The organism is Synechococcus sp. 'PEA 65AY6A-5F PE A', assembly GCF_047462575.1.
Lineage (GTDB): Bacteria > Cyanobacteriota > Cyanobacteriia > Thermostichales > Thermostichaceae > Thermostichus.
In genome coordinates this window covers 1-53,745 of sequence record NZ_JAOALE010000020.1, presented here as the reverse complement: position 1 = coordinate 53,745, position 53,745 = coordinate 1, and the positions used below count along the sequence as shown (strand labels likewise).

At 58.8% G+C, this 53,745-nt stretch carries 53 protein-coding genes, 2 tRNA genes and 4 pseudogenes; 34 read left to right on the top strand and 25 right to left on the bottom strand.

Features of this window, described 5'->3' with window-relative positions; translation table 11 throughout:
* Positions 1 to 48 precede the first annotated feature (48 nt).
* From trpD to purN, 3 genes are read right to left on the bottom strand one after another with little or no spacing between them, the layout of a single operon-like run.
* On the bottom strand, positions 49 to 1,080 hold the full coding sequence (gene trpD, locus GG26_RS08350; protein ID WP_011429527.1) for an anthranilate phosphoribosyltransferase: 1,032 nt from the start codon (positions 1,078 to 1,080) through the stop codon (positions 49 to 51).
* Positions 1,081 to 1,109: 29 nt separating this feature from the next.
* Positions 1,110 to 1,910: a PIN domain-containing protein gene (locus GG26_RS08345; RefSeq protein ID WP_011429528.1), complete on the bottom strand. Its 801-nt coding sequence runs from the start codon at positions 1,908 to 1,910 to the stop codon at positions 1,110 to 1,112.
* A gap of 26 nt (positions 1,911 to 1,936) precedes the next feature.
* The gene (gene purN / locus GG26_RS08340; RefSeq protein WP_011429529.1) at positions 1,937 to 2,599 is read right to left on the bottom strand and encodes a phosphoribosylglycinamide formyltransferase; all 663 of its coding nucleotides are present in this window, start codon (positions 2,597 to 2,599) and stop codon (positions 1,937 to 1,939) included.
* Between the two features lie 459 nt (positions 2,600 to 3,058).
* Here purN and GG26_RS08335 point away from each other — a divergent pair, with 459 nt between their 5' ends.
* The 4 genes from GG26_RS08335 (at position 3,059) to GG26_RS08320 (ending at position 5,678) form a co-directional block, all read left to right on the top strand.
* Positions 3,059 to 3,529, top strand: coding sequence for a hypothetical protein (locus GG26_RS08335; RefSeq protein ID WP_011429530.1), 471 nt, complete (start codon positions 3,059 to 3,061; stop codon positions 3,527 to 3,529).
* 16 nt (positions 3,530 to 3,545) lie between these two features.
* Positions 3,546 to 4,124 carry a leucyl/phenylalanyl-tRNA--protein transferase gene (aat, locus tag GG26_RS08330; RefSeq protein ID WP_011429531.1) on the top strand — a complete coding sequence of 193 codons (579 nt, stop codon included), beginning with the start codon at positions 3,546 to 3,548 and terminating at the stop codon, positions 4,122 to 4,124.
* Between the two features lie 91 nt (positions 4,125 to 4,215).
* The gene (locus GG26_RS08325) at positions 4,216 to 4,398 is read left to right on the top strand and encodes a DUF3285 domain-containing protein (protein WP_011429532.1); all 183 of its coding nucleotides are present in this window, start codon (positions 4,216 to 4,218) and stop codon (positions 4,396 to 4,398) included.
* Between the two features lie 146 nt (positions 4,399 to 4,544).
* Entirely contained in the window at positions 4,545 to 5,678 is a 1,134-nt protein-coding gene (locus tag GG26_RS08320; protein WP_011429533.1) for a histidine kinase, read from the top strand.
* Here the strand turns inward: GG26_RS08320 and GG26_RS08315 are convergent.
* The 6 genes from GG26_RS08315 to GG26_RS08290 all read right to left on the bottom strand — a co-directional run bounded on the left by GG26_RS08315 (position 5,644) and on the right by GG26_RS08290 (position 11,877).
* A complete protein-coding gene (locus GG26_RS08315; protein ID WP_414389923.1) occupies positions 5,644 to 6,144 on the bottom strand; it encodes a fasciclin domain-containing protein in 501 nt (166 codons plus the stop codon). The genes GG26_RS08320 and GG26_RS08315 overlap by 35 nt on opposite strands.
* 134 nt (positions 6,145 to 6,278) lie before the next feature.
* Positions 6,279 to 7,589, bottom strand: a complete 1,311-nt coding sequence (locus GG26_RS08310) for a CO2 hydration protein (protein WP_099812397.1) — start codon at positions 7,587 to 7,589, stop codon at positions 6,279 to 6,281.
* A 45-nt stretch (positions 7,590 to 7,634) separates the two neighbouring features.
* Complete coding sequence (locus tag GG26_RS08305) at positions 7,635 to 9,164, bottom strand: NADH-quinone oxidoreductase subunit M (protein ID WP_099812396.1); 1,530 nt, start codon at positions 9,162 to 9,164, stop codon at positions 7,635 to 7,637.
* A 40-nt stretch (positions 9,165 to 9,204) separates the two neighbouring features.
* Entirely contained in the window at positions 9,205 to 11,040 is a 1,836-nt protein-coding gene (locus tag GG26_RS08300; protein WP_011429537.1) for an NAD(P)H-quinone oxidoreductase subunit F, read from the bottom strand.
* Positions 11,041 to 11,392: 352 nt separating this feature from the next.
* Positions 11,393 to 11,500, bottom strand: a complete 108-nt coding sequence (gene psbM, locus GG26_RS08295) for a photosystem II reaction center protein PsbM (RefSeq protein WP_011429539.1) — start codon at positions 11,498 to 11,500, stop codon at positions 11,393 to 11,395.
* 80 nt (positions 11,501 to 11,580) lie between these two features.
* Positions 11,581 to 11,877, bottom strand: coding sequence for a 2Fe-2S iron-sulfur cluster-binding protein (locus tag GG26_RS08290; RefSeq protein WP_011429540.1), 297 nt, complete (start codon positions 11,875 to 11,877; stop codon positions 11,581 to 11,583).
* Between the two features lie 362 nt (positions 11,878 to 12,239).
* Between GG26_RS08290 and psbB the strand changes: the two genes are divergently transcribed.
* The 3 genes from psbB (at position 12,240) to GG26_RS08275 (ending at position 14,789) form a co-directional block, all read left to right on the top strand.
* The gene (gene psbB / locus GG26_RS08285; RefSeq protein ID WP_099812394.1) at positions 12,240 to 13,772 is read left to right on the top strand and encodes a photosystem II chlorophyll-binding protein CP47; all 1,533 of its coding nucleotides are present in this window, start codon (positions 12,240 to 12,242) and stop codon (positions 13,770 to 13,772) included.
* 113 nt (positions 13,773 to 13,885) lie between these two features.
* Positions 13,886 to 13,984: a photosystem II reaction center protein T gene (locus GG26_RS08280; protein ID WP_011429542.1), complete on the top strand. Its 99-nt coding sequence runs from the start codon at positions 13,886 to 13,888 to the stop codon at positions 13,982 to 13,984.
* 397 nt (positions 13,985 to 14,381) lie between these two features.
* On the top strand, positions 14,382 to 14,789 hold the full coding sequence (locus GG26_RS08275; RefSeq protein ID WP_414389917.1) for a response regulator: 408 nt from the start codon (positions 14,382 to 14,384) through the stop codon (positions 14,787 to 14,789).
* Here the strand turns inward: GG26_RS08275 and purQ are convergent.
* Positions 14,786 to 15,463 carry a phosphoribosylformylglycinamidine synthase subunit PurQ gene (purQ, locus tag GG26_RS08270; RefSeq protein ID WP_099812392.1) on the bottom strand — a complete coding sequence of 226 codons (678 nt, stop codon included), beginning with the start codon at positions 15,461 to 15,463 and terminating at the stop codon, positions 14,786 to 14,788. The two genes, GG26_RS08275 and purQ, sit on opposite strands and share 4 nt — an antisense overlap.
* 52 nt (positions 15,464 to 15,515) lie before the next feature.
* Positions 15,516 to 15,773 (bottom strand): phosphoribosylformylglycinamidine synthase subunit PurS, encoded by a 258-nt coding sequence (purS, locus tag GG26_RS08265; protein ID WP_099812391.1) that lies wholly within the window; start codon positions 15,771 to 15,773, stop codon positions 15,516 to 15,518.
* Positions 15,774 to 15,832: 59 nt separating this feature from the next.
* Here purS and GG26_RS08260 point away from each other — a divergent pair, with 59 nt between their 5' ends.
* Both GG26_RS08260 and GG26_RS08255 read left to right on the top strand, forming a co-directional pair.
* Positions 15,833 to 16,606, top strand: a complete 774-nt coding sequence (locus GG26_RS08260) for an ABC transporter permease (protein ID WP_011429546.1) — start codon at positions 15,833 to 15,835, stop codon at positions 16,604 to 16,606.
* 46 nt (positions 16,607 to 16,652) lie between these two features.
* A complete protein-coding gene (locus GG26_RS08255; protein WP_011429547.1) occupies positions 16,653 to 17,381 on the top strand; it encodes a 2-phosphosulfolactate phosphatase family protein in 729 nt (242 codons plus the stop codon).
* On the opposite strand, the gene GG26_RS08250 is transcribed toward GG26_RS08255, so the two are convergent.
* A complete protein-coding gene (locus GG26_RS08250; protein ID WP_414389912.1) occupies positions 17,378 to 17,662 on the bottom strand; it encodes a hypothetical protein in 285 nt (94 codons plus the stop codon). The two genes, GG26_RS08255 and GG26_RS08250, sit on opposite strands and share 4 nt — an antisense overlap.
* Positions 17,663 to 17,875: 213 nt before the next feature.
* Here GG26_RS08250 and argC point away from each other — a divergent pair, with 213 nt between their 5' ends.
* The 9 genes from argC to GG26_RS08205 all read left to right on the top strand — a co-directional run bounded on the left by argC (position 17,876) and on the right by GG26_RS08205 (position 27,143).
* Positions 17,876 to 18,982, top strand: coding sequence for an N-acetyl-gamma-glutamyl-phosphate reductase (gene argC / locus GG26_RS08245; RefSeq protein WP_414389910.1), 1,107 nt, complete (start codon positions 17,876 to 17,878; stop codon positions 18,980 to 18,982).
* A complete protein-coding gene (locus GG26_RS08240; RefSeq protein WP_414389907.1) occupies positions 18,916 to 20,451 on the top strand; it encodes a hypothetical protein in 1,536 nt (511 codons plus the stop codon). Before argC ends, GG26_RS08240 begins: the two co-directional genes overlap by 67 nt.
* Before the next feature lie 230 nt (positions 20,452 to 20,681).
* A complete protein-coding gene (locus GG26_RS08235) occupies positions 20,682 to 21,764 on the top strand; it encodes a tocopherol cyclase family protein (RefSeq protein ID WP_414389905.1) in 1,083 nt (360 codons plus the stop codon).
* Between the two features lie 150 nt (positions 21,765 to 21,914).
* Positions 21,915 to 21,988: transfer RNA gene (locus GG26_RS08230), tRNA-Arg, on the top strand.
* Between the two features lie 119 nt (positions 21,989 to 22,107).
* Positions 22,108 to 24,582, top strand: a complete 2,475-nt coding sequence (locus GG26_RS08225) for an ATP-dependent Clp protease ATP-binding subunit (protein ID WP_011429552.1) — start codon at positions 22,108 to 22,110, stop codon at positions 24,580 to 24,582.
* Between the two features lie 148 nt (positions 24,583 to 24,730).
* Positions 24,731 to 25,363, top strand: coding sequence for an ATP-dependent Clp protease proteolytic subunit (locus tag GG26_RS08220; protein ID WP_011429553.1), 633 nt, complete (start codon positions 24,731 to 24,733; stop codon positions 25,361 to 25,363).
* Between the two features lie 17 nt (positions 25,364 to 25,380).
* Complete coding sequence (locus tag GG26_RS08215) at positions 25,381 to 25,962, top strand: Uma2 family endonuclease (protein WP_011429554.1); 582 nt, start codon at positions 25,381 to 25,383, stop codon at positions 25,960 to 25,962.
* A gap of 27 nt (positions 25,963 to 25,989) precedes the next feature.
* Positions 25,990 to 26,601 carry an ATP-dependent Clp protease proteolytic subunit gene (locus GG26_RS08210; RefSeq protein ID WP_011429555.1) on the top strand — a complete coding sequence of 204 codons (612 nt, stop codon included), beginning with the start codon at positions 25,990 to 25,992 and terminating at the stop codon, positions 26,599 to 26,601.
* 275 nt (positions 26,602 to 26,876) lie between these two features.
* Entirely contained in the window at positions 26,877 to 27,143 is a 267-nt protein-coding gene (locus GG26_RS08205; RefSeq protein ID WP_041438869.1) for a hypothetical protein, read from the top strand.
* A gap of 33 nt (positions 27,144 to 27,176) precedes the next feature.
* Here GG26_RS08205 and GG26_RS08200 read toward each other — a convergent pair whose 3' ends face one another.
* The gene (locus GG26_RS08200) at positions 27,177 to 27,776 is read right to left on the bottom strand and encodes a chromophore lyase CpcT/CpeT (protein WP_414389900.1); all 600 of its coding nucleotides are present in this window, start codon (positions 27,774 to 27,776) and stop codon (positions 27,177 to 27,179) included.
* Between the two features lie 162 nt (positions 27,777 to 27,938).
* On the opposite strand from GG26_RS08200, the gene GG26_RS08195 reads away from it, so the two are divergent.
* The 3 genes from GG26_RS08195 to GG26_RS08185 all read left to right on the top strand — a co-directional run bounded on the left by GG26_RS08195 (position 27,939) and on the right by GG26_RS08185 (position 31,223).
* Positions 27,939 to 29,333, top strand: a complete 1,395-nt coding sequence (locus GG26_RS08195) for a malic enzyme-like NAD(P)-binding protein (protein WP_011429558.1) — start codon at positions 27,939 to 27,941, stop codon at positions 29,331 to 29,333.
* A gap of 356 nt (positions 29,334 to 29,689) precedes the next feature.
* Positions 29,690 to 30,457, top strand: a complete 768-nt coding sequence (locus tag GG26_RS08190) for a hypothetical protein (RefSeq protein ID WP_414389897.1) — start codon at positions 29,690 to 29,692, stop codon at positions 30,455 to 30,457.
* Positions 30,458 to 30,587: 130 nt separating this feature from the next.
* Positions 30,588 to 31,223: a DUF1614 domain-containing protein gene (locus GG26_RS08185; RefSeq protein WP_414389895.1), complete on the top strand. Its 636-nt coding sequence runs from the start codon at positions 30,588 to 30,590 to the stop codon at positions 31,221 to 31,223.
* On the opposite strand, the gene GG26_RS08180 is transcribed toward GG26_RS08185, so the two are convergent.
* The 5 genes from GG26_RS08180 to zds all read right to left on the bottom strand — a co-directional run bounded on the left by GG26_RS08180 (position 31,220) and on the right by zds (position 38,444).
* A complete protein-coding gene (locus tag GG26_RS08180) occupies positions 31,220 to 33,352 on the bottom strand; it encodes a caspase family protein (RefSeq protein ID WP_011429560.1) in 2,133 nt (710 codons plus the stop codon). The genes GG26_RS08185 and GG26_RS08180 overlap by 4 nt on opposite strands.
* A gap of 649 nt (positions 33,353 to 34,001) precedes the next feature.
* Complete coding sequence (locus GG26_RS08175; protein ID WP_414389892.1) at positions 34,002 to 34,892, bottom strand: lysostaphin resistance A-like protein; 891 nt, start codon at positions 34,890 to 34,892, stop codon at positions 34,002 to 34,004.
* Between the two features lie 130 nt (positions 34,893 to 35,022).
* Positions 35,023 to 35,733 (bottom strand): class I SAM-dependent methyltransferase, encoded by a 711-nt coding sequence (locus GG26_RS08170; protein ID WP_011429562.1) that lies wholly within the window; start codon positions 35,731 to 35,733, stop codon positions 35,023 to 35,025.
* A gap of 49 nt (positions 35,734 to 35,782) precedes the next feature.
* Positions 35,783 to 36,730: a sugar phosphate nucleotidyltransferase gene (locus GG26_RS08165; RefSeq protein WP_414389889.1), complete on the bottom strand. Its 948-nt coding sequence runs from the start codon at positions 36,728 to 36,730 to the stop codon at positions 35,783 to 35,785.
* A gap of 235 nt (positions 36,731 to 36,965) precedes the next feature.
* A complete protein-coding gene (gene zds, locus GG26_RS08160; RefSeq protein WP_414389887.1) occupies positions 36,966 to 38,444 on the bottom strand; it encodes a 9,9'-di-cis-zeta-carotene desaturase in 1,479 nt (492 codons plus the stop codon).
* Positions 38,445 to 38,583: 139 nt separating this feature from the next.
* Between zds and GG26_RS08155 the strand changes: the two genes are divergently transcribed.
* Positions 38,584 to 38,655 (top strand) — tRNA-Gly (locus GG26_RS08155).
* Positions 38,656 to 38,703: 48 nt separating this feature from the next.
* Here GG26_RS08155 and GG26_RS08150 read toward each other — a convergent pair.
* The 3 genes from GG26_RS08150 to GG26_RS08140 form a co-directional block, all read right to left on the bottom strand.
* Positions 38,704 to 39,438 (bottom strand): D-alanyl-D-alanine carboxypeptidase family protein, encoded by a 735-nt coding sequence (locus GG26_RS08150; RefSeq protein WP_414389884.1) that lies wholly within the window; start codon positions 39,436 to 39,438, stop codon positions 38,704 to 38,706.
* A 39-nt stretch (positions 39,439 to 39,477) separates the two neighbouring features.
* The gene (locus GG26_RS08145; RefSeq protein ID WP_011429567.1) at positions 39,478 to 39,915 is read right to left on the bottom strand and encodes a peroxiredoxin; all 438 of its coding nucleotides are present in this window, start codon (positions 39,913 to 39,915) and stop codon (positions 39,478 to 39,480) included.
* Between the two features lie 70 nt (positions 39,916 to 39,985).
* Positions 39,986 to 40,609, bottom strand: a complete 624-nt coding sequence (locus tag GG26_RS08140; protein WP_011429568.1) for an HD domain-containing protein — start codon at positions 40,607 to 40,609, stop codon at positions 39,986 to 39,988.
* 553 nt (positions 40,610 to 41,162) lie between these two features.
* On the opposite strand from GG26_RS08140, the pseudogene GG26_RS08135 reads away from it, so the two are divergent.
* From GG26_RS08135 to GG26_RS08120, 4 genes and pseudogenes are all read left to right on the top strand, one after another.
* Positions 41,163 to 41,294, top strand: a pseudogene (locus tag GG26_RS08135) (IS200/IS605 family transposase); the annotation flags it as partial.
* A 1,063-nt stretch (positions 41,295 to 42,357) separates the two neighbouring features.
* Positions 42,358 to 43,737, top strand: coding sequence for a magnesium transporter (gene mgtE, locus GG26_RS08130; RefSeq protein WP_414389881.1), 1,380 nt, complete (start codon positions 42,358 to 42,360; stop codon positions 43,735 to 43,737).
* Between the two features lie 104 nt (positions 43,738 to 43,841).
* A complete protein-coding gene (locus GG26_RS08125; RefSeq protein WP_099812376.1) occupies positions 43,842 to 44,039 on the top strand; it encodes a hypothetical protein in 198 nt (65 codons plus the stop codon).
* A gap of 34 nt (positions 44,040 to 44,073) precedes the next feature.
* Complete coding sequence (locus GG26_RS08120) at positions 44,074 to 44,775, top strand: MgtC/SapB family protein (protein WP_414389878.1); 702 nt, start codon at positions 44,074 to 44,076, stop codon at positions 44,773 to 44,775.
* A gap of 230 nt (positions 44,776 to 45,005) precedes the next feature.
* On the opposite strand, the gene GG26_RS08115 is transcribed toward GG26_RS08120, so the two are convergent.
* Complete coding sequence (locus GG26_RS08115; RefSeq protein ID WP_414389875.1) at positions 45,006 to 45,599, bottom strand: TMEM165/GDT1 family protein; 594 nt, start codon at positions 45,597 to 45,599, stop codon at positions 45,006 to 45,008.
* Between the two features lie 441 nt (positions 45,600 to 46,040).
* Between GG26_RS08115 and GG26_RS08110 the strand changes: the two genes are divergently transcribed.
* The 4 genes and pseudogenes from GG26_RS08110 (at position 46,041) to GG26_RS08095 (ending at position 48,208) form a co-directional block, all read left to right on the top strand.
* Entirely contained in the window at positions 46,041 to 46,163 is a 123-nt protein-coding gene (locus GG26_RS08110; protein ID WP_011429573.1) for a hypothetical protein, read from the top strand.
* Positions 46,164 to 46,185: 22 nt separating this feature from the next.
* Positions 46,186 to 46,587: pseudogene (locus tag GG26_RS08105) on the top strand (YraN family protein).
* Positions 46,588 to 46,986: 399 nt separating this feature from the next.
* Positions 46,987 to 47,865, top strand: coding sequence for a dienelactone hydrolase family protein (locus GG26_RS08100; protein WP_414389871.1), 879 nt, complete (start codon positions 46,987 to 46,989; stop codon positions 47,863 to 47,865).
* 106 nt (positions 47,866 to 47,971) lie between these two features.
* Positions 47,972 to 48,208 carry a hypothetical protein gene (locus GG26_RS08095; RefSeq protein ID WP_228375425.1) on the top strand — a complete coding sequence of 79 codons (237 nt, stop codon included), beginning with the start codon at positions 47,972 to 47,974 and terminating at the stop codon, positions 48,206 to 48,208.
* Here GG26_RS08095 and GG26_RS08090 read toward each other — a convergent pair.
* The 3 genes from GG26_RS08090 to GG26_RS08080 all read right to left on the bottom strand — a co-directional run bounded on the left by GG26_RS08090 (position 48,205) and on the right by GG26_RS08080 (position 50,589).
* Entirely contained in the window at positions 48,205 to 48,747 is a 543-nt protein-coding gene (locus GG26_RS08090; RefSeq protein ID WP_011429576.1) for an NYN domain-containing protein, read from the bottom strand. The two genes, GG26_RS08095 and GG26_RS08090, sit on opposite strands and share 4 nt — an antisense overlap.
* Before the next feature lie 134 nt (positions 48,748 to 48,881).
* Positions 48,882 to 49,592 (bottom strand): class I SAM-dependent methyltransferase, encoded by a 711-nt coding sequence (locus tag GG26_RS08085; RefSeq protein ID WP_414389867.1) that lies wholly within the window; start codon positions 49,590 to 49,592, stop codon positions 48,882 to 48,884.
* A gap of 49 nt (positions 49,593 to 49,641) precedes the next feature.
* On the bottom strand, positions 49,642 to 50,589 hold the full coding sequence (locus GG26_RS08080; RefSeq protein ID WP_041438870.1) for a nucleotidyltransferase family protein: 948 nt from the start codon (positions 50,587 to 50,589) through the stop codon (positions 49,642 to 49,644).
* 429 nt (positions 50,590 to 51,018) lie between these two features.
* Between GG26_RS08080 and GG26_RS08075 the strand changes: the two genes are divergently transcribed.
* The 4 genes and pseudogenes from GG26_RS08075 to GG26_RS08060 form a co-directional block, all read left to right on the top strand.
* Positions 51,019 to 51,882: an ABC transporter substrate-binding protein gene (locus GG26_RS08075; protein ID WP_414389864.1), complete on the top strand. Its 864-nt coding sequence runs from the start codon at positions 51,019 to 51,021 to the stop codon at positions 51,880 to 51,882.
* Positions 51,879 to 52,700 carry an amino acid ABC transporter permease gene (locus GG26_RS08070; RefSeq protein WP_228375426.1) on the top strand — a complete coding sequence of 274 codons (822 nt, stop codon included), beginning with the start codon at positions 51,879 to 51,881 and terminating at the stop codon, positions 52,698 to 52,700. The genes GG26_RS08075 and GG26_RS08070 overlap by 4 nt, the downstream gene beginning before the upstream one ends.
* 373 nt (positions 52,701 to 53,073) lie before the next feature.
* Positions 53,074 to 53,227 (top strand): annotated as a pseudogene (locus tag GG26_RS08065) (RNA-guided endonuclease TnpB family protein); the annotation flags it as partial.
* Between the two features lie 76 nt (positions 53,228 to 53,303).
* Positions 53,304 to 53,745, top strand: a pseudogene (locus tag GG26_RS08060) (RNA-guided endonuclease TnpB family protein); the annotation flags it as partial.

Below are 53,745 nucleotides of genomic sequence, written 5' to 3'. Positions count from 1 at the left end.
TCACTGGGAAGCCCGCACTCTATGCGTCAGCATGAGTGCGGGAGTACGTCACGAAGCCAGAAAATTGACCAGCTTTTGCAGGCGATCCCAGGCAGCGCCGCTGGCAAGGATCTCCCGCGCTTGGGCAATTCCGGATCCCCAATCGGGAACGGCTCCGGCCACCTGCAGGGCCAAAGCGGCATTGAGGGCCACCACATCCCGCTGGGCAGGCGCTCCGGATCCTTGGAGAACTTGGGCGAGGATGGCGGCATTTTCCGCCAAGTTCCCCCCCTGGAGGGCCTGGACAGGTGCGGGCGTAAGATCGTAATCTCGCGGGTTCAAAACTTCTGTTCGTACCAGCCCACCGGAAAGGATGCCCAGATCGGTGGGCTGATCCAACCCGGCCTCGTCCAGACCTTCGCGGCTGTGCAACACCACGGCCCTTTCCCGCCCCAACAGACGCAAGGCCTCGGCCATCACCGGCACCAGCTCCGGGGCATAAACCCCGATCACCTGGCGGTTGGGATAGAGGGGATTGACCAGGGGCCCCAAGAGATTAAAGACAGTGCGAACTTTAAGGGCGCGGCGGTAGGGGATCACCGCCCGCATGGCCGGGTGCCAGTGGGGGGCAAAGAGAAAGGTGATGCCCACTTCCGCCACCGCCGCCCGCACTTGCTCTGGCTCAGCGCTCAGGTTCACCCCCAACGCCTCCAGCACGTCCGCCGAGCCAACCTTGCCAGAAGCAGAGCGGTTGCCGTGCTTCACGACTGGGATCCCGGCAGCGCTGACCACGAAGGCCACGGCAGTGGAAATGTTAAACGTGCCGGCCCCATCTCCCCCGGTGCCGCAAGTATCCACCAACAGGGGCAGATCCAGGGGGGATCCCAGGGAAGCTCGCTGCAGCACCCGCGCCATGCCGGCCAGTTCACTGGCGCTGACCCCCTTGGCTTGCAGGGCCGCCAAAATCGCTCCCGACACCACATCCGGCACTTGGTTGTGCAGCCAGCCGTTCATCAACTGTTCGGCTTGGGCTTCGCTCAGAGATTGCCGCTCCAGCAACTGTCCCAAAAGCTGGGGCCAAAGGTCAGCCGTTTCCGTCATGGGGCGGGATCCGGGTTTTCAGTAAGCCCTCATCCTAGCATAGGTCTGCGGGGGCTCTTTCGGCCAAAGCGGCTAGAGATCGCGCAGCCAAGGGTCCGAGACAGGGGCAGCCGCCGCCAGATCCCTTCGCTCCCCGTGGGATCCAACAAACGCCAGGCCAGCAACCCTGCTGCCGAGAAGAAAGCCAAAGCCAGCAGCAGCGCCAGGGAGTTTTGCACGCTTTTCCAGGCGAATCCAACCTGAGATCTCCGTTGAACAGGTCGGGAGCCCTTTTGAGCGGGGGAGGGTGGTTTTGCAGAAGTTGGGGAGGGGGGCAACGGAGCAGCGGGAATGGGAGGCCCTGGCAGCCGCTTCCAAGCCATAGCCACAGCCTGGGGGCGCTGGCGCTGGCGCATCCACCGGTTGAGCTCGGCCAGAGAGATGGCACAGAGGTTGGCAAGGCCCAGCCCCTGCACTCGCTCGACCAAGGGTCGGTCGTTGCTCACCACCACCACCAGGGATCCCGGCTGCTGTTGGGCCAGGGCATAGGCACACTCGGCAATGGCCTGCTCTAGGCGGACTCGCAGCGACTGCTCGCCGGCGTTGACTTCACCCACCAGGGCGCGGGCTTCTGAGACGGCAAATCCCAAACGGGGCCAGTGGCGCAAGAAGGCGCGCGCTGTCGATTCTTCTTGGGGGTCGATGGCCTGTCGGGTTAGGCGTTCTAGCTCCGCCATCACCGCCTGGGGCAGCACACACACCCCAAAACGGGCCCATTCCTGCCACAGAGCCGGGCGACCGGCCAGGATCGCAGAGCTGTCGAAAACGAGCAACGGCGAGATTTCGGCCATAGGGGGCGCCAGCGGCGGGCTCACCCTCAATTGTGCAGCTTCTCCGAGAACTTGGGGAGGCGGGATCCCTCGGCCAAACAGAGGCGGATGGCCAGCGGGTAGAGGCGGTGTTCCTGGGCCTGGATGCGCCGGTAAAGGGATTCCACCGTATCTTCCGGCAAAACCGGTACGGCTGCTTGCGCCACAATGGGGCCGCTATCCATTTCCAACGTGACCCGGTGGACGGTGCAGCCGGTGATTTTCACGCCGTACTCCAGCGCCTGCTCCACCGCCCGCAGGCCCTTGAAGCTGGGCAAGAGGCTGGGGTGGAGGTTTAAAACCCGCTCCGGATAGGCAGACAGCAACACTTGGGTCACCAAACGCATCCAGCCGGCCATGATCACCCACTCCACCTGATACTCCTGGAGCACTTGCAAGATGGCCGCGTCCAGCGCCTCCCGGCTGGCATAGTGCCGATGGTTGAGCAGAATACAAGGGATCCCTCTTCGCCGCGCCCGCTGCCGCACGTAGGCGTCTGGATTGTTGGTGATCACGACGGCAATTTGCGCCCGTAGCTCGCCAGCATCGATGGCTTGGGCGATGGCCTCGAAGTTGCTGCCGTTGCCGGAAGCCAAGATGCCCAGGATCCCCGGCTGGGGAGGAGCCGGGATCTCGCCGGGGTCTGGCCAGAGGAGGTTAGGCAAGTCCATACGAAAAACTCGAGGGAGAGTCCGCAGCCCCGCTATTTTAGACCCAGCCGGATTTGGCTGCGACCTGCTCTTGTCGGAGAGAGAGTCCAAAAACTAGGCTGCCACTGATGCTATCCAGCCTGTCCAGCACCGCTCAAACCCTGGGCAAGGAGCTGAAAGCGCTGAACTGAATTGTGCAAAAGCACGAGGTGCTGATCGCAGAAACTGATGCTGGCTCCCCGAGGAGCTCTGGCTCGCTTTGACAGGCGCAGCGGTGCTATCGAGCTCCGCCCGGCTTAGCTGCAGGAGGAAACGGGAGAGATACGCCAAGAAATGCTGCGGATGTGGCAAGGGATCTGCAATTGGTGGCGGGATTTTCTGGAGTTTCTGCAAAGATAGGCCAAGCCAATTCCAGGAACTGGGCCTGGATCTTTCGCGGGCTGGTCTAAATTGGGAAAGCATTGACCTTGGTGTGAGAGCATGGCTCCCTTGAGAAAGCGACAGCGGCGATTTTGGCTTTTTGGCCTGATCGTCCTTCTGGTCGGATTGATGGGATCCCTGACGCAAGCGCAGCAAAGCCTCACCCAGGCCCAGTTGGAGCAGGCCCAATACGTGCGCAGTTGCGGCACTTGCCATGTGGCGCTGCCCGCTCAGGTGTTGCCCACCGAAACCTGGCGACGGCTGCTACAGGATCCCAACCACTACGGCCAGCAGATCCAGCCCCTGACCGGCGTGGCTTTACAACTGGCTTGGGGCTATTTGCGGCCTAATTCCCGTCCCCTGCGCCAAGGGGAACCGGTGCCCTATCGCCTGGCCGAGTCTCGCTACTTCCGCGCTTTGCACCCGCAAGTAGACTTTCCCAACCCAGTGCGGGTGAGCGGCTGTGTGGATTGTCACCCCAAGGTCGATGCGGGAGACTTTGCCAGCCTCTCGCCGGAATGGCAATCTTGAGAGGCGCAGAGACAGCATGCAGGTAGATATAGGCGCTATTCTGACCGGATATGCCCAGGGCTACTTCCTCATGGCGGACGAAGAAACCGGATCCCTGGCCTGGTATGGCACCGAGCAGCACGCGCTGATCCCTTTGGACGAGCGGTTTCACTGTCCCCGTTCGCTGCGGCCTTTGGTGCGCGGCAGTTGCTTTCAGGTGCGGATCAACGGCGCTTTTGAGCAAGTGGTGGAGGGCTGTGCCGCTCGCCCCCAAACTTGGATTAGCTCGGAATTAAAGCAGATCTACCTTGCCCTGCACCAAGCGGGGTTTGCCCACAGCTTTGAAACCTGGCAGGGAGACACCCTAGCAGGCGGGATCCTGGGCATTGCTTTGGGGGCGGCCTTTATCGGCGAATCGATGTTTTACCGCATTCCCAACGCTTCGAAGGTGGCGCTGGTCAAGCTGGTGGAACACCTGCGGGAGCGGGGCTTTCGCCTTTTTGACGCCCAGTTGATGAACCCGCACCTGGCTCGCTTTGGGGCTTTTCTCATGGACGGACGGGATTACCAGGAGCTGTTGCAGCAGTGCCTGCGGATCCCTTGCCGGTTTGACTGAGCCAGCGCCCTGGGGGGCAGGGGGTATTTATCAAGAGGGGTGGATTGGGCTAGGTTAAAGGTAGTGTTCAGCTTTTGTTCCGGCCATCCCGATGTCGCAGCCCTCTCCTGTCAGCTCCACCCCTGTTGAGAAGGGATCCTCGCCTCAGGTGAGCTATACCCGCCTGGCTATGCGCAACATGGTGCGTAAAGGCAAAACCTCCCTCCTGCACTTCACTCTGACAACAGCGGGGTTGCTGGCAGTGTTGGTAGGGCTGGCGTATCTGTTTCACTGAGTTTCACTGCCTTTGATGTTCCCTCCTAAACTTTTCCCAAAGTTAAGTGTTAGGAAGGTAAAGGACGGGCAGCGAGGGAGCCGGGTTTCGTTGGCGGCAACCTCTGCTGCTGCAGACCTCATCTTTGGCCCTTGGGACTTTTGCCTATGCAAACTTCGCTAGATCGCACCTCCACCCGTTCTGGCATTCGCCTGCTGTTGTTTGCTCAGGGTCGAGCCAATATCGAGGAACTGGCGGAGCAATTGCGTCGGCACATCCAGGGGCTGCCGGGCCAGCATCCTGCCCATCTGAAGGTGGTACCGCTGGAGGAGCACCCCTACCTAGCAGAGCACTACAAGTTGGTGGTGACGCCAGCCTTGGTGAAAGCAGAACCCCTGCCGGCTCAGGTCTTGGCGGGCGAAGATCTGGCGACGCAGTTGGAAGTGTGGTGGCCCCGCTGGCAGGGTCAGGCGGCTTTGGTTTCCTACCAGGAAGAGGCGGGTCAAGATCCTGCTCCTCCCCCGACCACCGAGGCGTTGTTGCAAATGTCGGAAGAGGTGTTTTCGCTGCGCCAGGAGCGCGCCCAACTGCGGGAGCAGTTGGACTTCAAAGACCGTGTTCTGGCCATGCTGGTGCACGATTTGCGCAGCCCCCTGACGGCTACAGCCCTGGCGGTCGAAACCCTACAGCAAGGGCGAGAAGGATCCCTGGACAAGGCGGTGGAGCGGCAGTTGTTCGAGCATGCCCGCCAGCAATTGCGCAAGATGGACAGCATGATCACCGATATTCTCGAGTCGGCCCGTGGCAGTGCCTCGGAGCTGCGGATTCGAGCCGTGGAAACTCAGTTGGCCAGCCTATGCCAGCCAGTGATCGAGGAGCTACTGCCTCGCATCCAAGCCAAGCAATTGCAGTTTCAAGCCGATATTCCGGTCGATCTGCCCACAGTTCACGTGGATCCCGACAAGATCCGCCAGGTTATTTTCAACCTGTTGGACAATGCCATCAAGTACACTCCCGCCGGGGGATCCATCCGCCTCAACATCCTCCACCGCACCAGCCAAAAGGTACAGGTGACCGTCAGCGACACCGGCCCTGGGATCCCGGAAGCCGAGCAAGAGAACATCTTCTCCGATGCGGTGCGCCTATCCCGCGACCAACAGCAGGAAGGCTATGGCATTGGCCTTTCCCTTTGCCGTCGCATCGTGCGCGCCCACTATGGCCAGATTTGGGTGGAATCGATCCTGGGCAAGGGCAGCAGTTTTCATTTCACCTTGCCGGTGTATCGACTCTGCGGTCGCTAGCCAAGCTTTGGCCCTCGCTTTTCCCTGTTTCTCCCGAGAGCATGATCGGCCAGAACCAGTGGGGGCGCATCAGGATCACGGTGTCGATGACGTGAATGATGCCGTTGTCCGCCTCGATATCCGCCTGGATAACGGTGGCATTGTTCACCTCAAACACGTCCCCCTCGATAAACAAATCGATGGGGGATCCCTCTACCGAGCCTACACTCTGGTACTTGGCCAAATCCGCCTTTTTCAGGCGACCGGGCACCACGTGGTAACACAAAATGCGAGTCAATTGGGGGATGTTTTGCACTAGGGTGGTGATGGTGCCGGGGGGCAACTTGGCAAAAGCCGCATCGGTGGGCGCAAAAACAGTGAAAGGGCCAGGGCCTTTCAAAGTATCCACCAAGTTTGCCGCCTTCACGGCTGTAACCAAGGTGGAAAAACCCTCAGCAGAAACTGCAATATCGACAATATCAGGCATGGCCAAGATCCTTGTTTTGCTGAAGTGGGAATAAAGGTCTGGACGGCAGGTTCAGAAGAGCAGTTGGGTCCAAGCAGGATCGGGAAAAGGGAAAGCCAAAACCGACCACCTGAAATCGGCGTAATTGTCCTCAACTAGCGGTAGTTTTGATCCTGAATATAGGAGAGGCGGGCTGCCTCGCGGATGCCGTATTCCGGTCGGGTGAAGCGATTGAGCTGTCCCTCAAAATAACGGCGGTTCATCATCAAATGCCGCGGGTTGGGATCGTCCAGAGGATACAAGAAAGCGGCTCTCCCCGCCTGGATCACGGCTGAAGTAACGTTGTACATGGAGCGCTGGAAGCTGATCCCAAGCTGGATCAGCATGTCGTCTTCACCACGGCAATGCTTGCGGTAATACTCCACCAAATACTGGGGCAAAAAGTGGTACATATCCTGGTGCAAAAGGGTCGGCGGGATCCCGGCACTGCCCACCGGAAACTTATCGGCGTAGAGAACCCCGTAGTGGAAATCCAATTGGTTGGTGGGAACTTCGTTGGCTTGGGCGTTGTAGGACTTGGTGCCGCGGAAGGGAGAGGTGCGATAAAACACCGCTTCCACATAGGGGAAAGCCGCCTCGTATAGCCAAGTGAATCCTTTGGATTTGGGCACAATGTCGTACCACTCTCCTCGAATGCGCACCCGGTGATAAATGGGCCGCCCGGCAACGGCGAAGATCCCGTTAACCAAAAAGTTCATCGCCTCCGGCACGCTGGTGATTTTGCCCTCGTCGTAGAGATCGCTCATCTCAAAAAAGACGGGGGCCATCACCTCCCAAAACAGGCCCAGCACCGAATACATGGTGGCCTGGCGGCAGAGTTCCAGAAACATGTCTGGAAAGAGCTTGTACAGGCCGGTCAAAAGGGGGTTGCCCTGGCAGTAGGCGCGGATGGCGCGGTCGGCATTTTGCTTGTATTCTTCCGAATCCATATAGGGATCCAGCAGGCCTCCCATATCCCGGTGCCAGAGCATGGCCCGCATACATTCTTCGGCAAATTCCATGTTGATGCGGTCATGCCAAAGGTGATGCAAAATCCGCGGCAGCTTGCGCTTGAGCTCCCCTTTTTCCATGAACTCCAGCAGTTCCGGGTGGGCCGTAGCGGGGCCGCGCCAAATGCGCAAATCGGCATTATCCCCGGCGTAGTGGTTGGCCAGCTTCAAATATTCTTCGGGAATGATGAACTTAAAAAAGGGCAAGGGATCCACAAACACCTGCTCGGCAATGTAGAGCAGATCGCGCCAGTAAAAGTCCATCGGCACCGCATAGGCTTTGTAGAGGCCGATAATTTGCATCAGGTTTTCCGGCGTATCCGGCAGCATCGATCCCCCTGCCTCGAGGCGATGCACCACCTCGGCAAAGGGATGGGTGGAAGGGGGGAGCTTGGGCGTAACCAGGGTCGTCGTCATGGAAAAAGTCTCCAACTCTTCACTGCCTTCGGCTAGGGGAGAAAGTCATGAGCTTGCGTTGTCCATCAGGGATCCCTGCAGCAAACTGGAGGGAGAAGAATGTTCGGCTTCCGCGATGACAAGCGTCTGGGCTTGAGCCACCTGGGTGGATAGAGTAAAGGCCAAGGTTTGGGGCCATTTCACCAGGTTCATGGGCTGGATCCCAAACCAGACGATCAAGGCAGTTAAAAGAAAGCCCGGGATCCGCTCCCAACCTTGCACCCGGGGGTAGTAGGCGGTGCGGTTGTCCAATTTGCCGAAGCAGGTGCGGTTGAGCAAAATCACAAAATACACCGCCGTCAAGCCGGTGCCGCAGATGCTGAGCAACGTGGGCAACGGAAAATCTTGGTAGCTGCCCTGGAAGATCAAAAACTCGGCCACAAAGCCCACCAAGCCCGGGATCCCGGCGCTGGCCATGCCGCCCAAGATCAACAGGGCGCTCACGGTGGGCAGGCCGCGCAGAGGATTGAGCAGGCCGTTGAGCACGTTCAGATCCCGCGTTCCCACCTTGCGCTCCACCAGGCCCACCAGATCAAACAGCAGCGCCAGAATCAGGCCGTGGGAGACCATCTGCACCATCGCCCCCGTCAGGCTAATCGGCGTGGCCGCCGCCATACCCAGCAGGATGTAGCCCATATGGCCGATGGAGCTGTAGGCCACCATGCGCTTGATGTCTTTTTGGGCGATGGCCGCCAAAGCCCCCGACAGCACAGCAATAGCCCCCCACCAGGCCAGCAGCCCACTCAGATCGGCCCAAGCCTGGGGAAACAACTGCAGCCCAAAGCGAAACAGACCATAGGTGCCCAACTTGGAGAGCACCCCTCCCAGCAGCACCGCCACCGGCGGGGAAGACTCGCCGTAGGCGTCGGGCAGCCAGGTGTGGAAGGGCACCAGCGGCATCTTGATGCCAAAGGCCACAATCAAAGCCAACAGGGCCAGGGTTTGGGCAGCGGGGCCCAGGGAGCTGATGCGAATCTCGGCCAGCTCAAAAGTATGGGGATCCCCCAGCCAGTAGACGGCCAGAAACGCCCCCAACAGGAAGACGGCGGAAACAGCGGTGTAGATCAAAAACTTGATGGCGGCATAATCCCGCTTGGGGCTGCCCCAGATGGAAATGAGCAAGTAGATCGGGATCAGCACCAGCTCGTAAAAGAGGAAAAACAACAGCAGGTTCTGGGCGGCAAAAGCCCCGTTGACCGACCCACTCATCAGCAGAATGCAGCCGTAAAAGAGATTGGGCCGCTTGGTCTCCGGCTCAGCCGTCAAAATGGCGATGAGAGTGAGCAGCCCGTTCAGGGCCACCATCAACAAAGCCAGCCCGTCCAAGCCCAGGGAGTAGCTCAGCCCGATTTGCGGGATCCAATCCCACCGCTGCTCCCACTGAAAGCCGGTCGCCTGCACGTCGAAGCGGGTAAACAGAAATAGCGAGATGGCCAACGGGATCCCGGCCAAGACCACCGCCAGCTTGCGCCCTCCCAAGCCCAGGAACAGCAGCAGGGATCCCAAAATCGGCAACACAATCAAGGCACTCAGCATGGTCTTTTCCCTCTTTCTTAAGGACTCCGTCCCCCTCTGCCTAGAGAATTAGCCAGCCCAGCAGGGCCACCCCCACCACAATCGTCAGCACATAGGCCTGCAACTGGCCGGAGGTGGTGTATTTCAAAACCTGACCTCCTGCCAGCACAACTAAGCTGGTCAAATTCACCACGCCGTCCACCACGTAGCGGTCAAAGAGGGCCGTAACCTCAGAAATGATGCGCACCACAAACACCACGCTGGCGCGGTAGAGCTTGGGGGTGTAGAAGTCGTTGGCCAGCAGATCCTGCCAGTCGGCCAAGAAAGCCCAGTCCACTGGCCGCCGCCCCCGCGGCAGGTACAGCCAGGCTCCCAACGCGATGCCCGCCAAGCTGGATCCGGCCATCACCGCAATCGGGATCCCCTGCAGAGCCGGCAAGAGATCCAAGGCCGCCAGAATCATCGGCACATGCAGCGTCACCCCCATCATGGCCGTGCTGGGCAACATCATCGGCCAGTGCACCTCTGGGGAGCGCTCGCTCATCTGCTGCGGCTTGCCTCCCCAAACCAGGCCGAATACCCGCGTCAGCCCCAGCGCCGTTACCGCGTTGGTGACCAGCACCACTGCCGCCCACAGCCCCTGCCCCGATTGCGCCAACTGCTGCCACAGATCCGTCAGCACCCAGAAGGAGCCGAAAGGCGGCAGGGCCACCATGCCGGCCATCCCCGTCAAAAAGCACAGGCCGGAAATGGGCCGCCGCGACCACAAGCCCCCCAGATAGCGCAGATCCTGGGTAATGCTGTTCCAGATCACCATGCCCAGCGCCATCACCAGCAAGGCCATCGCCGGGGCATAGGTGAGCAGCAGTTGGTAGGCCTGTTGCGTGTGTCCTGTGCCCACCGCTACAAAGATCAAGCCCATGTAGGCGCTCACCAGGTAGGACAAGGCCCGCTTGGCATCAATTTGGGCCAGGGCCACCAGGGATCCCCCCACTGCCGTCAGCCCCCCGATCACCAGCATCAGCCGCAACACCGTCGGGGAAAGCTCATAGAGCGGCTGCAGCCGAATCAACACCCAAGCTCCTGTGCCCACCACCACCGCATTGCGCAAGATCGTAGAGGGGATCGGCCCTTCCATCGCCTCATCCAGCCACAGATGCAGAGGGAACTGGGCACACTTGCCCACAGGGCCGGCCAGCAACCCCAGCCCCACCAAGGCGATCAAGTTCGGATCCACAGAGATAGCTCCTGCCTGCACCGACTTTGCCCAAGCCGTCAAGTCCTCAAACTCCCAGGATCCCGTCAAAGGATAGATGGCGATGACCCCCATCAAGAGCAACAGGTCGCCGATGCGCTTGGTTAGAAAAGCATCCCGGGCCCCAGTTACCACCAGCGATTGGTTAAACCAAAAGCCCACCAACAGGTAGGTGCCCAGAGTCAAAATCTCCAGGATGACGTAGCTGAAAAACAAAGAGTCGCACAGAGCCAGAGCGCACATCCCCCCCTCAAACAGGCCCAGCAGCGAGAAGAACCGCGCCCAGCCCCAGTCCATTTCCATGTAGCCAAAGCCGTAGATCTGGGCCGCCAGGTTTAGCCCCGTCACCACGGCGCAGGCCCCCAGCGTTAGCGATGAAACCTGCAGCGGCAGCTCCAACACCAGATCCCCTACCTGCAGCCAGGGCAGCCGAATCACCTGCGCCGGCTGATCCCAAATCGCCACCAGCGCCCCCACACTGTGCAAGAACGCCACCAAGGTCAGCAGCGCATTTAGATAGCCCGCCGGTCGGGGGCCGGTGCGCCGGGTGATCCCAGGGGACCAAATCAACGCCCCCAGCCACGCCACTAGCGCATAGAGGGGAATTAACCACGCGGTTCTGACCAGCCCGTCCAAACTCATAATCCTCCTTACGGCCAGGAATCCCGCCTGACCCCATCGCCTACTGAGATCCTGTAAAAAATCTTAAGAGGCATCCTAGTGGCAAACTAGGATAGATAAAAATCAAGTTTTCCGATGAAGGCTATAGATTTCTAGCTAGGGAAGCGGAAACCTTCTCGCAGGCAACACAGACAGGCAGGAACCGTTGCCGGAGGGCTCCAGGTGGAGAGGGCCTCGGCCAAGGGACAGCTTGGCGCAAAAAGTAGAGGGATCCCCTTTTCCAGCGGGGATCCCCGTCGAGCTTTGGATGTCATCGTCGACTGTGAGCCTTGGTTCCTCAGCAGGAGGTAAGACTTGCCTTCATGGGCCTAGGTCAGCTCTCCGACTTGCTGGAAGTCTGCACGTACAAGATCACCAGGAAGATCGAGGGCACCAGAATAACCAAAATGGTGGCCAAAAGGCCCAGGTAGTTCGTCTCCATAGCTGCACACGCCGCAAACCCAACTGGCAGCTAGCATACCATTCTCAGGTACGCCTTGCCCAAAAGCGGCCAAGCCGGCTCTAGGGTTTCGTCTTCACCGCAACATCCCCCAATACCTTCGTCTGGCAGGCGAGACGATAGGTATCGGGCTTGCGCTTGAGCTTGCGGTTTTCCGCCTCGGTGCGGGGAGAGAGGTTCTCGGCTCCCTCGACAATCTCCACCACACAGGTGCCACACTGGCCGTTGCCGCCGCAGTTGAGCAGCTTGGCCATCATCTTGTAGAGGTCGATCTGGTTCTCCAGCGCCTTCAAGCGCAGGTTAGCGCCTTCCGCGACGACGATCTCTCTATTCTCGTTGACAAAGCGAATCGTTGCCATAATCTCGCCCGAAACCACGACACCTTTCAGATTGAGCCAGGAAAGCTCCAGGGTTTGCTAAGTATTGTTACACTTTAAATCATATTTTTAATCTTTGGCGAGAGATCTGGGAAGATGATGGCAGATAAGAGGGCATCCCGCCTGAAGCCGCTCAGGTCAGTTGCGTTTCGTTATACTGTTTGATGCCTGTGATGAAAATTCTGAGAGCGATGTCCTCACTGGGTGCGCTCTTGGGTTAGGTGGGTGCGGCACCCCTCGACACTGAAGAGACTGCTTAGGTAAGGATCCCAGGTGAAGATGTCGGCTTCAGTTTTTTGACTGGATATCGCGCAAGTGTTGGAGAACGTGGAGGATCGAGCTTTATGGGACTACCGTGGTACCGGGTCCACACCGTTGTATTAAATGACCCAGGTCGCCTGATCGCGGTACACCTGATGCACACTGCGCTGGTGGCAGGTTGGGCCGGATCGATGGCGCTGTATGAAACGGCTATTTTCGATCCATCGGATCCTGTCCTGAATCCGATGTGGCGTCAGGGCATGTTCGTCATGCCATTCATGGTGCGTCTGGGGGTGGTCAACTCCTGGGGCGGCTGGAATATCTACGGCGAGAGCGTGGCCAATCCCGGCTTCTGGACGTTTGAAGGGGTAGCCACTGCTCACATTGTTTTGTCTGGCTTGCTCTTTTTGGCCGCCTGCTGGCACTGGGTGTACTGGGATCTGGAGCTGTTCCGGGATCCCCGTACCGGCGAGCCGGCTTTGGACTTGCCGAAGATTTTTGGGATCCACCTGCTCTTGGCCGGGATCCTTTGTTTCGGCTTTGGGGCTTTTCACCTGACGGGGGTGTTTGGCCCAGGGATGTGGGTCAGCGACCCCTACGCGACGACAGGGCATGTGCAGCCGGTGGCGCCGGAGTGGGGGCCGGCAGGGTTTAACCCCTACAACGCTGGCGGGGTGGTGGCCCACCACATTGCCGCGGGCATCGTGGGCATCATTGCCGGCCTGTTTCACATTACAGTACGCCCACCCCAACGCCTCTACAAGGCTCTGCGCATGGGGAACATTGAGAGCGTGCTCTCCAGCTCGATTGCGGCCGTGTTTTTTGCCGGCTTTGTGGTGGCCGGGACGATGTGGTACGGCAGTGCCACCACTCCTGTGGAGCTGTTTGGCCCCACCCGCTACCAATGGGACTCCGGCTATTTCAACCAGGAAATTAACCGGCGCGTCAATGCCGCTATGGAGGCCGGGATGACCCGCAGCGAGGCCTACAATTCTCTCCCCAAGTCGCTGCTCTTCTACGATTACGTGGGTAACAGCCCGGCCAAGGGTGGTTTGTTCCGGGCTGGTCCGATGAACAAGGGAGACGGTATTGCTATCGAGTGGCTGGGCTACCCCGTCTTCCGGGACCGTGAAGGTCGGGAGCTGACGGTGCAACGCATGCCCAACTTCTTCGAGACGTTCCCCGTCATCCTGCGGGACGCCGATGGCGTGGTGCGGGCGGACATTCCCTTCCGGCGCGCCGAGTCACGCTACAGCTTTGAGCAGGTGGGCGTGACGGTGGAGTTCTACGGCGGCAAGCTGGACGGTCAGGTGTTCACTGACCCGCCAACGGTTAAAAAGTATGCCCGTATGGCTCAGTTGGGCCAGCTCTTCGAGTTCGACCGCGAAACGCCTAAGGCCGACGGCACTTTCCACACCAGCCCCCGCGGTTGGTTTACCTTCGCCCACGCGGTCTTTGCGCTGCTGTTCTTCTTCGGGCACATCTGGCACGGCGCCCGTACTCTCTTCCGGGATGTGTTCGCCGGTATTGACCCGAACATGAGCGAGGAAATGGTGGAATTCGGCGTCTTCCAGAAAGTGGGGGATCCCACCACGCGCAAGGTGCAAGAAGCGTAAGGCTTTCTCGCGGGATGACCGCCGGCACTGTGTTTCTCTGGGGAGAGGGGGTGCTGGCGGCTTTGAGCTAATCTGGAATCAAGCCCCCTTAGGATTCTGATTTGGAGGTTGGTATGGAAGCCATCACCTACACCTTTATTCTGTTTTTGACGCTGGGCCTTCTGTTTTTTGCCGTCGCCTTTCGCGAAACTCCTAGGATTCAGAAGAAGTAACCTGCGCCAGGGGCTGCTGTTGTCGGCTTGCTGAGAGTGTTGAGTGGGTTGAGGCGGCCAAAAGAGACGGCAGTTGTACCCCGTACAAGGCCGGAAAAATCCCCGGCCTTGTTTTTGTTTTGTTTTCAGAGGGCGCTCGGTTCCAGGCTGGTAGAGTATCCCCCAGGCAACCCAGCAAAGCTGTTTTCAAAACGGTAGCTGTCCTCTCCTGCTGGCAGAGGGGGTAGCTACTGGCGCTACTTTATTGAGCTTTATTGAGATTTGTTATCAGTATTTTGGAGGGGGAGCTCTTGTCCCACTGCTCGAATGGGATGGCTAGAATTGCTTCGGGATGGTTTCCAGAACTACGGGGATTGCTGCGGCTCGAGTTCGCAACCAAGTCAACTTCAGGTTAGCGATGGCAACAGTGCTGCTGGTGGAAGACGATCCAATTAACGCCCGCGTTTTCGACAAAGTGTTGCGGCGGCGAGGCGGGTTTGAGGTCTTTCACAGCCAGGATGTGGAGGAGATCCTACGGCTGGCGCAGGCGCACGAGGTGGACGTGATTTTGCTGGATGTCTCCCTTTCTCAAAGCACCTTTCGTGGCGAGGCCGTGGACGGGATCCGCATTGCCCAACTGCTGAAGGGGGATCCCCGCACCAGCTCCATTCCTATCCTCTTGGTAACGGCCCACGCCATGCGGGGCGACCGGGAGACTTTTTTGGCCCAGAGTGGGGCCGATGGTTACCTTGCCAAGCCAGTCGTGGATCACGAGGAGATGGTGAACCAAGTGCGCCAGGTGTTGGCTCAGGCTCAGCAGGGCTAACTGGACAGGCTTTGCACAATCGACTGCCAAAAAGGGATCCCATCCTGCCCCGGCAAGTCGGGATCCGCCGCCCGCTCCGGGTGAGGCATCAGGCCGAGGATGCGACCGCTAGGGTCACAAATGCCGGCGATGTTGTCCACCGAGCCATTGGGCGCGACCGGAGCATAGCGAAAGACGATCTGCCCCCTGTCCTGCAACTGCTTGAGGGTATCGGCATCGCAGACGTAGCGGCCTTCCCCATGGGCGATGGGCAGGGTCAGGGTGGCTCCGCAAGGGTAAGCGCTGGTCCAGGGCAGGTCTTGCCGCTCCACGCGGATCCCTACCCGGTCGCAGATAAAGTGCAGGTTGGCGTTGCGCACCAGCGCCCCCGGCAGCAGACCGGCTTCTGTCAAGATCTGGAAGCCGTTGCAAATGCCCAGGACATAGCCCCCCCGCGCCCCATGCTCGGCCAGGGATCCCATCACTGGCGCAAAACGGGCCAGCGCCCCAGCTCGTAGATAATCCCCGTAGCTGAAGCCCCCTGGCAGCACCACCACATCCAGCCCCGATAAATCGGTTTCCCGGTGCCAGATGAGTCGCGTCGGGCAGCCCAAGAGGCCGCGGGTTACCCAGGCCACGTCGCGGTCACAATTGGAACCGGGGAAAACGACAATGCCAAACCTTACCTTGGCCATGGGGATCCCTTGCTGTGAAAACAAAAAGGTGGTGAGGGCTAGGCGTGAGCAATCAACTCTCTACAGGATCCACTTGGATTTGATAGGTCTCGATGACCGGATTGGCCAGCAGTTGCTCGCACAGCTCGTTCACCTGCTCTCGGGCAGTTTCGGCGTCAGGGGCCTCTAGCCGCAGTTGGATGTGTTTGCCAATGCGCACTCCCTGCACCTGGGTATGCCCTAACTGATGCAAGCTAGCCTGGAGAGCAGCCCCAGCAGGATCAAGTACCGAGGGGCGCAGGTGGATCTGAATCTGGGCCTGGAACTGCATAGAATAAAGCTGGACTTCTACAAGTGTATAGCTGGATGTCGCTTGCTTGAGGTCAGCTTATGGATGCGGCGCGCGTCGTGGCCATTGCCCAGAATGTTTTCCGGGAAACGATTCGGGATCGCGTTCTCTATCTGGTGATGGTGTTTGCGGTGGCCATGTTGGGAGCCATCGTTTTGATCCCCCAGGTAGCCAACCAGGCCCACAACAAGATCATTGCCGATCTGGGTCTGGCCGCTATCCACTTCCTGGCGCTGGTGGTGGCTATTTTCGTCGGCACCGGGCTGGTGAATAAAGAGATCGAGAGGCGCACGGTCTATGTGCTGATTGCCAAGCCCATGAGCCGGGCGGAGTTTATTGTCGGCAAGCATCTGGGCCTGTCGGCTTTGCTGTCGGTGCTGCTGGTCATAATGACGGCCGTCTTTTTGCTAAGCCTGCTGTTGGTGCAGGCCCCCATTTCCCCCTGGGCCATTCTCTGGGCAGTAGTTTTCACCTTTTTGGAACTGGTGCTGATTGTGGCGGCAGCGCTGCTGTTTGGGGTTTTTACCTCTCCAATTTTGGCCACCCTCTACACCATTGCCCTGTTCATTATGGGCCACGCCAGCCGCGCCCTGCTGCAGTTAAGCAAGCTGGTGGAAGACGCAGGTTTTGGCAAGGTGTTCGAGGTCATTTACTTGGTCTTGCCGGATCTGGAGCGCTTTAATCTAAGAGATGCTGCCGTTTACGGCCAAATTCCTCCGCCCACCCAGCTCCTTGGCGACGCGCTTTACGGTCTGATCTACACCGTTTTGCTGCTCATTTTGACGGTGCTGGTGTTTGCCCGGCGTGAGTTCTAATAAGCTCTCGTGGGGCTCTAGTTGAACCTTTTTTGCTCCCTCTCTCATGCAACTTTTCCACTTCCACACCCCTGAGCAAGTCCCTCCGGCAGGGATCCCAGCCTGCGCAGTGGCCATCGACGTGCTGCGGGCCACCACCACCATCGCCGCAGCTCTGGCGGCAGGGGCAGAGGCCGTTGAGGTGTTTGCCGACTTGCAGTCCTTGCAAGCGGCCAGCCGGAGCTGGCCGGCCTCCAAACGGCTCTTGGCCGGGGAGCGAGGCGGCAAAACGGTGACGGGATTTGACCTAGGCAACTCCCCCCGCGAGTACACCCCAGAGCGCGTGCGGGACCAGCGCATCTTCATGAGTACCACCAACGGCACCCGCACCCTGCAGCGCTTAGAAAGGATCCCGGTGGTGATCACGGCGGCCCTGGTGAACTTGGGAGCGGTAGTGGAGTTTCTCAGGCGAGGAGCTTTTGCCGAGGTGTGGCTGGTGGGATCCGGCTGGGAAGGGGCGTTTGCTTTGGAAGACACCGCCTGTGCCGGGGCAGTTCTGCATCGCCTGGGCTGCTCGTGGGAGCAGTTGGGCAACGACGAGGCAGTAGCCGCCCTGGCCCTCTACCAAACTTGGCAAGACAATCTCCTGGGCCTGTTGCGGCGCTCCAGCCATGGGCAGCGGCTGCTGGCAATTAGCCCCGAAAACGACAGCGACCTGGCCTATTGTGCCAAGTTGGATCGGCTCTCAGTGGTGCCCCAGCAGGTTCAGCCCGGAGTTTTGGCCCTCGCCGGCTAGCTGGCCTGGGGTGTCTTGTCGGCAACAGCCAAAGCCTTCTGGTGCAGCCACTCCTGCCATTCTCCCGGGATCAGCTTGCTGTGAAACGCATCTCCAGAGACAAACATATCCCGCTGGTTTTGGGCCAAAACGAAAATGGAGCGGCGGTCGAAATGGGAGGTGAGCCTGTAGAGGGTGTAGGGGCCTTCGGAGTAGAGGGTCAACGTTTCCTGATCCAGGCCGTGGCGGCTGCTTTGGCCGCAGGCCCGCAGGATCATGTTAATCAATTGTTCGTAGTACATATAACCCTTCCCGACGAGGTAGGGAACATCCCTGGGCACGACCTCAACAGCCAAGGCGGCTGCTGAGGCTTGGGCGGCTCGCGTGAGCCCAGTATAACTCCCGGCTCAGGCAACACTGAGCCCAACAGAGCAGGTGAGTTCAACAAGGCAGCGGCAAATGCGATAAATAGTAAGGCAACCCGTCAGCTTTGCAATTCTGCACAAGCATCCCCCATGGCCACTACGGCGCCTCGTTCTCTTCCCCCCACCGATCCTGTCCGCGTCGCCATTGTCGGGGCCTCCGGCTATGGAGGGGTGCAGCTGGTGCGGCTGCTCAGCGAACACCCCGGCGCGCAGATCACCTACCTGGCCGGTCAAGACAGCGCCGGCAAACGCTACGGGGATCTCTATCCTCACCTGGCCCAGGCGGTGGATTTGACCATCCAGCCTGTGGATGTGGAGGCCATTGCTGCTAGCAGCGACGTTGTCTTTTTGTCTCTGCCCAACGGCCTGGCGGCAGACCTGGCGCCGCCTTTGCTGGCCAAAGGGTGCAAAGTTCTCGATCTCTCAGCAGACTACCGCTTTCGCAACCTGGCCACCTACCAATCCTGGTATCGCCTGGGGCAGACGGATCCCAACTGGCCTAGCCCTGCCTATCGCCAGGCCAACGAGCAGGCGGTTTACGGGCTGCCAGAACTCTACCGGGAGGCCATCGCCCAAGCGCAACTGGTAGCCTGCCCCGGCTGCTACCCCACGGCCTCCCTGTTGGCGGTTGCCCCTCTGCTGCGGCAGGGGTTGGTGGAGCTGGACAGCCTGATTTTCGATGCCAAATCGGGCGTCTCGGGGGCGGGCCGCACCCCCAAGCTGGGATCCCTATTTGCCGAGGTGGACAGCTCGCTAGGCGCCTATGGCGTGGCCCAACACCGGCACACACCCGAGATCGAGCAGGCCTGCTCCGACCTCACCCACACCCCCATCACCGTGCAATTTACGCCCCACCTGGTGCCGATGGTGCGGGGCATCCACGTGACCTTGTACGCCAACCTGCGGGATCCTGGCCTTGTGGGCGAAGATCTCATCACCATTTACAACGCCTTCTATCGCCAATCCCCCTGGGTCAAGGTGCTGCCCCGCGGCGTTTACCCGCAAACCAAGTGGGTTGCCGGCACCAACACCTGCATGATTGGGGTGGAAGTGGATACCCGCACCAACCGGGTCATTGTCCTGTCGGTGATCGACAACCTGATGAAGGGACAAGCCGGGCAAGCGGTGCAATGCCTCAACCTAATGATGGGGTGGCCGGAAACCTTGGGCTTACCGCAGCTTGCCTTATACCCCTAGCTATAATGCCGGTAATTCCCCCGCGGCCCAGTTTGCCCATGCCTAACCTCTTCTCCCCCAATCTTGATCCCAACGCTGCCCCACCTGCCGCGCCGGCGAACTCTCCACCTTCTAGGGCCGGGGATCTGAACTGGGAGGAGCTGTGGCAGCAACTGGAGGCGGGCTGGCAGGAGCTGCCCCGACGCTCCGAAGAAACAGTGCAGCAGACCCTAGCTCGTTGGCAACTGGAGTGGGGCGGCTTGTGCCGCGAGGCGCGAGATCGGCTGCAGGCAACTCTAGACAAAGCCAGAGCCACAACCTCTCCAGAGCCCCTCCGGCGAGAGCTGCAAGCGCTTTTGCCTCTGCTCAACCCCTGCCAATGGGAGGTGGTCATCGGCTCTCTGGAACGGGCCGCCGACCGCGCCTGGCTGGCCAGCCTGCTGTATCACAGCCTGCAGGAGCCACCACACCCCGAAGCAGCCACCAACGGCATCCCTGCCTGGGCGGGGGCCTTGACCTCTGAGCAGCGCTCTACCTTGGAGGCGATGAGCCTGCGGGCCTATGGCAACAGCCGCCTACCTTTGGTGATGGACAAAAGCGGCGAGATCCAAGTGGAAGCCTCAGCCGCCCTCTTGGCCGCCCTTATTGCTGTCGAGATCGGCAGCGTGGGATCCGCAGGCGCCCTCTCTTTGCTGGGCACACCGGAGCTGCGCAAGCTCTTGAATGCCGAGGGCAAGCTGCGGCGCAGCGTCTTAAAACAGGGGCGAACTGCCCTCACAGAAGAGGAATGGCAAACTCTGCGCCAGTGGCTTGATCCCAAGGGATCCCCCCCCGACTGGTACCTCTCCCTCACCCAAGTGGGGATCCAAACCACCCAAGTGGGGGACTATCTGGCGCGGCGGCTGCGGGAGTTTTTCCAAAGCGAATGGATCAAGCTGGCGATCCCGCCCCTGTACCACTTGGTTATCGACGCTGTGCGGCTGTTGACGGGGGAAGTGTTTCTCAGCGTGGGCACAACCCTAGAATCGGCTTTGGAGTCGGCAGAAGCTGAACGACGCCTGGAGCTGCTGCTGCAAGCTTTGCCCCAGGCCCGGCACATTCCCAGTCCCGAGCGCATCCAAGCCGCTCTTCCCGCCGTTGTGGAGGCTGCTGAGACAACCCTCAGGCCGCTCTTGGCGCGCCAGTTGATGACGGTGGCCGACATCTTCGACCCGCCCATTCGCAACGAAAGCCTCAACGAATTGGGGCGGCAACTCAACCTCTGGAATCCCTTGCAGTTTTTGCTCACCTGGGGTACGTCTGGCTGGCTGGGCGCTCTGCTAGATGAGATCAAAAAATTGCAGCAAACCTACCCGGAAATGCCCTTGTGGGAGAGCTATCGGCAAGGGGTTGAGACGGCAGTGCAAGCGCCTCGAGTGATGGATCAGGCGGAAGCCTTGCGCCTTACCGCCAAGAGCTTGGATCCCAAGATAGAACCGTCGGACGACTAACCTAGCGCAGGCGTACCCTACCCCCTCAGCCGAAGTGCCCCCATCTGCGGGCGTATTCAGCATCGCATAGGGCACAAACTTAAGGCCGAAAAGTCCCAAAAAGTTGGACTTAAAATCTCAGCTTGGTTGATATCCTAAAAGCAGACAGACGTAGAAACAATACAATTGTTCTTTTGGTAGCTATAGACTTTTTTCTATCTTCTGGCGATTCTCGAGGGAGTTGCTCTCCGGTGGCAGAGTGCTTTAAGCAAAACGGCTCAACGGACTGGGGATCCCTGCCCCATGGCGGCTATCACTGGGATGGCTGTGCCGAGCCGTTTTTCGAGGGCTGGTACAGCCGGGTCACTTTACCTGGGGATCCGCCCCTCAGCTTTGCCTTCATGTACGCCATCGACCCCAGGCGGGGAGGCATGGCGCAGGTGTTGGGGCCAGAGGAGGAGCTGCATTGGCGCACCTTCCCCAATCCACAGCGCTTCTGGGCCAGTTGGCGGCACCTGGCCTTGGGGCACGCTGGCGGGCCAGGCGAGAGCTGGCGAGGGCTGCAGGAGCCCCTCACCTTCTTCCAACACACCGCCAGCGGCTACCAATACACCGCCCGCCTCAACCAGGGGATCCTGCCAGATCCTGTCAGAGGCGAGGCCATCCGCTGGCTCTATCGCATTCAACTCTGCTCTGCCTACGGGATCCCACCGCGGGCCACCATGGGAGCCTGGTCTTATCTGCCCATCTTCGAGCCGGGCTGGCAGATCCTGATGAGCCACGGCCTGGCCAGCGGCTGGGTGGAGTGGCGGGGCAGGCGCTTCGAATTCGAGCAGGCCCCCGCCTACGCCGAAAAAAACTGGGGACAAAGCTTCCCTCGCCGCTGGTTTTGGATCCAGTGCAACGCCTTTCCCAACCATTCCGGCCTCAGCCTCACCTGTGCCGGAGCTGAGCGGCAGGTGCTCACCCGCCCCGAAGAAGTGGCCCTGATCAGCCTGCATGGGTGGGGATCCCAGCCTTTTTTGGAGTGGCGGCCCGGCCAAGCTCGGCTAACCTGGCAGGTGGATCCCTGGGGATCCTGGCAGGTGCGCGGCGAAGACGCCCGTTGGTGCATCCAACTGGAAGGTCACACCCAGCGGCCTGGGCAAACCGTCTTCACCCCTGGCCCGGAAGGGATGCGGCGCAACTGCCGCGACACCCTGGCCGGCCATCTGCAGGTGCGGCTGTGGCAGCGCAACGGCCAGGTCTGGACGCAGGTGCTTGCGGCCAGCAGCTCCCAAGCCGGCCTCGAGGTGGGGGGAGAAGTTCCGCGATCCTGGCCAGGGCATTGTTGAACGTTGGCGGATATCTACACCCCCGTTGGACTTCCCAAAAAACGCTCTTGTGCTAGAATACCTAAGCCACATTGATAAGCTTCCATCTCTGGATAGGAGAGACGGGTCTTCAACCGTGGCTGTTTCGCTTTTCTTGCAGGTAGATAGCTTGCGCCTGTAGCTCAGTGGACTAGAGCACGTGGCTACGGACCACGGTGTCGGGAGTTCAAATCTCTCCAGGCGCGTCACGATCCCAGATGATTTTTCGTCTGGGGTATTTACCGTCCCTTAGTTGGCCTGAATCCTGTGTTAGGATTAGGCCTATCAAGTCCGCCTTGATGCAGGCGTAGGGAGCCCGAGGATCATGTTTGAACGCTTTACGGAAAAAGCCATCAAGGTGATCATGCTGGCCCAGGAGGAGGCCAGACGGTTGGGTCACAATTTCGTTGGCACCGAGCAAATCTTGTTGGGGTTAATCGGCGAGGGCACTGGGGTCGCCGCCAAAGTTCTCAAGTCCATGGGAGTGAACTTGAAGGACGCCCGCATTGAAGTCGAGAAAATTATTGGCCGGGGATCCGGCTTTGTGGCCGTCGAGATCCCTTTCACTCCCCGCGCCAAGCGAGTGCTGGAGCTCTCCTTAGAAGAAGCTCGCCAGCTCGGCCACAACTACATCGGCACTGAGCACCTGCTCCTGGGCCTGATCCGCGAAGGGGAAGGGGTAGCTGCTCGCGTCCTGGAAAACCTGGGGGTGGATCTGTCCAAGGTGCGCACCCAGGTGATCCGCATGTTGGGCGAGACCGCCGAAGTGACGGCAGGGGGTGGGTCTTCCAGCCGCACCAAGACGCCAACCCTGGACGAATTCGGCTCCAACCTCACCCAATTGGCCCAAGAGGGCAAGCTGGATCCCGTGGTGGGTCGGACGCGGGAGATCGAGCGCGTGATCCAGATCTTGGGCCGCCGCACCAAGAACAACCCCGTTCTTATCGGCGAGCCGGGCGTGGGCAAGACCGCCATCGCCGAAGGTCTGGCCCAGCGCATCGTGCAGGGGGACGTGCCCGACATCTTGGCCGACAAGCGGGTGGTCAGCCTGGATATCGGCCTGTTGGTGGCTGGCACCAAGTACCGCGGCGAGTTTGAGGAGCGCCTCAAGAAGATCATGGATGAGATCCGCAACGCCGGCAACATCATCCTGGTCATCGACGAGGTGCACACCCTCATTGGAGCCGGGGCTGCCGAAGGGGCCATCGATGCCGCCAACATCCTCAAGCCGGCTTTGGCCCGCGGCGAGCTGCAGTGCATCGGCGCCACCACGCTGGATGAGTACCGCAAGCACATCGAGCGGGATGCCGCCCTGGAGCGTCGCTTCCAGCCCATCATGGTGGGCGAGCCGAGCGTTTCAGAGACGATCGAGATCCTGTTTGGCCTGCGGGAGCGCTACGAGCAGCACCACAAGCTGAAGATCTCCGACGCGGCCTTGGAGGCGGCGGCCAAGCTGGCCGACCAATACATCTCTGACCGCTTCCTGCCGGACAAGGCCATCGACCTCATCGACGAGGCGGCTTCGCGGGTGCGCCTGATCAACTCGCAACTGCCGCCGGCGGCGCGGGAGCTGGATCAGGAGCTGCGGCGGGTGCTTAAGGAGAAGGATGCCGCGGTGCGGGCCCAAGACTTCGACAGGGCCGGCGAGCTGCGGGATCGGGAGATGGAGATCAAGCAGCAGATCCGCGCCATTGCGGCGGCCAAAAAAGCCGAGGAAAGCAGCCGCCAAGAGATGCCAGAGGTCACCGAAGAGGACATCGCCCAAGTGGTGAGCGCCTGGACGGGCGTGCCAGTGGCCAAGCTGACCGAGAGCGAGTCGGAGAAGCTGCTGCACATGGAGGAAACCCTGCACCAGCGCATCATCGGCCAAGATGAGGCGGTGCGGGCCATCTCGCGGGCCATTCGTCGGGCTCGCGTGGGGCTGAAAAACCCCAACCGTCCCATCGCCAGCTTCATCTTCTCCGGCCCAACAGGGGTAGGCAAAACCGAGCTGACCAAAGCCCTGGCGGCCTACTTCTTCGGCTCCGAGTCGGCTATGATCCGCCTCGACATGTCGGAGTACATGGAGCGGCACACGGTCAGCAAGCTGATCGGATCCCCGCCCGGATATGTCGGCTACAACGAGGGGGGGCAGCTTACGGAAGCGGTGCGGCGCCGTCCCTACACGGTGGTGCTCTTCGATGAGATCGAGAAGGCCCACCCGGACGTGTTCAACCTGCTGCTGCAGATCCTGGAGGACGGCCGCCTGACCGACGCCAAGGGCCGCACGGTGGACTTCAAAAACACCCTGATCGTGATGACCTCGAACATTGGCTCGAAGGTCATCGAGAAGGGTGGTGGCAGCCTCGGCTTCGAGTTCAACACCAACGACGAAGATGCGAACTACAACCGCATCCGCAACTTGGTGCACGAGGAGCTGAAGCAGTACTTCCGCCCCGAGTTCCTCAACCGGGTGGACGAGATCATCGTCTTCCGGCAACTGACCAAGGAGGAAGTGAAGCAGATCGCCGACATCCTGCTCAAGGAAGTGTTCGACCGCATGAAGGAGAAGAAGATTTACCTCACGGTCAGCGATCGCTTCAAGGATCTGCTGGTGGAGGAGGGCTACAACCCCAGCTATGGGGCACGTCCGCTGCGCCGTGCTATTCAGCGCCTGTTGGAAGACATCCTGGCAGAAGAGATCTTGACTGGCCACGTCAAAGAGGGATCAGAAGTCCTCATCGATGTGGACGAGGAGCGTAAGCCCAAGGTGCTGGTCACGGAGCCGGAGCGGGTGCTCTTGCCCCAGGGAGCGGAGTAAAGCTGCCGCCTCCCGTTCAGGTTCTGGTTCTTAGGAAGACAAGGGATCCGCTGCTGTTCTCGGATCCCTTGCTCTTCTCCTTCATCTGTGCTGTCGTTCTAGGAAGTTGTCTCTAGAGTCAAGGGATTGGCCGTAGGAGAACTTTGGCATGGTGCAATCGACCTACTACTATGGCGGCGCTCCGGTTCGGACTCCGCCTCCCGATTTGGCTTCGCTGCTGCTGCAAGAGCGCATTGTCTATCTGGGTCTGCCCCTGGCCGAGGAGGCGAATGCCAACGTCACCAAGCTGATTGTGGAACAATTGCTGTATTTGCAGTACGAGGATCGGGAAAAGCCGATCAAGATGTACATCAACTCGACGGGCACCTACAGCTACGACACGGCAGCTTTTGCCATTCTGGATACGATGAACTACATCAAGCCGCCGGTGCATACCATCTGCATTGGCAATGCCATTGGCATGGCGGCCATGCTGTTGGCGGCGGGCGCCAAGGGGTTCCGGGCCAGTTTGCCCAATGCCACGATCGTGCTGCATCAGCCGTATGGGGGCACCCGTGGACAGGCCAGCGATATTGAAATTCGCACCCGCGAGATCTTGACCTTGCGCAACATGATGCTGGAGGAATTATCTCGCAGCACGGGCCAGCCCATAGAGCGCATCAAGAAGGATACGGAGCGGCTGTTTTTCATGACTCCGGAAGAGGCCAAAGCCTACGGTCTTATCGATCAGGTGTTGACCAGCTCCAAAGCCCTGCCGAAGTTGGCAACAGCCAAAAGCTGAAGCAGAGGGATCCGTCGATGGTTCAGGTCCCTGTACAGCCTTTAACGGCGGAGGAGTACCTACGCCTCAAAAGCTGGCCTTATGAAGGACGGCTTGAACTTGAAGACGGGTATATTCGGGAAGTGCCAACTGAGGAGCGCATTAACACCCTCATTGAGCTGTTTCTGATTGCGGAATTGCTCAAGTTTTTGCCCGTCCAACGCCTGAGCTTGGGCCAAGTTGAGGTCGAAGTGCCCGCAGCCAAGGCTCGGTTTCGCAACCCAGATGTGATGGTTTTACATCCTGACCATGTGAGCTTGCTGGGGAACGGTCGCGGAACCCTTCGGCTGCCCATGCCCCCGCCGCTGCTGGTGGTGGAAGTGGTTTCTCCTGGAATAGACAATGAAAAACGTGATTATCAAGACAAGCGCAAAGACTATGCTGCCCGTGGGATCCTGGAATACTGGATTGTGGATCCCGCCAAGCAGTCGGTGTCGCGCTGGGTTGGCGGGGAATACGAAGACGAGGTTAAAACCGGCCCTGAACGCATTGTTTCCTCGGTTTTGCCCCAGCTAGATTTGAGCGCGCAAGACCTCTTGCAAGCGCATCGTTCTGTGTAGTGTTCTGTACTTTGCCAGGAGAAACTTATGCCGATTGGAGTGCCTCGCGTTCCCTACCGTCTGCCCGGTGAGCCCTACAGCCAGTGGATCAGCCTCGACGACCGCCTGTACCAAGAGCGGATCTTGTTTATCGGCGAGCCCATCGACGACAACCTGGCCAATACCATCGTGGGGGTGATGCTCTACCTCAACTCCCAGGATCCGCAAAAGGATATTGTGATGTACATCAACTCTCCTGGTGGCTCTGTAACGGCGGGCATGGCCATTTACGACACCATGAACCACGTCAAGCCCGACATTGTTACCGTTTGCGTGGGCCAAGCAGCCTCGATGGGGGCCTTCTTGCTGGCTGCCGGCACCAAGGGAAAACGCTTTGCCCTGCCCCACTCCCGCATCATGCTGCACCAGCCTTCCCTGGGGATGATCCAAGGTCAGGCCAGCGATATCGAAATTCGCGCCCGCGAAACTTTGCGGGTCAAGCGGCGTATGAATGAGCTCTTGGCGCAAATGACTGGCCAGCCGCTGGAGAAAATCGAGCGGGATGTGGAGCGGGATTTCTACCTCTCGGCTACGGAAGCCCAAGCCTACGGCATTGTAGACCGAGTGATCCAAGAGCGCTCGGAAGCAATGGCCGGCTAAGGGGGATTTTGGCTCGCTGCAAAAAGACGGCCTGGGCAAGATCCCGAGTAAGATTAGGGAGCTGAGGACTGGCTCGCTGTGGTTTGACCGTTTGACGGGCCTGGATTCCGGCAGGTGTGATGTTCCCCGGCTTATACGGTACTGGTTCTAGGGTGCCGGGAGAGGGGCTGAGGATCCCTGGGGTAGCTAGGATAAGGCGGAGTGGACCGAGAGATTTGCATCCGGTGAACCGAAAGCATTGGGTCAAAAGGAGCAGTGGATGGGCCAGTCTGCTGGTGTTCCTGCTGTATCCGCCGAATCAGGCCTTGGCTTTGCCCCCGGCTTCTGAAATCCCTGAGGAGGTGCTGCGGGCGCAGCCAGATTTGCAGGCTCGCTCTCCGGTCGATAATCAGCCCCTCACCGCTGGCGAAGCTCTGCAACTCCAGGCAGCCCTGGCAGCCCGGCCCGAAACCGGATCTGTTTCTCCAGAGGTGGAGCGGCTGATCTTTTTGCTCAAGCTGCGCAGGGGTTTCCGCGACCTGTTTCCTTTTTTGTTCCCATAGCCCTCCTAGCTAGCCCAACAGTTTTCCGAACCCTTAGGGGCGAGGGGGAAATACCACAGGGATCCTTTTCTGGTAGCGGTAAGGGCCGGCGCGGGATCCCCAAGTTTGTTGGCCGGTGGTGGCGTCGAAGCCGCGATCCCAGGTGATGAATTCCTGGGCTGTGAGGTCAAACTCGATGTGGATGTAGGTGCTGTCGCCGGGGTTGAGGCGGCAGCCACCGCCCGGCAGCATCTGGCCGTGGTAGCAGTCTGCGCGCTTTTCTACGAGGATGCGACAACCGGGCAAATGCTGCAAGTCAGACAGAGAAAGCTGCGCCAAGTGCTGCAGATCCTGAGAGGCACCTGCCCAAGCCGCTTGATCCCGCAACTTATAGTTCTCGATCCGCAAGGGATCCGCCAATACCTGCAGCACCCGGCTGCGGTAAAACCGGCCCGGCGTGTGCTCGTTAAATTGCTCGGTAAAAAAGCCGATTCCTTCTGAAAACAGGTGGGGAAGGCGCACGTACCAAAGGCTCACCGGTACAAACCACACCGGTTCTGCCATGGCTTGGGCGCGGTTGCTGTAGTAACCTTCCAGCCAATCGGCAAAAGTATTGAGGTCGGAATCGGAAGTTGCCGCAGCAGAAGCTGTCATATGCAAGAAGGAGGATCGCCTGTCTTCGGGATTTCTCGATCCTAGGGTTATTCTCACCCCCAACCCTGCTTCCGGAGGGAGAAGGTTGGGTGCCGAACCGGAGGGCTCAGTGTTGAGGAGCTTGCTCTGCTGAAGGCAATTTTTCTTCTACTATAGAAAGCTATGACAAAACTCACCCCCAGCTCCAGCTACAGCATTGCTCTACGTCTGCGCCTGCCCAACCAGCCAGGAGCGCTGGCCCGTGTTACCCAAGCTATTGCCGAGGTGGGAGGCAGCCTCAGCCAGATCGACCTCATCCACCAATCGGCAGCCGAAACGGTGCGGGAAATCTGCGTGGATGCCGTTAGCAGCGAGCATGCCGAGCAAATTCGCGCCGCTGTTGCCTCTTTGCCCAACGTAAAAGTGGAGCGGGTGGTGGATCGCACCTTTGAGCTGCACCGGGGGGGAAAGCTACAGGTGGTGGCCAAAAGCCGCCTGGAGAGCGCCGCCGATCTGGCCATGGCCTATACCCCGGGCGTGGGTCGGGTGGCGCTGGAAATTGCCGCCGATCCCAGCGCTGTGTATGAATACACCATCAAGGGCAATTGCGTTGGCATCGTAACCGATGGCAGCGCCGTGCTGGGCCTGGGGAATATCGGCCCGGAGGCGGCTCTGCCAGTGATGGAGGGAAAAGCAGCCCTGTTCAAACGCTTTGCTGATATCGATGCTTTCCCGCTCTGCCTGGCCACCCAGGAGGTGGGGGAAATTGTGGAGACGGTGGTGCGCCTGGCGCCGGGGTTTGGCGGCTTCAACCTGGAGGACATCAGCGCCCCCCGCTGCTTTGCCATCGAGTTGCAGCTCAAGGCCCGTCTCAACCTGCCGGTGTTCCACGACGATCAGCATGGCACCGCCATTGTGGTGCTGGCAGCGTTGTTGAATGCCTTGAAGGTGGTTAAAAAAAGCCTAGAGGAGGTGCGCATTGTCCTCAACGGGGCAGGAGCAGCCGGTATTGCGGTAACTCAACTGCTGCGACGGGCCGGGGCCAGACATATCCTGGTCTGCGACCGCCAAGGGATCCTCAGCCGCTCCCGCGCCGACCTCACCCCCGAGAAAGCTGCCGTTGCCGTTGAGGAGAGCGGATCCCTGGCAGAGGCTTTGGTGGGAGCAGATGTGTTCATCGGGGTGAGCGTGGCCAATGCTTTGACACCAGAGATGGTGGAGAAAATGGCGCCGGATCCCATTGTCTTTGCCTTGGCCAACCCGGTGCCAGAGATCCAGCCCGAGCTGGTGGCAGATCGAGTCGCCGTGATGGCCACCGGGCGCAGCGACTACCCCAACCAGATCAACAATGTGCTGGCCTTCCCAGGGGTGTTCCGCGGCGCTCTCGATTGCCGCGCCAAGCAGATCAACACTGAGATGTGCCTGGCTGCCGCCCAGGCCATTGCCAATTTGATCCCACCGGAAGATTTGGATCCCCAGTGGATCATTCCCTCGGTCTTCGATGGGCGGGTAGTTCCTCAGGTGGCTGCCGCCGTGATCCAAGCTGCCCGCCAAACAGGAGTGGCCGGGATCCCATAACTTGTTCAATAAACAGGCTAATTCAGCACACGAGCATCACGGCTTGCAAGTCCTCGGGGAGAGGCAGCAGCGGGCCTCTTTTTCGTAATTTTTCGTAATTTAACAATTCTTCAGAGCGCCTCTTCTGGAAGTGGAGTTCTTTATATCTTGAGCTCTAGCTTCCTGCCTAGCTGGGGTTCTCAATGGACTTACGCAAGCCCTTCTATGTTCACCTCGTTACTGCCCTCGCCGCTGCTGGTATAGCTGCCGCGCCCCTGGATCGACTCAGTAAGGCCGGGGGAGTGGGTCTAGTCGCTGGAATTGGGAGTGCGGTAGCCGCGGAAGTTGCCCAACGTCACGGCAGTCGGGCTCGAGCTTTGAGAAGCCAGATTGAGGGGCTCTCTCGGCAGATTGAGGAGCTCTCCCGGCAAATAGAAGAAAAGGATCAGCAGCTACGCAGCTATGAAAGTCAACTGAATGAGCTTCGAACCCAGCTCCAACAGCGGGAAGAGAAGCTCCAGAGACTTGAGGCTGATCTAGCAGAGTATCAGAAGCTCCTAGAACAGCTCAAAACTGAGCGGCAAGAATGGCGGCAGAATACCATGAACTTGTCTGAGCAAGTTCAGAAACAAGAGCAGCAGCTACAAGGTCAGCAAGCGGAACTGGATCATCTGCGGGCACAGCTTCGGCGGAGAATTGAGGATCTCGCGCAAGCCGACACTAATACTATAGTCTTAGCAAGAAGCGAAAGAGATTTTTATCGAGAAGAAGCCAAGAGTTTTATCTTAGAGATCTTGAGTAGAGCAGCCGATCAGGTGCATAAGGGAAGTAGAGTCCAGCATGTACTCCAAGACCTAATTCAGAATAACCATGCAAACGAAGGTAAGAGTTATCGTCAAAGGCTTAGGGAAGATATAAATCATTTGTTCAGAGGCTACCGCAAATGGTGCGATAATAGTTATGAAGCAGAGTTGCATAAGCTTGGTTTTGAGGTTGTTTCAGAGAAAAATCATGTTGTGATTAGATTTCACGGGGATAACCGCTATCAAATTTCCCTAGCTAAGACTCCCAGCGATCAGCGTGCTGGTTACAAGATTGCTCAAAATATTCGCAGTAAAATCTTCGGTCTAACAGAGCCTACTTGAGGCTTACTTGTGAAAGGTGGGGATCTTTTTTTCTGGCCAAGGTTGGGGAAGTCAGCTTGGGCCCTGATAGGATAGGGGAAAGGGAATCTCCGCCATGTTCTACCTGCCAGTCTCACTGTTGTTGTTTTTAATGCTTCTACTGCTATTGCCCTTCCTCTGGCTGGGGCTAGCAGTGGATGTGGTGGCGTTGGCGGTGGGCAAGTTGGGGTTCTCGCGGGAGGGGGCGCTGTTGCTGCTGCTGGCTATCCTGGCGGGCAGCTCGGTCAATATTCCCCTGTATCGTGTGAAGTGCGAGGTAACGCTGGTGGAAGACCTGGCCAGCCTGTGGATACGGCAATTTTGGGGGATCCCGTTGGCCAAGATCTCTCAGGAGACCGTGGTTGCTCTGAACGTGGGCGGGGGGCTGATCCCGGTGCTCTTGGCCCTGTATCAATTTGGCCGGGCCGATGGGCTGTTGATCCTGGCCGTAACGGCGCTGGTGACTGTGGTCAGCTACTATGCTTCCCACGTGGTGCCCGGAATCGGCATTCAGATGAATCCCTTGACCGCCCCGGCTACGGCAGCCTTGGCCGCCATGTTCTGGGCTGGAGATCAGGCGCCGGCGGTGGCCTTTGCTGGCGGGGTTTTGGGCACGGTGATCGGAGCGGATCTGCTGCACTTGCCGGAGGTGCTGCGGCGCAATTGCTCGGGCATTCTCAGCATTGGCGGGGCCGGGGTTTTCGATGGCATTGCTCTCTGTGGCCTGTTTGCCCTGTTGCTGAGCTAAACCAGCAAATAGGTGAGGGAAAGGGTAACAGCCTGGCCGGGATCCAGCCAGCGCAAGTCGGGATCCCCTTCGGGGGCACGCTGGGTCAACTCCTCGAGGAGAATTTGCGTCCATTCCAGCGGCCCATTGAGCAACAGCGGCGAACGGGCTACCCCCAGCTTGCGGGCCATGGTTTTGAGGGCTTCCAAGCTGGCCGACAAGGGGCGAGTGCTGGCCACAAACAGCAGCTCGGTCAGCCCCTGGGCATGGCAGGTGAGCAGATCAGGATTGACGGCAGAGCGCGAATTGCCAGCCATCTCAGGCAGAGGTGGCAAAGTCAGGCTGCTCTTGGCCTCCAGGCGCAGCGGCAGGGCAAAGTCCTCCTGGGGCATGGGGGCCAGCAGGTGCAGTTGCCCGCTGGAATCGACCATCAACAGGTACCCGAACAGATCCTGCTCGCCCTCGTTGCGCAGAGTGAGATAGAGGGGATCCCCGCGCATAAAGCGTGGCATGCCTGGCTCGCCAGGAGCAGCGGCCCCTTGGGCAAGCCGTGACCCCCGCAAGGGTTTGCCCTTGGTGGACAATTCCCCCACCACCGCCAGCGGCGAGATTGCCGCGTTGAGGGTAGCCCGCAGGCGCTTGGCCGCCAGCAGATGGGCCAGACGGGGCACCAGCCGCTGCACTGCCGTAGCGGCAGCTTCCCCAGCCGGCCCGCAGGAATTGAGCAGCAATTCTCGCCCCGGCCAAAAGAGGCTGTAGCTGTTGACTTCCAGGGGTTTGGGCAGAGCGTCCAATTGAAAGGCGGCGGCCATTTCGGGGGTGATGCGGCCCAGCAGGCAATCCACCTGGCGCTCGCGCGGGTTGGCCGTCTCCATCCAGCTGTAGCCGGCGATGGCGTTGGTCAGATCTACTTTTTCAACGCGGCCTAAGTTGTCTTCCAGACCCACCAAAAGCTTGAGGCTGCTGGAGAGGCTGCGCAACTGCTCCCGCACCAGCGTGCCCACGGGGGGAAATTGACCTTCCCCGTTGGCCGGCTGCACCTGTGCCAACAGGCCGCTGCGAGAACGAATCAGCAGCGGCACCGGCGAGGCGGTGGAAGGCTCGGCAGCAATGGGAACCAAAAGAGTACCTGGCTGCAAGCCGCAGAGTGCCGCCGGTGGGATCCCACCCAGCCACACCTGGGCCCGATTCCCCTTCACTTCCTGGATGGCGCCGCTGACTCCCACCTGAGGGGGGGTGAGGAAGTAGGGCGGGATGCGCCGAGCCGTTTCTTTGCCCTCCAGGATGGGGCGCTGACAAGCAAACAGGCCCAGCTCCCGCTGACCGGCCACTTGGTTGAAGGCTATCAGCAGGCGGGTGGCAGGTGTGGTCTCCCACAGGTACTGCGTCAACAGGTAGGTGAGTATCCCTGCATGAAATCCCGGCCAAGCGGCTTCTGCCGCCAAATCTTGGGGGGTGGTGGCGGCAATTAACAACCCCTTGGGCGGAGAGGGCCAAATCTGCTGCACTTCACCAGAAGGCAGGCGACCGGGAGCCACCGCCTCTGGGGAGGTAGAGGCTACTTCCTTGGGGACTTTCGGCGGGCGGGAGCGCAGTTGCAAGTTGCCCCGTACTGCGGGTGCAACATAGGTAAAGCCACAATCGAGTACGGTCGTGAGCTGGGCTGTGCCCAAGCTTTGCACAAGCTGGAAAAAGCGCTCCAGACCCATAGCCGCCGCTTCTTCAGGGCCAGCCAACAGCAGCGCCGGCTGCCAGCGCTCGGGCGAAGATCCCGCCCGCCATTGGCCGTAGCCGCTAAACTGCACCACTACCGTTTCAGCCGTCTGACTTGCACTTCCCAAGTGCTCGGCAAAGGCTGACTGGATCGCGCTTGAAGTGGCAGCTCCATCGGTGAGGATGAGAATGTCTGCCGGGTCAAAGCCAAAGCGATACCGCAGCAGCTCCCGCTGCAGCTCCACATCCGTGACACACCCCTGTAACGGGGATCCCTCGCCGGGGTAGCGGTTAATGCCTATCAAGAGAGCCAACTTGCGGGAGCTGGCCGCCAAAGCTTGCCCGTAGCGCTCAGCCTGACCCACCAACCAGCCGGGAGAGAGACCAAGGCCGGCAGCAACCAGGAGTAACTTTTGTAGAAAAGACCGCCTTTCCATGTCAACCCTGTGGGCTGCCTCGCTGGCGTAACAGCCACCCTGTTGGCGAACGAGCCACAGCTCAACTCTGCACCGGATCTGTTGCTGCCTATTTCAGGATATCCCCACCCCTCCAGCTTTTTCGAGGGATCGGGTGACAGTTTTTGGCGTTTCGTTTACATTCTTGGCGGGATCCCGCCTCAAGTCCTTTCCGTCTGGGGATACCGACGCCAAGGCCGCTTAGGAGTTCAGCTAGAAACGGCAGGAGGCCCGCCCTTTTCCTCCTGTACACGGGGGATACGGGAGCGTGTCAATCAACAGCCGCGCAGCAAAACAGAGCGTTGGCGGTCGAACAGTTGGGCGTTTTCTCAACTGAGGCAGTTTCTGCACTCCAAGGCGGTGGGGCCGGGGTCAAGGTTGTGGTGGTGCCGCCTGCCGACAGTTTGCAAACCGGCCACCGATGTTTATGGCTTGGCCAGCAGGAAGGGAAGCGTTTTCGTTGTGTGAACCCGGCCTGGGGCTGGGAAGGGGAGGCAGATTTTAACGGTGCCAATGTGATTGCGGTTTTGGGGGCTGCTGTAAGCCGGTCTGCCCCCCGTACACGGGGGGTGTGGGGGGCCCTTGGTTGGCTTGCCAACTGCAGGGCTACCCAAAGCCTGCACTCTATGTGTCAGCATGAGTGCGGGCAATTTACAAAATAGGGCAAGTGAGCCCCCCGTTCCGGCCAATGGCAGCGGAGGAAAGGGATCACGATGAACCCAGCCAAAACTAGACAGCACAGGCTGTAGTAGAGGTGAAAGCTCCCGATGGGATCCACCTGTTCCACTACCCCTCCTCCCAGGGATCCCAGCGCTAGAGCCAGGATATTGTTCAAAGCATGGGCCAGGATGGGTAAGCTCAAGGAGCGTGCTTTCAGGTAGAGCAGCCCCATCACCAGGCCAAACACCGTCAGCCCAAGTGGGTTAGGGTGCAGTAGGCCAAAGACCACGGAAGAAGCCAGCAGGCCTCTGTCAAGCCCCCACTTGAGGCTCCAGCGGTGGAGCAAAATGCCGCGAAACAGCCATTCCTCCGTTATGGGGGCCACCACTGCAATCGAGAGCCAGCGCAACCCCTGGTACACCTGCGGCCAGGCTGTCTCCCCCTCCTCTTCCCCCAGGGAGTCCAGCATCGACTCCGCCAGCTCCGGGAAAGACAGCGACACCCAGTAGAGCATCAGCAAAGTGGTGCCCATGGAGAGCACAACCAAAGCCGGCACTACCCGCAGCAGGGATCCCCAGGGAATCGCAGCTCGCCAGTTGCCCCACAGCCGCCTCATCTGCAAATGGGCTCGTCGCCCGCGCTGCCAGCTCCAGATACAAGTGAGCACAAACGTGACGCAATAGACAACGTAGGCCAGCACCGGATCGTCCGAGGGCAGAGGCAACAGCCTGGCCAAAGCGACAACCCCCAGACCCACCCCCCCGTTGATCGACAGGAAAGCCAGCAGCAGATAGCGGGCCTTCAGCGCTGAAAATCCGGCTGAACCCGGCTCGGCAGGCGGCAAGGCGGGGGATCTGGACATAAAAAAGTAAGAGGTAGGAGTTTTCCCATCTTATAAGGGTGGGGGAGAGAGCACCGACTTTGGAAAGCCAATCCTCCGGGCAAGCTACCTCGTGGAAGGGGAAAGCCCCCCTCTTCAAAGGGAGAGGAGGTCACTGCTTGCGCTGAATCCAATAGGTGGTAAATAGCTCGCCACTGGCCTGTTTCTGGATTTTGCCCCCCAAGTCGGCGATGCGCCGCTCCCACTCCTGTAGGGGCGTGAGAATCGGCTCGCTGCCTTTGAAGAGCTCAATCAACCCCCACTGTTCGGCCCACACCGACTCAGGATTGACCACTTCGATAATCACTGGCGCAGCCGGACGCAACACCCGCCTCAGTTCTGCCCAAACCGCGTCAAAGTAGTCTATCGGGTAGTAGTACAAAAATCCTGTAGCAATGGCCAGATCGAACTGCTCTGGCCCGTAGTTTTCCAGGTGATGGGCGGATCCCTGCTGCATCGACTTGAACAGCTTGGAGTTAAGCTGCGGTGCCCGCGAGCGCACAAAGCGCACGATCCCCCCGCTCAGCTCATGGCCGTAAAAGTAGGCCTGCCAATCGTTCCAGGGATAGGTCAGGAAACTCACTCCACAGCCCAGATCCAAGCAGGCTTCCCGCTTTTTGGGGGCGCGCAATTGCCAAAAGGGGATCCCCAGGCGTTCCTGGAGGTGATCCCGCTTTTGGGCTTGCCAAAAGGGCAACTGTTCCAGGTCGGGGGGAAGCTGCCAACTGGCCCGACCCAACTGCACCTCCAGCTCCCGGTTGAAGCGGGCGGCTACGGCGGCAAGATAGGGATCCCAGCGTTCCCCGCTTTGCGGTAGCTCCATCTTTGGCCGGCTCTGTTGTGGAGGCTTGGGCGCTTAACTGGCCTTTAACCTAGACTACCAGGAGGCCCGGCCCATAGGCCCCCGGCTGCAGGGATCCATTGACCCAACTGTAGCTGCCGAGGATGGTGCCGGCGGGGACTTGAGCTTGGGAGCCCAAGCGCGTGTAAGCGCCGATGTAGCAGGGCGCGTGCAATTGAACGTCAGGGTGGATCTCGGCGGTCTTGTGAACCCATACCCCTGGCGCCCGTTCTTCCACATCCTCGAGAGGGAAATCCCTCATCCGGCTCAGGAGAATGTCCAGTTGGCCGTGGTAGTAGCTGGCCGGCGTGCCCAGATCCCGCCAGTAGCCAGTGTGCAGGTAGGCTTGCAGCCGTCGCCCCTGCCGCAGCAAGTCGGGGAAGATACGCCGCTCGAAGCTGAGGGGATCCCCGCTGGGGTAGTCTTTGAAAATAGCCGGATCGAGGACATAGGTACCAGCGTTGATGGTGTTGGTGGTGAGGGTGAGGGCTTCGGCAGCAGTGGGCTTTTCCCGAAAGGATTGGATCCGGCCCCCTTCCCCTACCTCCACCAGGCCGTAGGCGGTGACGTCCTCCACCTGGGCGAGGGTGAGGGTGGCGACGGCCCCGCTCTGCAGGTGGCAGTGTATCAAATCTAATAAATCCAGATCGGTGAGGATATCGGCATTGAAGACCACTAAGGGATCCCCGCTGAAATAGGGCTGGGCCAACACCAAAGATCCCGCCGTATCCAGCGGTGTTTCCTCGACGATGTAGCGAAGCTTTACCCCCCAGGCAGCGCCATCTCCTAGGGCAGCCTCGATCTGCCTGCCCAAGTACCCAACACTCAACAGGATGTCCGTCAAGCCAGCTCGACGGCAGCGGCCAATGAGCCAGTGTAAAAAAGGTACCTCCAACAAGGGCAGCAACGGCTTTGGCTGCCATAGGGTCAAAGGCCGTAAGCGAGTTCCCTGCCCCCCTGCCAGAATTACCGCCTGCATAGCTGTCCCCAACCCATTTTCCCAGCCTAGATGGTAGGGGAAAAGGATCCGGCTTGCCAGAGTCAATTCGCTGAGGGGGAGATGGCCGCTCAGGTGCAGATGGGGGGCAAACGGGCAGCCGGTTCCGCCCCGCTAAAACCGCCTGCCGCGCTTGGCGTGTCCCTGCCATAGGCCGGTGAAGAGAAAGGGGCCGCAAGGGATCGCCTCCAACCTCCCCTAGCGGGCATTGGCGTTTTTACGGTGCTCTACCTGCTGCAATCTTCACCGACTGCCCCGACGTCTGGGGATCCCGGCAGGCGGCCAGGATGGCCTGGGCGGCCAGGTGGCCGGAGAGGGTAGCCCCTTCCATGCTGTCGATATAGTCTTGGGCGGTGTAGCTGCCGGCAAAGAAGAAGTTGGGCACGGGGGTCTTCTGGTGCGGGCGATAGGGATCCATGCCTGGCGCTTCTCGGTAGAGGGAGTGGGCCAGCTTGACGACGCTGTACCAGGTCATGTTCAGTTGCCGCGACGAAGGAAACAGCTCGTGCACTTGGCGCAGCACGTGCTGGGCAATGGCCTCGTTGGACATGGAGATGAAGGGATCCCCCGGCGTGAGCACACACTGCAGCAGGGATCCCTGGCCGGGTTTGTAGTAGTCGGCGGGGCTGGTGAGAGCCAGATCGGCAAAGCAGGAGAAATCGGCATCGGGGGTGTAGAGGAGGTTGTCGATGCCAACTGGCTGCGGGTGGTCAGCGGCGCGTTTGGCCCGGCCCTTCAGCTCCGTCACCCAGCCGTCGAAGCGCAATTGCACCGTTGCCACGGGTACGGATTCCAGCTTGTAGAGGTTGTCGAACTGGGGCCACTGCCGCCACACCTGGGGGATCAGCCGTTTCGCCCCTTCCACGGCTGTTGCACACACGTACACATCCGCTTCCACCCGCTCGCCATTGGCCAAGACCAGACCGGTTACTGCGTAGGGAGGAGAGTCGCTGACTTCAATGCGGCTGACCCCTCTGCGGGTGTAAACCTGGCCGCCGCGGGCTTGCAGGTAGCGGACGATGGGCTGGGTGAGGTAGTTGTCCGGGGATCCCTTGAGGAGGTTGAGCTTGGAGGCATCGGTTTTGCTGGCAAACATCTGAAAAATGGTCAGCATGCAGCGGGCGGAAATCTGCTCCGTATCGATGAAGCCCAGGGCATAGGCAATCGGGTTCCACATCCGCTTCAGGCTGGCCTCGGATCCCCCGTGGCGGCGGAACCACTCGGCAAAGCTCATCCGATCCAAAGCGCGAATCTGCCGCATCGCCCCCTCGTAGTCCAGCAGGCCGCGAATCAGAGGGCTGGTGCCCAGCGCCAGGGCGTTGCGCAGCTTATCGGCCCAAGAGAGCTGCTCGGTGGCAAAAAAAGCCTTGAGGCCGTTGAAGGGCGCCCCTAGCGGGAAGCGAAAATCGAGGCTGGCCACCTGCCCCCCGCGGTTGACAAAGGTGTGGGTGTGTTGCTTGGGCAGCAGGTTCTCGTAGGCCCCCACCTTCTTCATCAGGGCAAACAGGTTGCTGTAGTTGCAGAAAAAAACGTGCAGCCCCATCTCGATGTGGTTGCCCTCGGCATCCTGCCAGGAGCCCACCTTGCCGCCCACAAAGGGCCGCGCCTCGTAGATCTGCACCTGGTGCCCCGCTTCCACCAAATCCACCCCTGTGACCAAGCCGGCCAACCCGGCCCCGATAATGGCTACCCGCATCGTGATCCCCTCAAATGAGCTCAGCCAAAGGCTGAGGCAACTGCAAAGAAAGATAAACTTCTCTCATTCTGGAACAAAATGCGCCAGGGATCCCTGGCTTGACAAACGACCGCAAAACTTGCCATGATAGATGTCCGATGCGGATGTAGCTCAGTGGTAGAGCTTCTCGTTGCCAACGAGACGGTCGCGCGTTCGAATCGCGTCATCCGCTTTTCGATCCCTCACCCCCGTCCCCTCTCCCAAGGGGAGAGGGGAGGTGTTAGCGCTTGTAGAAGGTCTCCAGGCTGTGGCGGTCGCCCACAAAGCGCCAGTGCCAAGGTTCGTAGTTCACCCCCTGCGGATTGTTTCTGGGGAAAGACAGCTCAAAGCCAAAACGGGCGGCATTTCTCTCCAGCCACCGGAAGGCAGGGGTGGTCTCAAAGGCTTCTTGAGTGTCCCACTGAGGAAACTGGGCATCGCCAATATCAATGGCGTAGCCGGTGTGGTGCTCGCTGTAGCCGGGGGGAGCGCTGAGCGCAGCCCGTTCTTCCGGTCGCAAGGCTCGCGATTGGGCCAGTTGAAAAAACAAAAACTCCTGCTCCGCTATCGAGCGAAACCCAGAGATAGGGACAAGGCGGATCCCGTCGGCTTGGGCTGCTTCACTCATGCGCAGGTAGCTCTCGGCAGCCGCCTGGCGCAGGCGCACCTCTCGACCGTGGTAGCTGCCCACCACCCGTAGGCTATCTGCGGGGGCCTCGGAATAGGCATAGTGCCCCAGCAGCGAGACCCGCTCATTCTGCTCAGTTGGCTGCGCCAGAGGGGGCTGACCGGCTTTTTCGAGGACTGGGGAATCTGCTGGGGATCCCGCCAATCTCTCCAGCCACCACGCCATCCAGAGCAGCAAGCCAACTATGGCCAGCCCTACGCCCAGCCACAGGCCCCACGAAGCTGAGGAACCTTGCGCTTTTTCCGCACCAGATGGCTGGCGACGCGCAACCGGAATGTCGTCGTTCATGCGCAAGGGCTGGGATCTCAGAGAGGAACCGAAGAGATTTTACAAACCCAAGTCGGCCAAAATATCGCGGGCGTGGGTTTCGGTGTTGATGTTCTGATAGACCTTGGCAATTTTGCCCTCGGCGTCGATGACGTAGGTCACCCGCTTGGCGTAGCCGCCTCCATCCACATCGTAGGCGCGGGCGATCACCCCACTGGTATCCACCAGCAGAGGGAAAGGCAAGTTGTACTTCTCGGCAAACTTTTGGTGAGAGGCCTGGTCGTCCATGCTCACCCCCAACACCACCACGTTTTTGCTTTGATAATCAGCGTAGGCGTCGCGGAAGCCGCAGGCCTCTTTGGTGCAGCCAGGGGTGTCGTCTTTAGGGTAAAAGTAGAGGACAACGGTTTTCCCGGTAAAATCAGCCAGAGAAACTTGGTTGCCGTGGGTGTCGGTCGTGTTGAACCCTGGAGCAACGGTGCCAACAGCGAGAACCATAGACAGGTGACCTGAAGAGTGCAAGAGAGAAAGCTGCCCTCAGCATTTTCTTCAGCCCTGGTCGTCTCTGTCAAGCTGTTGCCGGCCCCGACCCGGCTGCCCGTTGCAACTCGACCACCAGCTCTTGGAACTCCACTGCCAGCCTAGAAGGCAGCCGTCGCCCCAGGATCTCCGCCAGCGACCGGTAGTACCACAGGGATCCCTCTTTGCCGCCGGAGAAGCGCTCCCAGAGCTGATCCCCCAGTTGGCGAAAGTCGCGTAGGATGCAGCGGACGTTGTGCAGCTTGTCGGAGGCGGCCACCAGCAAAACCGAGGCATCTGCGGTTTCCAAGTGCTTGAGATAGGCCACTTTGCGCTCTTTCCAGTCTTCTTTGGGCTCGCCCAGGGAGCTATCGCTGTCGGTGTCCGTGCATCCCAGGACGATCTGCAGCACCCGTTCTCCGAAGTGCTCCCGCAGCTCCCGTTCAATCTGAGCCCGCGGCTCGCCGCTGTAGCGGGGGCCATCCTCCAGGCTGTCGTGGAGGAGGGCAGCAATGGCCTCATCTTCGTCGGCGCCATGCTCCAGGGCGATGGACGCCACCGCCAGCAGGTGGCTGAGGTAGGGGATCCTTGTTCCCTTGCGGGTTTGAGCGGCATGCCAGCGGTAGGCGTAGCGCATGGCCTCGGCAAACCGCGGCGTCAACTGGGTAGACATAGGTATCTCTCCGGTCGAGGTTGGCAGTTGAGGGGATTGGTATTGGTAGGAAATCGTATCCAGAAAGCGTCTATTCCAAACCAAGCTTTGACCTGGTTGCCGAGCGGCACTCTGACTTTTGCTTCTTGGAACTTAAGCCACTTTTTCGGGTATGCTACTGAGAACATCCCCTTCTTACGGTAGCGCGGCAGGTTTGGTCTTAAACTCATTCCTTCTTGCCAGGAGAGCCTCAGCTTTTTCTTAGAGCTACTGAGTGCCTCAGCTACAGACTTACACGTCTGTTGTGCGGCGGAAACATACATTGCGATAAAGTGCTTGTTTTGGGTTCTGGCCATCTCAGCACAAAGCTCACCATAGCTTGCCCATCGCTTCGTTTTGAAATAGACTTGTCTCGCATAGTACAAAGCACAGTTGTACACCTTATTAGACTGTTGACACAAGTACTCTAATAGGGGGACTAGCTCCCTGTTCCTGACTCGAACCTGCTGACAGCCGCACTCCATCATTGTTGGCAAGCGGCATGACAACCGCAGTCTGACATGGGCAAGCGATAGTGCGAGAGGAAAGTCAACGGTACAATCACTACAACCATGCTGTGGGGCTAGCGGTTGTTTATCTCATTTTTTGGCCAAAGAGAAGGAAAAAGGTCTTGGTAGGAGAAGTCAGGAAGAGGTTGTTTGAGCTATGAAACTATATCAACGACCCCCATCATGGGTAAGCGACTAAAGTGGCTAGCGGGCTTTTCCGCCCTGCACTCAAGTGCGGGGCTACCAAGCTATCCTTTTGTGTGCAGGTGGGGACTGGCCCGCAGGGCCTGGATCACCGGAGCCAGCTCGATGGCTGCGGGCCGCGTACCCAAGATCACAGAAACCAGGGGAAGGGTGGCCATAGGCTCATGGGCAGCGGCACCTGTAGAGGCTGGAAAGAGCTGATCCACTCCGCGCAGCTCATTGGGGTGAGCCTCTTAAAAACACAGGCAGCATAGGGCAGCGTTTTCCCAAGGTCACAAGCTGCCAGGATGGGGACTCTACTCAGTCAGGTCAGTCAGGCTGCGAGCAGAACCCGGAAGAGGTTGTGCTCTCTTGTTCGCTTACCCCGATCTTAACTCCCCATCTGCTCCGCTGATCGTTCACCGAATATGCCAGAAAAAGGTTGACGGGATCCCCTTCCTGCAACTAGCCTAAAAAGGGCTGAAGAGATCCTCTTCGGGCTGTCCGGGTTGTTCCGGTTCAACTCTTTCGGAGGAAAACGTTCAACAACATGGACGCTTCTGGCAGTTGTAGCACCGGCCAGCGGAGATCGCTCTTAGGAGCTCAAGTCCTTGGAGATCTGCGCCTTCCTGGTGCCTTCCATTTTCCCGCTGACAGCTTCTGTCGTCGCTTGAGAGGATCCCGTTTCGCCAACGCGAAGGGACAGGAGAGCTTTCTCAAATAGCTTCTGGCTTGGGTGGCTCTCTCGGTCGGCGACGAACAGATGGGCTGAGCAGAGCTCGACCTGAGCATCGGAAAAGGGAAAAGCAGGAGTGCTTCAAAGGGGACTTCCCCTAGCCTTGGGTTTTGTATTTGTTGTTCGTGGGCCAGGGGGAGCCCTTTGGATTCCCTTTTATCGACTTGGGCTTGTGGGCGTCGAGTCGGGCCTAAGACGTTGAGAGGCGTTCAGCTTCAGGGCTCCCATGAGCCTCGGAGCAGGGGTTGGTCGTTGCCCTCCGGGTCTTTTATCCGGCTGACTCCAACCTTCGGAGGTTTGTTATGCAGCAAAACATTCTTCGCGATCTTCTCTCTCCTGCCTCTTTGGAAGCCGCCAAGCGAGCGGCCAACCGCGCCCCTATTGCCGAGCTGGTGCAGCAGTTGATGGAGATTTCTCCGCGGCAGCGGGTACTGGCTTTTCGGTTGCTGGAAAAAGACAAGGCCATGGCGGTATTTGAGTATTTGCGGCCTGAAGAACAGGCCGATCTCATCCGCAGCATGGAAAACCCAGAGGTGATCCGGCTGGTGGAAGCATTACCCCCAGACGAGCGGGTGCGCCTGTTTGAGGAGCTGCCGGCCAAAGTTACCAAGCGGCTGATCGCCAACCTCAGCCCAGAAGCCCGCGAAGCCGTGAATATCCTGCTGAACTACCCGGAGCGCAGTGCCGGTCGGCTGATGAACCTGCGCTACTTGGCGGTGCGCGATACCCTCACCGTCGGGGCAGCTTTGGCCAGTGTGCGCGACTCCCAACTGGGGGATGACGAGCTGGATGTGATCTTTGTGGTCGATGACCAGCGGTTCTACAAAGGTCTGGTGCGCACCGTGCGGCTGGTGAAGGCGGATCCCGACCTGCCCATTCGGGAGCTGATCGAGGGATCGGATATTGTTGCTCGGGTTACCGACCGGGATTTGCAAGCAGCCCGTTTGCTCAAGGATTCCGGCTTGCCGGCCATTCCGGTGGTGGATACGGAAGGGCGCTTGGTGGGAGATATCACCTTTGAAGATGTCATCAACTTGGTGGAAGAAGAAGCCACCGACGCCGCTCTGGCCCAAGCAGGGGTGGGCAACTTGCTCAGCCGAGACAAGGTTTGGAGCGAGCGCCTGGTTAAAGGCTCCCGTTGGTATGCCGTCCGCCTGCGCATCACGTTTTTAATCATCACCTTGATTGGCGGCATGGTGGTGGGGGGAGTGATCCAAACCTTTGAGGAAGTGTTGCAATCAGTAACGGCAGCGGCTATTTTCATCCCCTTGGTCATGGATATGGGCGGCAATGTCGGTACCCAATCTACGACCATCTTTGCCCGTGGCTTGGCTTGGGGCCACATCAACGTGCGGCAGTTTCTCCCCTATTTGCTGCGGGAAGCCAGCATTGGTGGCATTATCGGAGTGATCCTGGGGGCCACGGCTGGGGTGATTGCCTACTTCTGGCAGGGGGCACCCAATGGGATCCCACAATTGGGTCTAGCGGTGGGCTTGGCTCTGGCCATTGTCCTCACTTTGGGGGCTATCTTGGGCGCCATTTTGCCCTGGGTGATGTTAAAGCTGGGCTTTGACCACGCTCCCGGAGCAGACCCTTTCATCACTACCATCAAAGATTTCACCGGCCTCTGGGTGTATTTCACCTTGGTAGCTTGGCTGGTCGGCGTTGAAGTCGAGTTCTGAGGCTGCTCTCTTCGCCTTGCAGTCCAACTTTGGCTCCCAGGCTACCCCCGGCCTGGGGGAGCTGGATTCAGATTGAATCCGATTATTCGTTCAGGAGGTGTGCCATGACTTTGAAAGCTCCTTCCACCACAGCTCAGTTCCGGTTGCTGCTGCAGCGCTACGCCCATCGAGTCAGCATAACCTGCGCTTTAGAAACGGGTGGTAAGCTGGCCCCAGAAGTGGCCTTTGCTCAACTGGAAACCCTCTGGCAGGCTCTGGAACAGGAGGCCAAAGCCCTGGGGATCCCAGATGTGGCCGGCTAGCCCTCACTCCTCCACGGCAACTGGAGCATGCCCTATGACCTGGATTGACTTCACCTTCCGCCTAACGGTTGCCTTTATCTTGGGATCCCTTATCGGGCTGGAGCGCCAGTGGCGGCAGCGCATGGCCGGCCTGCGCACCAACACCTTGGTGGCCACTGGCGCAGCCTTGTTTGTCATGCTCTCAGTGCTCACCCCTGATGAAAGCAGTCCAACTCGCATTGCCGCCCAGGTGGTGTCGGGGATCGGCTTTTTGGCCGGGGGCGTGATCCTCAAAGAGGGGGCCAGCGTGCGCGGCTTGAACACCGCTGCCACCATCTGGTGTGCAGCAGCCGTAGGGGCTTTTGCCGGATCAGGGTACATTCCCCAAGCTGCCATTGGGTCAGGAGCCGTGTTGATCGCCAACATTCTGCTGCGCCCCCTGGGCTACCGCATCAACCAACAGCCCCTCAAAGGCACGGAGCTGGAACTGGTCTATGAGTGTTCATTTATCTGCAAAAGCCATGCGGAAGCCCACCTGCGCGCCCTGCTGCTGCAGGGCATAGCGCCCACCCATCTCAAATTGCGAGCCCTCTACAGCGAAGACCTAGAAGACAAACCCGACCTGGTCAAAGTTGAAGCGGAGCTGGTCACCCAAACCCGCGACGACCAGGCTCTAGAACTTGTCGTCAGCCGCCTCAGCCTGGAGCCAGGAGTGATTACTGCCAGATGGCGAATTATCGAACAGGAATTTGGATAATCCGAACTTTTTTTCCGACTTCATGGGAGTTCTGCAGCCAAAAGGCAGAATGTGCCCAGCTCAACAAAGAGCGGACCTTCGCGCCATGAAGCGAGAGGAGATTTTGCAGTCCAAGCGGGAGCAGCTCCTACGGGTATGGTTGTTTCAAACCCGATTAAGACGCTCCTCCAGTGCTCGGCTCCACTGACGCAACGAGCTGTTTCATTGCTCTTTGAAATAACTACAGTTGTTTATCCTAACAATTCCCAACTGGTTACCAACGCAAACAGCAGAAACAAGCCGCCCCCCACCCAATGCACGGCCCGTTCAGAGATGTGGGCTGCTAAGAAGCGACCGCCCACCACCGCCAACCCCACCATCAGCCCATGGCCGAGGGTGGCCCCTGCCCAGACACTCAATCCCGGGTGGGTGGCTGCCAAGGAAACGGTGGCAATCTGGGTTTTGTCCCCGAACTCGGCCAAGGCGGTCAGGCTAAAGGCCTCCCACACAACAGCCCAAGCCCCGCCGCGGCCAGCGCCTTTTTCTTCTGCCTGCTCCACCAGCCTGAGGGCTTCTTCCTCTTCTTCCTTCTCCTGCTGGGGAGTCATCTTGTAAGCTTGCCAGAGCATTCTCAGCCCAAAAGCCGCAAAAACCCCAGCCGACAACACTCGCACGCCCAGCGGCGGCAGCAGCTTGAAAAGCACCTTCCCGGCCACCACCGCCAGCAAGGTCATCACGGCCAAAGCCAGCCACGTTCCCAAGAAGACCCAGCGGCGCGGGTGTCGCATAGCCAGAATCAGGGGGGTAAAAAAGGTTTTATCCCCAAACTCCGCTACCGTAACCAACAGCAAACTTGACGCAAAACCAGCCCACATCGTTTAGCCTCCAACCTCTCTTGTGTGTGGAATCGGTTCACACCTAGAGGTGAAGGCTGGGAAAGTCAGACGGACTCACCAAGCTCACCTCCGCGTGAACTCAGTGAAAGTCTCGTCACCAAGGCAAGACGATGGGCTTGCCTTGTCTCTGGCACCGGGCTGCTTTTAGCCAGTATGTCGATGCAGAGGGCGGTAAGCCGCCTGACTACTCCCTTTCCGTCTGAATGGTAGCATGCTGAGCTCCCAGTGGGAGTCATTCATTCAAGCATTCAAGAAAAGCTCTCCAATGGGATCCCCCAAGACTTGCTGTGCCTTGGCCGATATCAGTGCCGCGCATCGCTTACCAGAGGATTGTGAAGGAGCGGCAGGCTATTATGATCACGGTTGAGGAGAAAATCAGGGGAAAACCACGTGGATGCAAAGTTAGTCTTGGTGGGGGTTGCTCTTGTCCTCTCTCTGGCAAGTTTCTACTTCGGCACCCGCAACGGCTTTTACGACACCGACAAGTATCACGGCAATGGCTCTGCTCATTAGAGCCGGGCGCTGGTGATTTTTTATGGATCCCTTGCCCAGAAGGGCTTCCCTCCAGAATACAGGCAACGTCGGCGAGGGCTGGGTGCGGCAATATCTCTGTCAGCAGGGCTGGTAGATCCTGGCCCAGCGGTGGCGCTGCCCTTGGGGCGAGCTGGATCTGGTTGCCCACAAAGCTGATGTGCTGATTTTCGTAGAGGTGAAAACCCGTAGCCCCGGTAGCTGGGATCGAGGCGGGCTTTTGGCGGTTGGGATCCCCAAGCAGCGACGCTTGATCCGGGCTGCCCAGGCCTTCTTGAGCCAGCATCCCCACCTCTCCGAGTTGTCCTGCCGTTTTGATGTTGCGCTGATAGAACGTCGGGCCTCTGGGGAAGGGGTAAGCTATGCTTTGGTTGACTACCTGCAAGCGGCTTTTGAGATTTGTTGAAGCAAACTTATCTCACTTGTCAAGGCCATCTGCACCAGTACAATTGCCGTTTTGCCGCTATTGCCAAACGCTCAGTTTGTCTTTTTGGCTCTGCCCAATGCTGCCATCATCCAACAATTTCGGCAACTGCCAAATAAGCTCCAAAGTGCGAGATGGCATCGATGCTTCTTGAAATGCTTAACCCAAAGATTTCCGGTTTTTAACTGATTTTTAACTGTCTCTTGAGTTGCATTTCCGTTGATCAGCATCGCTGTGCCGAGCCGATCTTAACAGCTCTACGATGCAGATCTCAGACAGGATAGGCAAGATTTGCATCGAGACTGTCAGTAGAAAGAATCTTTACAGACAAAATATTGTTTATCCTGAGAAGAGGGGTTTGTGTTTTTGAGGATTGGGCCTATGTATGCGGAGCAACCCAAGGGGGGATCCTCCAGCAGCTGGAAGCGCCGTCAGTTGAAGCTGGCCAACGTCGCTGCTAGGTTTGCCTCGGCAGTACAGCCGATCTTTGCCCAAACCATCATCACCGATAGCGAAGGATTGGAAGCCGGCCCCGTCACCATTCCCACCCCAGATGGCGAGATCCCTGGCTATCGTGCCAAGCCGACCGGCTCTGGCCCTTTTCCACTGGTTTTGGTGGTGCAAGAGATCTTTGGTGTACACGAGCACATTCAAGACATTTGTCGCCGCTTGGGGAAGTTGGGCTATGTGGCAGTGGCTCCCGAGCTGTTTTTCCGGCAGGGGGATGTTTCTCAGCTGCAGAGCCTTGAGGAGATTCGCGCCATCGTCTCCCAGGTGCCCGATGCTCAGGTGATGTCGGATTTGGATGCGGCGGTGGATTGGGCAATTGGCAACTCAGGTGCGGATCCAGAGCGGGTGGGCATTACTGGCTTTTGCTGGGGTGGTCGAATCACTTGGTTGTACGCGGCTCACCGACCCGGCTTGAAGGCGGGTGTTGCCTGGTACGGTCGTTTGGTGGGAGAGTCCACACCCTTAACCCCAAGGCATCCGCTGGATGTGGCAGCCAGCCTGAAGGCACCTGTGTTGGGTTTGTATGGTGGTGCAGATACCAGCATTCCCTTGGAAACGGTGGAGCAAATGAAGTCAGCTCTGGAAGCTTGCGGAGATCCATCGCAGTTGATCATCTACCCGGATGCTCCCCACGCCTTTTTTGCCGATTATCGCCCCACCTATCGCCCAGAAGCGGCTGGTGACGCTTGGGAACGGTTGCAGGCTTGGTTTCGAGAACACGGCTTGGCCCAGGGATCCCGGTCTCAATGATGGGATCTCATCTGTTCCCGTCGGCAGGACGGAGTCTTTTTTTGACTGCGCCGAAGGCAGAGCTTGGGGCAAGCTGGTATATTCCTAGCCATCTCAGGGAAACAGCATGAAAGCGCATGAGTTCTGGGCTCGTACCGACAGCCAAGGTCAACTGATTTTGCCCATGCGGGCGCAGGAGCAATTGCCCAAAGATCGAGTTGTGCGGGTGCTGGTGTTGGTAGATGAGCAGGAGCTGGCTCCAGCAGAGGTAGCGGATCCTTCACAGGAGCAGTTGCCCACTGCCTCGCCAGATGAGGAGCATCTTTGGTATGGAGCTCCCACCGTTCCCTACGATGGCATTTAGCGCATGGGATCTTGGCCGGACAGCCGCCAGCGGTTTAGGCGCGAGAGGGTATCTGCATCCAAGTAGGCATCAATGCCCCGCTTGCTCGATAGCCGTTTTGGTTGGACGCGCCGGATCTGCTGCTGGGCCTGCTGCACTTCATCCCACAGTTGTTCTGCCGAGACCCATTCGGCGTTGTAGCCGCCAATCACCAACTGCTGGACACGATCGGAGGTAGCCACCCGTACCCGACACCCATCCCTCTGCAACTGGGCACACAGCCGTTCAATACAACTGTCGGCGGTCTCGCCATAGGAGGTATACAGGATCTCGATACCCGAAGGGGAGCGCTCTTGCCGGGCTGGAGTGGGTTGGGCGTAGGCATCGTACACCACGGTCGCCTGGTAGCCCCGGAAGGCCACATAGTTGGCCAAAGATTCCACCAAGCGCAGACGGGCCAATTCCATCAGGGAGCGACGCGCTAACTGGCTCAGGGTGGGCCAAGCTCCGATGATGTTGTAGCCATCAACCAAGAGGAAGGTGGGAGAGGAGGCTTGCATGGATGGCGGTGGATCCCTTGTCCGGGATCACACTTCTTAATCTTAATCTTTATCTTATTTTTAATCTTAGTACCCAGCCTTAAAGGTTACCCCACTACTCCGAATGCTCCGATACTTTCCCGGTTGTGAGCAGATCACGGTCTGCGCTGAATCCAATAGGTGGTGAACAGTTCGCCACTGGCCTGTTTCTGAATTTTGCCCCCCAAGGCTGCGATGCGCCGCTCCCACTCCGTTAGGGGGGTGAAAATCGGTTCGGTGCCTTTGAATAGCTCGATGAGGCCCCATTGTTCCGCCCACACCGAGTCGGGATTGACCACTTCAATAATCACAGGTGCAGCCGGTCGCAACACTCGCATCAACTCTGCCCAAACCGCGTCGAAGTACTCAATCGGGTAGTAGTACAAAAATCCGGTGGCAATGGCCAGATCAAATTGCTCCGACTCGTAGTTTTCCAAATGGTGGGCGGATCCCTGTTGCATTGACTTGAACAGCTTGGAGTTAAGCTGGGGTGCCCGCGAGCGAATAAAGCGCACAATCTCACCGCTCAGCTCATGGCCGTAAAAGTAGGCTTGCCAATCGTTCCAGGGATAGGTCAGGAAGCTTACCCCACAGCCCAAATCCAAACAGGCTTCCCGTTTTTTGGGGGCACGCAGTTGCCAAAAGGGGATCCCGAGGCGCTCTTGCAGGTGATCCCGCTGCTTGGCTTGCCAAAAAGGCAGTTGCTCCAGGTCTGGGGGAAGTTGCCAACCTGGCCGACCCAGTTGAATTTCCAGCTCCCGATTGAAGCGAGCAGCCACAGAGGCAAGGTAGGGATCCCAGTGTTCCCCGGTTTGTGGTAGCTCCATCTGTTGATGGCTTTGTCGTGGATGGTTATGGACTTAACTTGCACTTAACCTACACTACCAGGACTCTCGGCCCGTAGGCTCCCGGCTGCAGGGATCCATTTACCCAGCTGTGGCTGCCGAGGATGGTGCCTGCTGGAATCTGAGCTTGGGATCCCAGCCGGGTGTGGGCGCCAATGTAGCAGGGGGCGTGCAGTTGAGCGCTGGGATGGATCTCAGCCGTTTTGTGCACCCATATCCCCGGCGCCTGTTGCTGCACATCTTCCAGGGGAAAATCCGTCATTCGACCCAGGAGAATGTCCAGTTGGCCGTGGTAATAGCTGGCCGGCGTGCCCAGATCCCGCCAGTAGCCTGCGTGGAGATAAGCTTGCAGCCGGTGCCCTTGCCTGAGCAAATCGGGGAAGACACGCCGCTCGAAGCTGAGGGGATCCCCACTGGGGTAGTCTTTAAAAATGGCCGGATCCAAGACATAGGTGCCGGCGTTGATCGTGTCGGTGGTGAGGGTGAGGGCTTCTGCAGGGGTGGGTTTTTCTCGAAAAGATTGGATCTGGCCCCCTTCCCCAACTTCCACCAGGCCATAGGCGGTGATATCTTCCACGCGGGCGAGGGTGAGGGTGGCAATGGCCTTGCTCTGCACATGACATTGCATCAACGCCTGCAAATCCAGATCCGTGAGGATGTCTGCATTGAAAACCACCAAGGGATCCCCAGTGAAATAGGGCTGAGCCAGCACCAAGGCTCCCGCCGTATCCAAAGGCGTCTCTTCAGGAATGTAGCGGAGCTTCACCCCCAAAGCAGAGCCATCTCCCAGAGCAGCCTCAATTTGTTGGCCCAGATAACCCACGCTGAGCAAAATATCTGTCAGGCCGGCTCGGCGGCAGCGCCCGATCAGCCACTCCAAAAAGGGCACATCCAAAAGGGGCAACAAAGGCTTAGGCTGCAAAAAGGTAAAGGGCCGTAAGCGAGTTCCTTTCCCACCCGCCAAGATCACCGCTTGCATAACCACCCTCAACCCCGTTCTCTTCACAAAGATATTGACATCCTCTCCGCCCAATTGCTAAGGGGGATCCATTGGGTCGAGCCAAATGTTTTCTGCTACCCAGAACGTCGATTCTCCGTTGCCCACAGAGGGATACGGATTGCCCCCCCGGGCAACACAGCACGAGTCTTGATCGCAAGTCTCAGGGGATGCCTTTCTGGAGGAGATATTTCAATCTCAATTGGGATTCATAAGCTCAATCCTGAGACAGTTGATTTGCCTTTTTTAGAGCATGTTTGGAGAATTGCGACCCGCTCGCCCCAGTCGGGAATAGCCACCCAAAGCGGCAGTGTCAGGTGATACTACCTTGCAACGGGAATTGTGACAGCCTTGGATAGCTTGGATGGATTCCAATGGGTTTGCCCTTCACCTTCATCTGAGGTTTTGCCGATGTCTGTTTCTCGACGCCGATCCCTACAAGCCCTCTTCTTGACCCTGGCCGGATGCTGGGCTCTGGGCACACACCAGGGATCCCTGCTGGCCCAAAGCAGAGACCTGTTGGCTCAAATTCAAGAGCGCGGGGTACTCCGGGTTTCCACCGACTCCAATTACCGTCCTCAGAGCTACCTCAATCCCGACGGCAGTTGGGAAGGATTTGACGTGGATGTGGCGCGCGAGATCGCCAAGCGCTTGGGGGTAGAGGCTGAGTTTCTGGATATCAACTTTGATGTCATCACCGCCGGATCTTGGAATGGCCGCTGGGATGTCAATGTCGGCTCCATGACCGTAACTGCCGAACGCCAGAAAGCTCTGCTGTTTACCATTCCCTACTACTACACCCCCGCCAGCTTCGTGGTCCACCAAGCCTCGACCCTGACCGATATCGCCGCCTTGGAAGGAAAGCGAGTTGGGGTGGGCACCGCCACCACCTACCAAGCTTACCTGGAGGGCAACCTCACTCTGGAAGGAGAGACCATCCAAGTTCCGGCCCCGCGGGTGGACATTCGCATCTACGACACCGATAGCCTGGCTCTGCAGGACTTGGCACTGGGGGATGGCACCCGCCTGGATGCAGTCTTGACAGCTTTGCCGACGGCTGAAAATGCCATTCGGGAAGGACTGCCCCTGAAAACTCTGGGGGATCCGGTCTACTATGAAGCCTTGGCTGTGGCCTTGGATCGCTCCAGCCCTGCCCCTTCCGAGAGCTTGCAAGCCAAAATTAACGAAATCTTAGAATCCATGCATGCGGACGGCACGCTAACAGCCCTCTCAAAGCGGTATTACGGCATTGATCTGACGAAAAAAGCTAAGTGAGCAAAGACTCTATCCCACTGGAGCAGCCCATTTACCCACCGCCCCGGATTCGAAAAGGGATCCCGTTCCCGGTGGCCCAGGGGTTGTGGTTGGTTTTGTGGCTGCTGTTGTTGGTGTTCACCTTCAGCGGGGTACAGTTGGAGTTGGCCGGGATCCCCATCCGTACCTTGCGTCTCAACGGCAACTTTGTGCGAGAGTGGTGGTGGTTTATCTCGCAAGGGGTGGGCACTACTTTTCAACTGTCCTTGGTCTCCATCCTCTGTGCCACCACCTTGGCCTTTTTGTCGGCACTGGCGGGGCTCTCCCAGATTGCCCCTCTGAGCAGCCTCTCTGCTCTCTATGTCTCGCTGATGCGGGGCACACCTCTATTCCTGCAGTTTTTGTTCATCTACCAGGCTTTGCCGCAACTGGGTCTGGTGTTCGGCTCGTTCACTTCGGCAGTGCTGGCCTTGAGCCTGAACTATGGCGCCTACATGAGCGAGATCTTCCGGGCCGGGATCCAAGCCATTCCCATTGGGCAGCGGGAAGCTGCCTATGCCCTGGGGCTTAAGCCCTGGCAAACCCTGTGGTGCATCATTTTGCCGCAAGCTTTTCGAATTGTCTTACCGGACATTGGCAACCAATTCATCGCCATGCAGAAAGACACTGCCCTGGCCAGTGCCATTGCTTTGCAGGAGTTGATGGGCCGGGCTCGACAGGCAGGTTTGCCGCGCCAGCACTTCTTCGAGGCTTTGGTGGTGGCAGCGCTGTGGTACTGGCTGCTGACGTTAATCTTGTCATTTTTCCAGGGACGCTTGGAACGGTACCTGGCCCGCTAGAGGAGCATGACTCTAGTCAATAATAAGCTCAACTATACTGAAAATAATGTATAATGTGTTCAGTACGGATTACTACCAGTTGATCTTTCTGTTTACTTTCGAGTCTGCCAACATGGTAGCCAAAGCAAAGCAGAAAATTGGTAGTAAGACGACACGGAAACTGCGCTTTGGGTATTCTACTCAAAGCTTTGCGGGATACCGCCATTCTGTTTGGAAACAAACAGAATGCTATCGCTGCATAGTTGAACAGTGATGTTCAGCAGTGTTCAGCGTAAATGTATCAGCCTGACTCTAATCCGGCCATTACTTTGGTGTCTGCTTGCATACGTTTGTGGTTGCCCACAAAGACCGGCTGTGCCGTTCGCGATAGCAGGGGGCTCCAAAAACAGCCAGAAAGCTGGGGGACATCATCCTGCACTGACTTGCCGCAGTGGGTGAAAGAGGATCCCTGCCACCTCAAGCGGAACGCCATTCAAGAGGCAGGGCTGGCCTTTCGAGAGAGCAAAGACCCGAAGTTTCGCAGCGTCAGCTAGAAATCGCAGGAGCCCCGCACTGTACCCGTAGGGTCAGTGTCGGGAGGAATGCGGAAGTTATGATAGAACCATGACCCAAGTCCTGACCGTCTCCTGCAAGCTCAAGGTGTCCCAGTCGCAAGCCGCAAAGTTGGATGCGACAATGGATGCCTTTGTGCAGGCGTTGAACTGGGTCAACCAAAACACACCAGAAAAAGTAGTCAACGCAGTCAAACTCCAATCCCTTTGCTATTACCAGATTCGCGCTCGGTTTGGCTTGTCCAGTAATCTGGCCCAGCAGGTCTGCAGACGGGTGGCAGGCGCTCGCAAAGTGGCGAGACAGCGCAACCGTCCAGTTAAAGAGTTCAAGCGTAGGTTCGTTACCTACGATGCACGTATCTTCTCGTTTCGCGAGAAAGACTGGACAGTGTCGCTTGCCACGGTTGATGGAAGAGAACGCTTTGAGCTAGCCATTGGCAACTACCAGAGGGGAATGCTGGCTGGCTCTAACCCCAAATCGGCCACCCTAGTCC

Bases quoted from the DNA above. Each gene is read 5' to 3' on its own strand.
- GG26_RS08170 (WP_011429562.1), bottom strand. From the start codon at position 35,733: ATGGAGCTACCGCAAAGCGGGGAACGCTGGGATCCCTATCTTGCCGCC.
- psbM (WP_011429539.1), bottom strand. From the start codon at position 11,500: ATGGAGACGAACTACCTGGGCCTTTTGGCCACCATTTTGGTTATTCTG.
- GG26_RS08255 (WP_011429547.1), top strand. From the start codon at position 16,653: ATGCAACTTTTCCACTTCCACACCCCTGAGCAAGTCCCTCCGGCAGGG.
- GG26_RS08150 (WP_414389884.1), bottom strand. From the start codon at position 39,438: ATGAACGACGACATTCCGGTTGCGCGTCGCCAGCCATCTGGTGCGGAA.
- GG26_RS08250 (WP_414389912.1), bottom strand. From the start codon at position 17,662: ATGTACTACGAACAATTGATTAACATGATCCTGCGGGCCTGCGGCCAA.
- GG26_RS08305 (WP_099812396.1), bottom strand. From the start codon at position 9,164: ATGCTGAGTGCCTTGATTGTGTTGCCGATTTTGGGATCCCTGCTGCTG.
- zds (WP_414389887.1), bottom strand. From the start codon at position 38,444: ATGCGGGTAGCCATTATCGGGGCCGGGTTGGCCGGCTTGGTCACAGGG.
- GG26_RS08225 (WP_011429552.1), top strand. From the start codon at position 22,108: ATGTTTGAACGCTTTACGGAAAAAGCCATCAAGGTGATCATGCTGGCC.
- GG26_RS08335 (WP_011429530.1), top strand. From the start codon at position 3,059: ATGGCTCCCTTGAGAAAGCGACAGCGGCGATTTTGGCTTTTTGGCCTG.
- GG26_RS08180 (WP_011429560.1), bottom strand. From the start codon at position 33,352: ATGGAAAGGCGGTCTTTTCTACAAAAGTTACTCCTGGTTGCTGCCGGC.
- GG26_RS08215 (WP_011429554.1), top strand. From the start codon at position 25,381: ATGGTTCAGGTCCCTGTACAGCCTTTAACGGCGGAGGAGTACCTACGC.
- GG26_RS08080 (WP_041438870.1), bottom strand. From the start codon at position 50,589: ATGCAAGCGGTGATCTTGGCGGGTGGGAAAGGAACTCGCTTACGGCCC.
- purS (WP_099812391.1), bottom strand. From the start codon at position 15,773: ATGCAGTTCCAGGCCCAGATTCAGATCCACCTGCGCCCCTCGGTACTT.
- GG26_RS08140 (WP_011429568.1), bottom strand. From the start codon at position 40,609: ATGTCTACCCAGTTGACGCCGCGGTTTGCCGAGGCCATGCGCTACGCC.
- GG26_RS08195 (WP_011429558.1), top strand. From the start codon at position 27,939: ATGACAAAACTCACCCCCAGCTCCAGCTACAGCATTGCTCTACGTCTG.
- purQ (WP_099812392.1), bottom strand. From the start codon at position 15,463: ATGGCCAAGGTAAGGTTTGGCATTGTCGTTTTCCCCGGTTCCAATTGT.
- trpD (WP_011429527.1), bottom strand. From the start codon at position 1,080: ATGACGGAAACGGCTGACCTTTGGCCCCAGCTTTTGGGACAGTTGCTG.
- argC (WP_414389910.1), top strand. From the start codon at position 17,876: ATGGCCACTACGGCGCCTCGTTCTCTTCCCCCCACCGATCCTGTCCGC.
- GG26_RS08145 (WP_011429567.1), bottom strand. From the start codon at position 39,915: ATGGTTCTCGCTGTTGGCACCGTTGCTCCAGGGTTCAACACGACCGAC.
- GG26_RS08125 (WP_099812376.1), top strand. From the start codon at position 43,842: ATGACTTTGAAAGCTCCTTCCACCACAGCTCAGTTCCGGTTGCTGCTG.
- GG26_RS08310 (WP_099812397.1), bottom strand. From the start codon at position 7,589: ATGACGACGACCCTGGTTACGCCCAAGCTCCCCCCTTCCACCCATCCC.
- GG26_RS08315 (WP_414389923.1), bottom strand. From the start codon at position 6,144: ATGCCTGATATTGTCGATATTGCAGTTTCTGCTGAGGGTTTTTCCACC.
- GG26_RS08290 (WP_011429540.1), bottom strand. From the start codon at position 11,877: ATGGCAACGATTCGCTTTGTCAACGAGAATAGAGAGATCGTCGTCGCG.
- GG26_RS08210 (WP_011429555.1), top strand. From the start codon at position 25,990: ATGCCGATTGGAGTGCCTCGCGTTCCCTACCGTCTGCCCGGTGAGCCC.
- GG26_RS08085 (WP_414389867.1), bottom strand. From the start codon at position 49,592: ATGGAGCTACCACAAACCGGGGAACACTGGGATCCCTACCTTGCCTCT.
- GG26_RS08300 (WP_011429537.1), bottom strand. From the start codon at position 11,040: ATGAGTTTGGACGGGCTGGTCAGAACCGCGTGGTTAATTCCCCTCTAT.
- purN (WP_011429529.1), bottom strand. From the start codon at position 2,599: ATGGACTTGCCTAACCTCCTCTGGCCAGACCCCGGCGAGATCCCGGCT.
- GG26_RS08320 (WP_011429533.1), top strand. From the start codon at position 4,545: ATGCAAACTTCGCTAGATCGCACCTCCACCCGTTCTGGCATTCGCCTG.
- mgtE (WP_414389881.1), top strand. From the start codon at position 42,358: ATGCAGCAAAACATTCTTCGCGATCTTCTCTCTCCTGCCTCTTTGGAA.
- GG26_RS08345 (WP_011429528.1), bottom strand. From the start codon at position 1,910: ATGGCCGAAATCTCGCCGTTGCTCGTTTTCGACAGCTCTGCGATCCTG.
- GG26_RS08220 (WP_011429553.1), top strand. From the start codon at position 24,731: ATGGTGCAATCGACCTACTACTATGGCGGCGCTCCGGTTCGGACTCCG.
- aat (WP_011429531.1), top strand. From the start codon at position 3,546: ATGCAGGTAGATATAGGCGCTATTCTGACCGGATATGCCCAGGGCTAC.
- GG26_RS08260 (WP_011429546.1), top strand. From the start codon at position 15,833: ATGGATGCGGCGCGCGTCGTGGCCATTGCCCAGAATGTTTTCCGGGAA.
- GG26_RS08185 (WP_414389895.1), top strand. From the start codon at position 30,588: ATGCTTCTACTGCTATTGCCCTTCCTCTGGCTGGGGCTAGCAGTGGAT.
- GG26_RS08100 (WP_414389871.1), top strand. From the start codon at position 46,987: ATGTATGCGGAGCAACCCAAGGGGGGATCCTCCAGCAGCTGGAAGCGC.
- psbB (WP_099812394.1), top strand. From the start codon at position 12,240: ATGGGACTACCGTGGTACCGGGTCCACACCGTTGTATTAAATGACCCA.
- GG26_RS08325 (WP_011429532.1), top strand. From the start codon at position 4,216: ATGTCGCAGCCCTCTCCTGTCAGCTCCACCCCTGTTGAGAAGGGATCC.
- GG26_RS08165 (WP_414389889.1), bottom strand. From the start codon at position 36,730: ATGCAGGCGGTAATTCTGGCAGGGGGGCAGGGAACTCGCTTACGGCCT.
- GG26_RS08095 (WP_228375425.1), top strand. From the start codon at position 47,972: ATGAAAGCGCATGAGTTCTGGGCTCGTACCGACAGCCAAGGTCAACTG.
- GG26_RS08175 (WP_414389892.1), bottom strand. From the start codon at position 34,892: ATGTCCAGATCCCCCGCCTTGCCGCCTGCCGAGCCGGGTTCAGCCGGA.
- GG26_RS08090 (WP_011429576.1), bottom strand. From the start codon at position 48,747: ATGCAAGCCTCCTCTCCCACCTTCCTCTTGGTTGATGGCTACAACATC.
- GG26_RS08075 (WP_414389864.1), top strand. From the start codon at position 51,019: ATGTCTGTTTCTCGACGCCGATCCCTACAAGCCCTCTTCTTGACCCTG.
- GG26_RS08120 (WP_414389878.1), top strand. From the start codon at position 44,074: ATGACCTGGATTGACTTCACCTTCCGCCTAACGGTTGCCTTTATCTTG.
- GG26_RS08275 (WP_414389917.1), top strand. From the start codon at position 14,382: ATGGCAACAGTGCTGCTGGTGGAAGACGATCCAATTAACGCCCGCGTT.
- GG26_RS08240 (WP_414389907.1), top strand. From the start codon at position 18,916: ATGCCTCAACCTAATGATGGGGTGGCCGGAAACCTTGGGCTTACCGCA.
- GG26_RS08200 (WP_414389900.1), bottom strand. From the start codon at position 27,776: ATGACAGCTTCTGCTGCGGCAACTTCCGATTCCGACCTCAATACTTTT.
- GG26_RS08280 (WP_011429542.1), top strand. From the start codon at position 13,886: ATGGAAGCCATCACCTACACCTTTATTCTGTTTTTGACGCTGGGCCTT.